This window comes from Microbacterium sp. ARD31, assembly GCF_031844425.1.
In genome coordinates, this window is sequence record NZ_JAUZVE010000019.1 from 108,530 (window position 1) to 150,003 (window position 41,474).

The window sequence follows — 41,474 nt, forward strand, 5'->3', positions numbered from 1 at the left end:
GGGCGCCGGCACGCGAGCGCTCCTGCTCTCGGGTGCGCTCGGCGGATTGCTGAGCGCTCTTCCGCCCAGCGAGTTCCTGCCGGCCGCGAACACGTTCCTGCTGCGCCAGGACTGGGACGAGGGGTTCGCGACGGCGATCCACCTCTCCCTCGACCTGAGCACGGGCCACTACGACCTGCGCTCCGCCGGCCACCCGCCTGCCGCGCTCCGCCACGCGGGGTCGGGACGCTGGGAGGTGGTCGAGACGGAGGGTCCCGTGCTCGGCCTCATCGACGGCGCCACCTTCGACGCCACCTCCGGGGAGATGCGCTCCGGCGACGCGCTGCTGCTCTACACCGACGGCATGGTCGAGTCCCGCAACCGCGACATCAGCCTCGGCATCGACAAGATGCTCGGCCAGTTCGAGCGGCTCCTGCGCGGGGAGTTCGAGGGCGGCGCCTCCCGCCTCGTGGAGGCGCTGGGCTCGCGCAACGACGACGCGGCACTGCTGCTGGTCCACCGGCGCTGACCCGACGGTCCGGGTTGGGGAGCACGCTCACGCGTGTGGCACCATGACTCCCGCACCGGCGATGGCGACGTCGACCGGGGCGCGCGGATGTAGCTCAATGGTAGAGCCCCAGTCTTCCAAACTGGCTACGCGGGTTCGATTCCCGTCATCCGCTCCCAGCAGTCCCGCGCGTCCGCCCAGGCGGACCCGCGGGGTCGGTTGGGCGGGGCGTAGCGTAGTGGCTAGCGCGCCTGCTTTGGGAGCAGGAGATCGCAGGTTCGAGTCCTGTCGCCCCGACCGGTCAGCCAGCGCGCGGGCGTGATTCGGCCTGTGCCCGGCCCGTCGATAGACTGACGAGGTTTGCGGCCGCCGGCTTCCCCCGCGCGTGCGACCGCGCCGAATCCCGTACGACCCCACGCACGACCCACGTGGTCCACCCCACTGACCTTCAGCATCAGGAGACATTTGTGAAGAGCGCCGTCGAGACCTTGAGCCCGACCCGGGCCAAGCTGACCGTCGAGGTGCCCTTCGAGGAGCTCAAGCCGAGCCTCGACGCGGCGTACCAGAAGATCGCGAAGCAGATCAACGTCCCCGGCTTCCGCCGCGGCAAGGTCCCGCCCGCGGTCATCGACCGCCAGATCGGCCGCGGTCCGGTCCTCGACGAGGCGATCAACGCCGTCGTGCCGCAGCAGTACATGGCCGCGCTCCAGGAGCACGACCTCGAGCCGCTGGCCCAGCCGGAGATCGAGGTGACGAAGTTCGAGGACAACGAGTCCCTCGAGTTCACCGCCGAGGTCGACGTGAAGCCCGACTTCGAGCTCCCCGACTACGAGGGCCTCGAGGCCAGCGTCGAGGACATCGAGATCACCGACGCCGACGTCGAGGAGCAGGTCGAGGCGCTGCGTGAGCGCTTCGGCACCCTCGTGCCCGTCGAGCGCGCGGCCGCCGACGGCGACTTCGTGACCATCGACCTGGTGGCGGCCAAGGACGGCGAGACCGTCGAGGGCGGCGAGGTCACCGGCATGTCCTACAAGGTCGGCCGCGGCGGCATGATCGACGGCCTCGACGAGGCCCTGGTCGGCCTGTCCGCCGGCGAGGAGAAGACCTTCGACTCCGAGCTGGTCGGTGGCGACCTGGTCGGCGAGCCGGTCCAGGTCACGGTCAAGGTCACCGCGGTGCAGGAGCAGCAGCTCCCCGAGGTCGACGACGAGTTCGCCCAGCTCGCCTCCGAGTTCGACACCGCGGAGGAGCTCACCGCCGACGTGCGCGAGCGCCTCGGCCGCGGCAAGCGCCTCGAGCAGGCCGCCGCCGCCCGCGACGCGGTCCTCGAGGCGCTGCTGGAGAAGGTCTCGATCCCGCTGCCCGAGGTCATGGTGACCGACGAGCTCAACGCCCGCCGCCAGAACGTCGAGCAGCAGCTCGGCTTCGCCGGCATCACCATGGAGAAGTACCTCGAGGACGAGGGCCAGACCCAGGACGAGTTCGAGGCCGACCTCGAGCGCCGGGTCCGTGACGCGGTCGCCGCGCAGTTCATCCTCGACAAGATCGCCAAGAAGGAGGAGTTCGGCATCGACCAGGCCGAGCTCTCCGAGCACCTGGTGCGGCGCGCCCAGCAGTCGGGGCAGGACCCGCAGGAGTTCGCCAACCACATGTTCGAGCACAACCACATCCCCGAGCTCGTGCAGGAGATCCTGCGCGGCAAGGCGCTGGCGACGATCGTGGAGTCCGCGACCGTGAAGGACGCCTCGGGCAACGTGGTCGAGCTGAAGAACCTGCGGCCCGACGGCACCATCGGTGAGCCGGTCGACGAGAGCACCGACACCGACGAGAGCACCGAGGAGCCCGCCGGGGCCTGAGCCTCCGCAGACCTCGTGACCGGCGTCCACCCCTCGGGTGGGCGCCGGTCGTCGTCGGTGCGGCCGTCAGTCGGTGGCCGCCAGCACGTCGAGGGCGTACGCCGCCATCGCGGCGCGCTGGGCGAGGTGGTGGGCCGCCGCCTCGCGGTCCTCCTCGCCGAGCGTCTCGACGGGGATGCTCGGCAGGCCGTTGAACAGCATCAGGCTCACCGCGTGGGAGCGCCGCAGCACGGCCGGGTCGACCGACCCGCCCTCGGCGGCCAGCCCGTCGGCGTACGCCTCGAGGCAGGCCGCGGCCCGCTCCGGCAGCCCGTCGGCGTCGAGGCGCCGCACCTGGATCTCGCCGACCAGCAGCTGGGACAGGTCGTACGCCACCGGCTGCGGCCGCCAGAAGCCGTAGTCGATCATCGTGAAGCCGTCGTCGCCGACGTGCCTCATCAGGTTGTTGGGCGACGCGTCACCGTGCGCGGCCGTGTGGGGGAGGGCGGCGTACTCCTCGGCGAGCGCGTCCACCCGTCCTGCCACCTCGGCGAGCCGCGCCCGCAGGGGCCCGAAGTGCTCGGCCACGGCGGGGTGCCGCCACATCGTCTCGTCGTCCAGCACGGGCAGCGCGGTGTGCGCCAGGCGGCCCGCGACGAAGGTGCGGATGTGCCAGGGCTGTGGGTCGATGGCGGCGAGCGGGGCGACCCGGGAGCTGCCGGCGAGCCGGCCGAGGAGGTACGCGGCGCGGGCGTAGGTGCTGTCGGCCCACGGTGTCGGGTCGTGCTCGACCGCCTCGAGCCAGAGCACGGCGGTCTCGTCGGGCCGGTCGTCGATGCGCAGCGCCCGCGGCATGGTCAGCCCCTCGGGCAGCCGCGCGGCGAGGTCGGAGGCGTAGAGGAGCACCTCGGACCGCCACGGGACCGTGTCCACTGCCCAGGCGGCGACCTCGGGCGGCACGAAGGCGAAGAAGGGGGAGTGGCGCCAGTGGTGCACGCGCTTGACGAAGAACGTGAACTCCTGGGGTCCGTCGCCCGCGTCGGCGTGCCCGCGCACCCACGTGCGCGCGCCGGTCAGCATCGAGGGGACGTCGTAGTCGACCTCGGCGGCCGCCGAGTCCAGCAGCCGGACCGCGGGGACGCCCCACAGGGAGGCGACCAGTGCGCCGAGCTCCGCGTCGCTGACGTCGTCCTCACCCAGGACGTCGGCGCGACTCGCGTGGGGTGAAGCGAAAGCGGCTTTCACACCAGCAAGGTAAGTTGCTTTCATGATCGGCGTCAACCACGTTCCCGCTGACCTCGAGCCGCACGTCCCGCTGCTGATGGGGCTGGTCTTCGCGCAGGTCCGGGACCGGCTCGGCCAGGACGCTCCCGCGCTGCGACCCTCCCAGCTGCGGGTGATGGAGTGGTTGCCCGCGGACGGCCTCACGATCACCGAGCTCGCCGAGCGCACGGGCATGACGACACAGGGCTGCGGTCAGTTCGTCCGACAGCTCGCCGGGACGGGGATGGTGGCGGTCGAGCCCGACGGGCAGGACCGCCGGGCAAAGCGGGTGACCCTCACCGACCGCGGCCGCGAGGGCCTCGCCCGCGCCCACGGAGTCCTCGCCGCGTGCGAGCGGGAGTGGGCCGGGGCCGTCGGCGAGGAGCGCTACCGCGTCTTCCGCGAGGTGCTGGACCAGGTCGCCCGGGGATGAGGTCGTCCCGGGGCCGGGGCGGTCCGGCCCCGACGGGTGGCGTCCGTGGCCCGGAATCCGCTGTGGGCGAACAGGGTGGGTCATCGTGTGGAAGTGTTCGTCCTTCCGGCTAGTGTCGCCAGCGTGAACCAGAACTCCAGCCCAGCCCTCTCGCCTGAGATGAACGGCGCCGGTGGGATGTATGGCCTCGACGACCACATCTACCAGCGCCTCCTCCGCGAGCGCATCGTCTTCCTCGGTTCGGAGGTGCGCGACCAGAACGCCAACGCGATCTGCGCCCAGCTCCTCCTGCTCTCCGCGGAGGACCCGGAGGCCGACATCTTCCTCCACATCAACAGCCCCGGCGGCTCGGTCGACGCCGGCATGGCGATCTACGACACGATGAACTACATCCCCAACGACGTGGCGACGGTCGGCATGGGCCTCGCGGCCTCGATGGGCCAGTTCCTGCTGTGCGCCGGCACCAAGGGCAAGCGCTACGCCCTGCCCCACGCGCGCATCATGATGCACCAGCCCTCCTCGGGCATGGGTGGCTCGGCCTCCGACATCAAGATCCAGGCGCAGCAGTCGCTGCACATCAAGAAGGTGCTGCTCGACCTGATCGCCGAGCACACCGGCCAGAGCGTCGAGCAGGTCGTGGCCGACGCCGACCGCGACCGCTGGTTCACCGCCGAGCAGGCGGTCGAGTACGGCCTGGTCGACCAGGTGATCACCAGTGCCCGCGAGGCAGCCGACGAGGGTCGCCCGGCCCGGAGCAAGGACTGAACATGAACTACTACATCCCGCAGTGGGAAGAGCGGACCTCCTACGGCTTCCGCCGCATCGACCCCTACGCCAAGCTCTTCGAAGAGCGCATCATCTACCTCGGCACGCCGATCAGCGACGACGTCGCCAACGCGGTCATCGCCCAGCTCATGTGCCTGGAGACGATGAACCCCGACACCGACATCAGCATCTACATCAACAGCCCCGGTGGCTCGTTCACGGCGCTGACCGCGATCTACGACACCATGAAGTTCATCAAGCCCGACGTGCAGACGGTGTGCCTGGGCCAGGCGGCCTCGGCCGCGGCGATCCTGCTCGGGGCCGGCGCCAAGGGCAAGCGGATGGCGCTGCCCAACAGCCGCATCCTCATCCACCAGCCCTACACCGAGGGCACGTTCGGCCAGACCTCCGACATCGAGATCCAGGCCAACGAGATCCTCCGCATGCGGGAGCTGCTGGAGAAGATGATCGCCGACTCGAGCGGCAAGGACATCGACCAGGTCAGCCGCGACATCGAGCGCGACAAGATCCTGACGGCCGAGCAGGCGGTCGAGTACGGCCTCATCGACGCCGTCATCGAGTCCCGCAAGGGCGCCCCGGCGCTCGCCTGAGACCACCACAACAATGATCGGCGACATCTCGTGTCCGGCCCCCGTGAGGGGCCGGCACGGGGTACCGTCGTGGGGCCCGTTGCAGGGTGATGAACAGCCGGACCCCGGACCGGTGAGACTGGAGGACACGACTCGTGGCACGTATCGGTGACGGTGGCGACCTGCTCAAGTGCAACTTCTGCGGCAAGAGCCAGAAGCAGGTCAAGAAGCTCATCGCGGGACCCAACGTCTACATCTGCGACGAGTGCATCGAGCTCTGCAACGAGATCATCGAGGAGGAGCTCGCCGAGGGCTCCGAGGTGAGCCTCGAGGAGCTCCCCAAGCCTCGCGAGATCTTCGAGTTCCTCAACTCCTACGTCATCGGCCAGGAGCACGCGAAGAAGTCCCTCGCCGTCGCGGTCTACAACCACTACAAGCGCGTGCAGGCCGGCCTCCAGCCGGTCTCCGGCAAGGCCAAGGACGACGTCGTCGAGGTGGCCAAGTCCAACATCCTGGTCATCGGCCCCACCGGCTGCGGCAAGACCTACCTCGCCCAGACCCTCGCGCGGATGCTCAACGTCCCCTTCGCGATCGCCGACGCGACTGCCCTGACCGAGGCCGGCTACGTCGGCGAGGACGTGGAGAACATCCTCCTCAAGCTCATCCAGGCCGCCGACTACGACGTCAAGAAGGCCGAGACCGGCATCATCTACATCGACGAGATCGACAAGGTGGCCCGCAAGGCGGAGAACCCCTCGATCACGCGCGACGTCTCCGGTGAGGGCGTCCAGCAGGCGCTGCTGAAGATGCTGGAGGGCACGACGGCGTCGGTGCCCCCGCAGGGCGGACGCAAGCACCCCCACCAGGAGTTCATCCAGATCGACACCACCAACATCCTCTTCATCGTGGGTGGTGCCTTCGCCGGTCTCGAGCAGATCATCGAGCAGCGCGTCGGCAAGAAGTCGCTCGGCTTCACCGCGGAGGTGCGCGGCGCCGCCGAGCGCGAGGCCGACGACCTGCTCGCCCAGGTGCGCCCCGAGGACCTCACCAAGTTCGGCCTGATCCCCGAGTTCATCGGTCGCCTGCCGCTGATCGCGAGCGTGAGCAAGCTCGACCGCGAGGCGCTCGTGCAGATCCTCACCGAGCCGCGCAACGCGCTCATCAAGCAGTACCAGAAGCTCTTCGACCTCGACGGCGTCGAGCTCGAGTTCACCGACGACGCGATCGACTCGATCGCCGAGGCGGCGCTCGAGCGGGGCACCGGTGCGCGCGGCCTCCGCGCGATCATCGAGGAGGTCCTCCTCTACGTCATGTACGACGTCCCCTCCCGCGGCGACGTCGCCAAGGTGATCGTCACCCGCGAGGTCGTCGAGGACGACGTCGCCCCGACCCTGATCCCGCGCGAGTCCGAGGCGAAGAAGAAGAAGTCCGCCTGACCCCCGCCCGCCCCGGACCGGGGCGTCGGCACGCCCGTGTGGCCCGAGGGGACTAGTGCTCCCTAGTCATTTCGGACTATTCATGACCATCGACCGTGCCCTTGCGTCATGACCCGTACAGACTGGCGTCACGTCTGCATGTGGGAAGGGGAACCCGTGGGGGTTGATCAGAAGCGGCCGCTCGCCGGGTTCGCCCTGGTGGCCGTGCTCTGTGCTGTCCTGATGACGCTGTCGGTGAGCCGCGGCTGGGGACTGGACCTGTTCCACCCGGGTCGGCCCATCGCGTCCGCCGGCCACGCCGAGAAGGCGCCCCAGGACCGCCAGCGCCCCGTGCACGCGACCGCTCCCGACCCGGTGAGCATCCCGACCGAGCTGAGCGCCCAGCCGCTCGGTACGTCGACCGGCACCGCCGCGGCGGCGTCCCGGTCCTCGGCGCGTCCCGTCCGGGTGCCGCGCGGTGCGGTGAGCGCGGTGCGCACCGCCGACGCCGACGACGAGCAGGCCGACGAGCAGGCCGACGAGCCCGACGAGCAGACCGAGCAGGACGAGCTCGAGCCCGAGCAGGACGTGCTCGAGGACGAGCAGGCCGTGCGCGACGCCGAGAAGGAGGCCGCGAAGGCGGCCCGCGCGGCCGAGCGTGAGGCGGAGAAGGCGCAGCGACTGGCCGAGCAGGAAGCCGCGAAGGCGGCCCGCGCGGCGGAGCGTGAGGCCGAGAAGGCGCAGCGACTGGCCGAGCACGAGGCCGCCCAGGCCGCTCGTGAGGCCGAGCGTGCGGCTGCCCAGGCGCAGCGCGTGGCGGAGCAGGCGCAGCGGCGGGCCGAGCAGGAGGCTGCCAGGGCCGCTCGTGAGGCCGAGCGTGCGGCTGCCCAGGCGCAGCGCGCGGCGGAGCAGGCGCAGCGGCAGGCCGAGCAGGACGCCGCGAAGGCTGCTCGTGAGGCCGAGCGTGCGGCTGCCCAAGCGCAGCGCGAGGCTGAGCAGGCGGTCCGCGACGCGGAGCGCGACGCAGCCCAGGCCGCTCGCGACGCCGAGCGCGAGGCCGCCGACGCCGCCCGCGAGGCCGCCGACGCGGCGCGGGACGCGGCGCAGGCCGCCCGGCACCCTTGAGTGGTCTAGTCCTCTGCGGCCCTCGGCCGAACTTCTCGCCGGACCCGTGTCATGGACCGGCGTGATCCCCGTCTCGTGGACATGTGGGGCGAAGACCCGTTACGGGCCGACGAGAAGCGACCGATCATCGCAGCGGTCCTGGTGGCCGTGCTGTGCCTGGTCCTGATGCTCCTCGTCTAGCGCGGGGCACCCGGCTGCGGCGTCGTGGGTCCGCAGCCGGGTGGCACCCGTGCGCGTGATCAGCCCTCGGTGGGGGCCAGCTCCGCGGTGACCCGCAGCTCGGTGGCCGAGTCGTCGGTGGTGAACTCCAGGTCGCCGACGATCGTGCCGACGGCCCGCAGGTCGTCCTGTGCCTCGCGAGCCGCGGCGACGAGGTGCTCGGGACCGGTGATCTCGACCCGGGAGAGCGGCGCGCGCATCTTGGCCTTGGCCTGGGACTTCGCACCCCGGATGCCGGTCAGTGCCGCCGCGACGGCGTCGAGGACCAGGGGCTGGGCGGCGGCCGCGGATCCGAGGTCGGCGGCCGTGGGCCACGCGGAGCGGTGGATCGAGCCGTCCTGCCACCACGACCACACCTCTTCGGTGGCGTACGGGAGGAAGGGCGCGAGCAGGCGCAGCTGGGTGTGCAGCGCGATGGCCAGCGTCGCCTTGGCCGAGTCGGTCGCGGCGCCGCCGTCGGTGGCGTACGCGCGCTCCTTGACCAGCTCGAGGTAGTCGTCGCAGAACTCCCAGAAGAACTTCTCGGTGACCTCGAGCGCGGTGGTGTAGTCGTAGGCGTCGAAGGCCTCGGTGGCCTTGCGGACCACGATCTCGAGGCGGCCCAGGAGGGCGCAGTCGACCGGTGCGCTCACCGCGCTGGGCACGAGCGTGGTCGCTCCGACGTTGCCGAGGACGAACTTCGAGGCGTTGAGCACCTTCATCGCGAGGCGGCGCCCGACCTTCATCTGCGACTCGTCGAACGGCGAGTCCAGACCCGGGCGGCCGATCGCGGCACGCCAGCGGACGGCGTCGGCGCCGTAGGTGTCGAGGATGTCCGTGGGGACCACGACGTTGCCCTTGGACTTCGACATCTTCTTGCGGTCGGGGTCGACGATGAAGCCGGAGATCATCGCGTGCGACCACGGCACTGCCTGGAACTCGTAGTCCGAGCGGACCACGCGCGAGAACAGCCAGGTGCGGATGATGTCGTGCGCCTGGGTGGCGAGGTCGTAGGGGAAGACCCGCTGGAAGAGGTCGTCGTCGACCTCCCACATGCCCGCGATCTGCGGGGTGAGCGAGGAGGTCGCCCAGGTGTCCATCACGTCGGGGTCGCCGATGAAACCGCCGGGCTTCCCGCGCTGGTCCTCGGTGTAGCCGTGCGGCGCCTGGGTCGACGGGTCGATCGGGAGCTGGTCCTCGGTGGGCAGCAGCGGATGGTCGTGGTCGGGCTCGCCGTCGGCGTCGAGCGGGTACCAGACCGGGAAGGGGATGCCGAAGAAGCGCTGGCGCGAGATCAGCCAGTCGCCGTTGAGGCCGCCGACCCAGTTGTCGTAGCGGTGCTTCATGTGGGCGGGGATCCAGGTGATCTCCTCGCCGCGGACGAGCAGCTCCTTGCGCAGCGCCGCGTCGCGGCCGCCGTTCTTGATGTACCACTGGCGGGTGGCGATGATCTCGAGCGGCTTGTCGCCCTTCTCGTAGAAGTTCGCCATCCGCTGCGTCGCCTTCGGCTCCCCGTCGAGGTCGCCGGACTCGCGCAGCAGCCCGACCATCGCCTCGCGGGCGCTGAAGGTGGTCTTGCCGGCGAGCTGCTCGTAGGCTGCCGCGGCGGACGCGAGCCACTCGGGGGTCTCCCGCGAGAGGCGGCCGTCGCGACCGACCACCGTGCGCACCGGCAGGTCGAGCTCGCGCCACCACATCACGTCGGTCAGGTCACCGAAGGTGCAGCACATCGCGATGCCGGCGCCCTTGTCGGGCTCGGCGGCGGGGTGCGCGAGCACCGGGATCTCGACGCCGAAGACCGGCGAGGTGACGGTGGTGCCGAAGACGTCCTGGTAGCGCTCGTCGTCGGGATGGGCGATGAGCGCGACCACGCTGGGGATGAGCTCGGGTCGGGTCGTCTCGATGTGGATGGGCGTGCCGTCCGGCCTGTGGAACGCGACGCGGTGGTAGTGACCGGGGTAGTCGCGCGCCTCGAGCTCGGCCTGGGCGACGGCGGTCTGGAAGGTGACGTCCCACAGCGTCGGCGCCTCGGAGAGGTAGGCCTCGCCACGGGCGTAGTTGCGCAGGAACGCGCGCTGGCTGACCGTGCGGGAGTGGTCGCCGATCGTGGTGTAGGTCGGGTTCCACTGGACGGACAGGCCGAGCTGGCGCCACAGCGCCTCGAAGGCCTTCTCGTCCTCGACGACCAGCTGCTCGCACAGCTCGATGAAGTTGGGCCGGCTGATCGCCACCTGTCGCTTCGGGTCCGGCTTCTCCGGCGGGGTGAAGTCGGGGTCGTAGGGCAGGCTCGGGTCGCAGCGGACGCCGAAGTAGTTCTGGACGCGGCGCTCGGTCGGCAGTCCGTTGTCGTCCCAGCCGATGGGGTAGAAGACGGCCTTGCCCTGCATGCGCTGGTAGCGCGCGATCAGGTCGGTGTGGCTGTAGGAGTAGACGTGGCCGACGTGCAGCGACCCGCTGACGGTCGGCGGCGGGGTGTCGATCGAGTAGACGTTCTCACGCGGCTGGGTGCGGTCGAAGGCGTAGGTGTCGTTCTCGGCCCACGCGCGCGACCACTTGTCCTCCAGCCCCTCCAGCGCCGGACGCTCCGGTACGACGACGGCACGCGGTTCGGTGCTCGTCGTCTCCGGGGCATGGGTGCTGGGGTTCTCAGTCATGCCGGAAGTCTATTGACGGGCCTCCGGCCTGCGAAAACGAGTATCGACCCGGGTGCGCCGCGCCCTAGCGTGCCGTCATGGACGGCACCTTCTCGCTGGAGTTCTTCGACGCCCCCGGACCCTTCCTCGCAGCGGCCGGCACGCTGCTCTCCGAGGAGCCCGTGCTGGGGAGCGTGATCGCCAGCGTCACCGAGCGGACCGAGCGCGAGCTGGCCGAGGGGCGCGACTCCTGGGCGGAGGTCGACGCGCCGTTCGCGCGCTGGTGGCTCGTCGTCCGTGACGGGTCGGGGGAGGTGGTGAGCGCCGCGATGCGCACGGCGCCGTTCAAGCCCTACCCGACCTTCGCGCTGCCGATGCCCGACGGGGCCGCGCGGGCCCTTGCGACTGCGCTCCACGAGCGCGGTGAGCTCCTGGGCGGCGCCAACGGCGCGCTGCCCGGCTCGGAGGTGCTGGCCCGTGCCACGGCCGAGCTGGCCGGGGGAGAGATGGTGTCGGAGAAGGCCACCCGCCTGTGGGAGTGCACCTCCGTCCGCGTCCCGCCGGCACCCGAGGGCCGGATGCGGCAGGCGACCGAGGCCGACGCGGAGCTGGTGCTGGCGTGGTTCACCGCCTTCCACGAGGAGGCCGACGAGCAGACCGGCCGCGAGCCCGACCCGCACTCGGGGGAGCACAACACCCTCGACAGCGTCCTGGTCCGCATCCGCGAGGGCGTCGAGTGGCTGTGGGAGCTCCCCGACGGCGAGGTCGCGCACCTGTCGGGCGCCGGCCTGCCGTCGTACGGCGTCTCGCGGATCGGGCCGGTCTACACGCCGAAGGAGCACCGCGGCCGCGGCATCGCGTCGTACGTCGTCGGGGAGCTGACCCGGCGCGGCCTCGAGGCGGGGCACCGGATGTGCCTGTTCACCGACCAGGCGAACCCGACCTCGAACAAGATCTACGCGAGCCTGGGCTACGAGCCGGTGGTCGACATGGCCGAGCACCTCGTCAGGGTCCCCGCCACGCCCTAGAGTCGGCCGATGAGGCGAACCACCCTGGCCCTGGCGCTCGTCCCCCTCGCCCTCGTCCTGCCGGTGACCGCGGCACCTGCCTCGGTGACCGACAACGGGGCCGGGGAGTCGGCAGCCCGGGTGCACCGGATCGGGGGCTGCCAGGTCTTCCCGGCCGACAACCCGTGGAACCGGCGGGTCGACCGCCGGCCGGTGTGGCGGTGGTCGGACGCCATCGTCGACCGGCAGCTCGCCGGCCACGACCTCCACCTCGACCTGGGCACGACCGAGGAGCGCTACGGCATCCCGGTCAACGTGGTGCCCGAGGACCAGCCCCTGCTGCCGCTGCAGTTCGGCGTCGACGGCGAGGACTACGGCGACGAGAGCGACCGCGGCCCGGTGTTCGTCCCCGCCGACGCCGCCATCGAGGGCGGCAGCAGCGCCGAGCCGGACCCCCAGGAGGGCGACCGGCACGTGCTCGCGGTGCGGAGCGGGACCTGCGACCTCGTCGAGCTGTACGCCGCCGAGCGGGTACGCGACGCCTCCGGCAGGGTGGTGGCGTGGCGGGCGGCAGCCGCCGCCCGGTGGGACCTCGGGTCCAACAGGCTGCGCCCGGCCCGCTGGACCTCCGCCGACGCGGCGGGCCTGCCGATCACGCCCGGCCTGCTCTCCTACGACGAGGCCGCCTCCGGTCGGATCACCCACGCGCTGCGGTTCACCATGCCGAGCGCCCGCAGCGCCTACACCTGGCCGGCCCGCCACTGCGGCCCGAGCGGCAACACCGCCCGCGACCTGCCGGCGTACGGCCTGCGCTTCCGGTTGCCGAGGTCGTTCCCGGCGAGGCACTACACAGGCGTGGCGCGCACCATCGTGACGGCGATGAAGAGGTACGGCCTCGTCTACGCCGACCAGGGCTCGGCGATGTACGTCACCGGCACGGCCGACCCCCGGTGGGAGGACGCGCTCGACCAGTTCCGGGACAGGCCGCTCGACGGCAGGGCGCTCGAGGTCGTCACGCCGTGGCGGCGGGTCGTCTCCTGCTGACCGGGGTCAATAGACTCGAGGCGCCATGACTGAGACCCCCCAGCCCGACCCGGGCGACCCGCGCCTCGCCGAGACCTTCGACGAGGTGGAGGACGCCCTCCTCTCGCGCTGGCCCGAGACCAAGCTCGAGCCCAGCCTGGACCGGATCGAGGCGTTCACCGAGCTGCTCGGGCAGCCGCAGCACTCGTTCCGCTCGATCCACCTGACCGGGACCAACGGCAAGACCAGCACCAGCCGGATGATCGAGACCCTGCTGCGTGCGCTCGACCTCCGCACCGGCCGCTTCACCTCGCCGCACCTGGAGCGGATGAGCGAGCGGATCAGCATCGACGGCGAGCCGCTCGACGACGACGCCTTCGTCCGCGCGTTCAACGACGTCGCCCCCTACACCCACCTCGTCGACGCCGAGCAGGACCACCCGCTGAGCTTCTTCGAGACCATCGTCGGCATGGCCTACGCCGCCTTCGCCGACGCTCCCGTCGACGTCGCGGTCGTCGAGGTCGGCATGGGCGGCAGCTGGGACGCCACCAACGTCATCGACGCCGACGTGGCCGTCGTGCTGCCGATCGCCGTGGACCACGCGAAGTACCTCGGCGACGACCCCGCGACCATCGCGGTCGAGAAGGCCGGGATCATCAAGCCCGGCTCCGTCGCCGTGCTCGCCGAGCAGACCCCCGAGGTCGCGGCCGTCCTGGTCCAGCGGGCGGCCGAGGTCGGCGCCACCCTCGCCCGGGAGGGCGTCGAGTTCGGGGTGGTGTCCCGCACGCCGGCGGTCGGCGGCCAGGTGGTGACCCTCCAGGGCCTGCGTGCGACGTACGACGACGTGTTCCTGCCGCTCTACGGCGCCCACCAGGCGCAGAACGCCGCCGTGGCCCTCGCCGCGGTCGAGGCGTTCGGCAGCGGCGAGCTCGACGACGACCTGGTGCGCGCGGCGTTCGCCGAGGTCACCTCACCCGGGCGGCTCGAGATCATCCGCCGCAGCCCCACGATCGTGCTCGACGCGGCGCACAACCCCCACGGCGCCGAGGCGACCGCCGCCGCGCTGGAGGACTCGTTCTCCTTCAGCCCGCTGGTCGGGGTGATGGGGGTGATGGAGGACAAGGACCACGAGGGCGTCCTCGTCGCCTTCGAGCCGTACCTCAGCCACCTCGTGTGCACGCAGAACTCCACGCCCCGGTCGATGTCGGCCGCCGCGCTGGGGCGCGTCGCAGCGGAGGTGTTCGGCGAGGACCGCGTCTCGGTCGTCCCCGACCTCGCCGACGCCATCGACCGCGCCGCCACCCTCGCCGAGGCCGGCGAGGCGATCGACGTCTCGATCGGCGCCGGGGCCGTCCTCGTGACCGGGTCGGTCGTCACGGTCGGCGAGGCCCGGGCACTGCTCAAGGGCCGCCGATGAGCGACGACACCCCCGAGCGGATCGTCGAGCAGCAGGCCCCGACCAACACCGAGCGCTCGCCGCGCCGCGGCATGTGCGCCGCCGTGCTCAGCCTCGAGGCGATCACCCTGGGCCTCACCACCCCGGTGATGATCACCATCGCCGACGTCGCCACCGGCACGGCGCTCGGGGTGGGCCTGGGCCTCGCCGTGGTGTGCCTGCTGCTCGCCGGCATGCTGCGGGCGGAGTGGGCCTACCTCGCCGGGTACGCCGTCCAGGTGGCCGCGATCGCCCTCGGCTTCGTCGTCCCGGTCATGTTCGCGCTGGGGGCCGTCTTCGCGGCCCTCTGGGCCGCCGCCGACCTGCTCGGCCGCAAGATCGAGCGCGAGCGCGCCGCGGCGTGGGCCGCGTGGCGGGCCGAGCAGGCCCAGCAGGAGTGACGCCCCTCACCGCTGGCTAGGCTGCAGCCCATGACCGACGTCCAGCGCTCCCTCGTCCTCGTCAAGCCCGACGGCGTACGCCGAGGCCTCTCGGGGGAGGTCCTCCGCCGGATCGAGGCCAAGGGCTACACGCTCGTGGCCGTCGAGCTGCGTGAGGCGACCACCGAGATCCTCGCCGCCCACTACGCCGAGCACGAGGGCAGGTCGTTCTACGGCCCCCTCGTGGAGTTCATGCTCTCCGGCCCGGTGCTCGCCGTCGTCGTCGAGGGCGAGCGCTGCATCGAGGGCTTCCGCTCCCTCGCCGGCGCGACCGACCCGACCGTCGCCGCCCCCGGCACCATCCGCGGCGACCTCGGCCGTGACTGGGGCGTGGCCGTCCAGCAGAACATCGTCCACGGCTCGGACTCCCCGGAGTCCGCCGCCCGCGAGATCGGCATCTGGTTCCCCGCGCTGGCTCGCTGAGCGCGAGCTCGCTGAGCGCGAGCTCGTCGGGCGCGAGCTCGTCGGGCGCGAGCTCGTCGGTTTCCCCGCTCGAGCGGGGAAACCCGCACCTGCCGAGGGTTGCAGCGCGCGGCAGGTGACAGGAACCCGTGGCAGGTACGGCACGTACGTCGACGCCGCGATCACACCAGCCCCACGCGCCTCGCGTGTCCTACCGGGAAGACGCCTGCCCGCTCCTTAGCCTGAGCGTGGGTCGGCCGGACCGCTGACCCCTCTTCCCGGTTCGACCCGACCTGCAGGGGCATCAGCGGCATGGCAAACAGCTTCATCGGCCGAGACATGGCCGTCGACCTCGGCACCGCCAACACGCTGGTGTACGTCCGCGGCAAGGGTGTGGTGCTCGACGAGCCGTCGGTCGTGGCGATGAACACCACCACCGGCGAGGTGCTCGCGGTCGGCCACGAGGCCAAGCGGATGATCGGGCGCACGCCCGACAACATCGCCGCGATCCGGCCGCTCAAGGACGGCGTGATCGCCGACTTCGAGGCGACCGAGCAGATGCTGCGCTACTTCATCCACCAGGTGCACCGCCGCCGCTACTTCGCCAAGCCCCGCATGGTGATCTGCGTCCCGAGCGGCATCACCGCCGTCGAGCAGCGCGCGGTCAAGGAGGCCGGCTACCAGGCCGGCGCCCGCCGGGTCTACATCGTGGAGGAGCCGATGGCCGCCGCGATCGGAGCCGGGCTGCCGGTCCACGAGGCGACGGGCAACATGGTCGTCGACGTCGGTGGCGGCACCACCGAGGTCGCGGTCATCAGCCTGGGCGGCATCGTGACGAGCCTGTCCGTGCGCACCGCCGGCGACGACCTCGACCAGGCGATCATCGCGTGGATGAAGAAGGAGTACTCCCTGATGCTCGGGGAGCGCACCGCCGAGGAGATGAAGATGACCCTCGGGTCGGCCTTCCCCCTGCCGACCGAGCCCGACGCCGAGATCCGCGGCCGCGACATGGTCTCGGGCCTGCCCCGCACCGTCGTCGTCTCCAGCTCCGAGCTGCGGCAGGCGCTCGAGGAGCCGCTGCACAACATCATCGACGCGGTCCGCACGACCCTCGACCAGACCCCGCCGGAGCTGGCCGGCGACATCATGGACCGCGGCATCGTGCTGACCGGTGGCGGCGCCATGCTGCGCGGGCTCGACGAGCGGCTGCGGCACGAGACCGGTATGCCGGTCCATGTCGCCGAGGACCCGCTCTCGTCCGTGGCCCTCGGCGCCGGCAGGTGCGTGGAGGAGTTCGAGGCGCTGCAGCAGGTCCTGGTCTCCGACGTGAGGCGGTTCTGATGCGTGGCCTCGGGGGCAGGCTCGGCGGAGGGCAGGACGGCCGCGAGCGACGCTGGACCGGTCTCGACAAGCTCGAGTCGCGCAACCGCGCGCCGCGCTCGCTTCTGGTGGCGCTCGTGCTCGCGAGCGTCACGCTCATCACCCTCGACGTCTCCGGTGGCGGCAGCTCGCCGCTGGAGCCCGCGCGCCGGGTGGTGGGCGAAGCCTTCGGTCCTGCCGAGTCGGCCGCAGCGGCCGCCGTACGCCCCTTCACCTCCGTGCCGGCATGGTTCCGCAGCAAGGGCGACCTCGCCGACCAGGTCCGCGACCTCGAGGCCAGCAACGCAGAGCTGCGTGGCAAGGTCGAGCTCGCCGGCTTCGACCGCAACCGCCTCGAGCAGTACGACGGCCTCACCAGCGCCGCTGCCGACCTCGGGTCCGCGCTGGTGCCGGCCCGCGTGGTCGCCCTCGGCTCTCGCCAGTCGCAGAGCTTCACCGTGACGATCGACGCCGGATCCGACGCCGGCGTCGGCCCCGACATGACGGTCGTCAACAACGACGGCCTCGTCGGCCGGGTGCTGCGCGTGACCCGCAGCACCGCGACCGTGCTGCTCATCGTCGACCCCGACTCGACCGTCGGCGGCCGCGTGGGGTCGAGCATGGAGATCGGCTTCGTCACCGGCAGCGGCTCGCTGGAGGAGGCGGCCGGGCTCGACCTGCGCCTCGTGGACGACGCCTCCGTGCCCTCGCGCGACGACACCGTCGTGACGTGGGGCAGCAGCACGGGCCCCTACGCGCCGGGCGTGCCGATCGGCACGATCACCGAGGTCTACAGCTCGTTGCGGGAGGCCTCGCAGCGCGCGGTGGTCAAGCCGTTCGTCGACTTCTCTGCCCTCGACGTCGTCGGGGTGATGGTGCCCAGCGGCTCGACGAGCGACCGGGCGCTGATCGAGGCCGACGGGAGCCTGCGATGACGTACCTCCGCTGGCTGGCCGCGCTCGCGGCCGTGGTCCTCGCCCTCACGCTCCAGGTCTCGCTGTTCCCGCACGTCGCCTGGCACGGCATCGTGCCCAACCTCTGCCTCCTCGTCGTGGTGGCCGCGGCGCTCACCGTCGAGGCACCCTTCGCGCTGGTCCTGGGGTTCACCGCGGGTCTCGCGCTCGACCTCGCGCCGCCGGCCGACCACATCGCCGGCCGCTGGGCCCTGGCCCTCACCGTCGCCGCGTTCCTCGCCGCCCGCGTGCGCCAGGACCAGAAGCCGAGCGCCGTGGCCGTCATCGGCACGGTGGCCGCCTCGTCGTTCGTCGCCACGTCGCTGTTCGCGCTGACCGGGGTGGTGCTCAAGGACCCCACGATGTCGATCTCCGGCCTGCTCGAGGTGGTGCTGGTCGCCGTCGTCTGGGACGTGCTCCTCACCCCGTTCGTGCTGCCCCCGCTGATGAAGCTGTTCACCCGCCTGAGCCCCCAGTGGGCGACCGCATGAGCCCGGCCACCAGCCGGAGCAGGTTGCGCCTCGTCGTCGTGCAGGCGCTGGCGTTCTCGCTGTTCGCCACGCTGTTCGTGCGCCTCTACTACCTCCAGGTCATCGGGGGCGAGGGCTACCAGGCGCAGGCCGCCAACCAGTCCGTGCGCGACATCGTGGTCCAGCCGCAGCGGGGGCTGATCGTCGACAGCCAGGGCCGCCCCCTGGTGGCCAACCGCACCTCGTGGGTCATCTCGGTCGACCGCACCCTGCTCGGCAAGCTCGACGAGGGCCAGCGCACCGAGCTGGTCCGCCGGGTCGCCGTGGTCGTGGACAGCACGCCCAAGGAGGTCGAGGCGCGGCTGGTCACGTGCGGCGACCCCGGAAGCGTCCGCGACGTCTGCTGGAACGGCTCGCCCTACCAGCCGGTCCCGGTCGCGACCGACGTGCGCAAGGACGTCGCGCTGCGCGTGCTCGAGCAGCCCGAGGACTACCCCGGCGTGCTGGCCGAGCAGCAGAGCGTGCGCTCCTACCCCCGCCCCTTCGGCATCAACCTCGCCCACGTCCTGGGCTACCTCAGCCCGATCACCGAGGACGAGTACGACCTCGCCGCCGAGCGCGACGACCGCTCCCTCAACGGCGCCTCCGTCGTCGGCCGCGCCGGCGTCGAGAAGGAGTACGACGAGTGGCTGCGGGGGCTCCCCGGCTACCGCCGTGTCGCGGTCGACTCGATGGGCCGTGTGCTCGGCGACGACTCGCTCGTCGAGAGCACCCCCGGCGACACCCTCGTCACCTCGATCGACGCCAAGGTCCAGTCCGTCGTCGAGCGCCAGCTCGCCGAACGCATCGCCTTCCAGCGCACGCAGCTCGACACCGTGACCGGCCGCAAGTACGTCGCCGACTCCGGCGCCGCGGTCGTCCTCGACGCGAAGACCGGCCGGGTCATCGCGATGGCCAGCCAGCCGACGTACGACCCCGACGTGTGGACCGGCGGCATCAGCGAGGCGCAGCTCGACCGGCTGTACTCCGAGAAGGCGGGCACCCCGCTGCTCTCCCGCGCCACGCAGGGGCAGTTCGCCCCCGGCTCCACGTGGAAGCCGTTCATGACGGCCGGGGCGCTGACCAACGGCTACTCGACGGACACCGCGCTCCCGTGCTCCTCGGGCTTCCAGGTCGGCAACCGCGTCTTCAAGAACTACGAGTCCGGCGCCTACGGCAGCATCGGCTTCGCGAAGGCCCTCGAGGTCTCGTGCAACACGTTCTTCTACCGCATCGGCTACGACTTCTGGCAGCGCTTCGGCAGCGACCCCGCCGACATCGACGCCCGCGACCCGCTGGTGGAGGAGGCCAAGGAGTTCGGCTTCGGGTCCCGCACCGGCATCGACCTGCCGGGCGAGGCGCCGGGGCGGATCGCCGACCGGCGCTGGAAGCAGGCCTACTACGAGTCGCAGAAGGACTACTACTGCGAGCTGAGCGCCAAGCCGCAGACCGCCGACACCAGCGACTTCGTCTACAAGTTCGCCCGCGAGTTCTGCCTCGAGGGCAACCTCTACCGCGCCGGCGACGCCGTGAACTTCTCCATCGGGCAGGGCGACACGATCGTCACGCCGCTCCAGCTCGCCCGCGGCTACGCAGCCCTGAGCAACGGCGGGACGCTGTGGGCGCCCACCGTCGCCAAGGCGATCGTCAGCCCCGAGGGCGAGGTGCTGCGGCGCATCGCGCCCCGCAAGGTGGGCAAGGTCGACGTGCCGGAGAAGTACCTCGACTACATCGACGGCGCCCTGCAGAACGTCTCGCGCGTCGGCACCATGGCGTGGAAGCTCGTCGGCTTCCCGCTCGACGACGTCACCATCCGCGCCAAGACCGGCTCGGCCGAGGTCTACGGCAAGCAGTCGACCGGGTGGGTGGCGTCGTACTCCGAGGACTACGTCGTCGTGATGATGATCAGCCAGGGCGGCACCGGCTCCGGCTCGACCGGCGACGGGATCCGCGCGATATGGGAGGCGCTGTACGGCGTCGAGGGCGAGACCGTCTCCCCGAAGCGCGCCGCGATCCCGGGCACCGTCCCGCCCGCGCGGCTGCCGGAGTTCCTCACCGACGGTTCCATCATGCCGCCGACCGTGCGGGCCGGGCGGGGCGACGGGGCGGGGGAGTGACGCGATGACCATCCTCTCGACGCGTCCGGTCCGCCCCGGTCCCACCACGAGCAGCCTGCGCGCCCCCGGTCTCGACTGGCTCCTGGTGCTCGCCGCGACGGCGCTCGTCGCGATGGGCAGCCTGCTGGTGTGGTCGGCGACCTCGACCCGCGCGGACCTCACCGGGGGCGACCCCAACGCCTACCTCCGCAAGCAGCTGGTCAACGTCGCGATCGGCGTGGTGCTGATGGTCGCGGTGATGGCGGTCGACCACCGCTGGGTGCGGATCCTCGCGCCGCTCGCCTACCTCGCCAGCGTGGGCGGGCTGGTCATGGTGCTCGTCGCCGGCAGCACGATCAACGGCTCGCGCTCGTGGCTGCAGGTCGGTGGCATGTCGATCCAGCCCTCCGAGTTCGCCAAGCTGGCGGTCGTGATCGGCATGGCGCTGGTGGTCGCCGAGCGCACCGAACGACGTTGGGGCCGCGGCGTGGGCAGCCTCGAGGTCGTGGCGATGCTGGCCATCGCCGGCATCCCCGCCGCGCTGATCCTGCTGCAGCCCGACCTCGGCACGATGCTCGTGCTCTCGGCCACCGTCTTCGGCGTGCTCGCCGTCGCCGGTGCCGGCCGGCGGTGGCTGGCCGGCCTCACCCTGGGTGCGGTCGCGGGAGCCGCCGTCGCGGTCTCCGCCGGCGTGCTCAAGCCCTACCAGGTCGACCGCTTCCTCGCCTTCACCAACCCCGACCTCGACCCGCGCGGCGCCGGCTACAACGTCGAGCAGGCCCGGATCGCGGTCGGCAACGGCGGGCTGCTCGGCCAGGGGCTCTTCGACGGTTCGCAGACCCGGTCGGGGTTCGTCCCCGAGCAGCACACCGACTTCATCTTCACCGTCGCGGGGGAGGAGCTCGGCCTGGTCGGGGCGGGGCTGCTGATCCTGCTCCTCGCCGTGGTGATCTGGCGGGCCCTTGCGATCTCCGCGCAGGCCGGCGACCTCTTCGGCCGGGTGGCCGCGGCCGGCATCGCCTGCTGGTTCGGGTTCCAGGCGTTCCAGAACATCGGGATGTGCCTGGGCATCATGCCGGTCACCGGTGTGCCGCTTCCCTTCGTGTCCTACGGCGGCAGCTCCCTGTTCGCGGGGATGCTCGCGCTCGGGCTGCTCCAGAACATCCACCTGCGCTCGTCCGGGCCGGTCCGCCGCTGAGTAGGTCGCACCACCGGCAGCGAAGTAGCCTTGGGGGTCGGTCGCCGCAGCAGGCGTGCCGCGCTGCCCTTCCCCCGAGTTTCCCCGAGGTGTTCCCCACATGTCCGTCGCGTCGGTCTTCCCGCGCCTGGAGGCCAAGCTGCCGTCGGTGCAGAAGCCCATCCAGTACGTCGGCGGGGAGCTGAACTCCGTCGTCAAGGACTGGGACTGTGCCGCCTCCTCCGAGACCGGCGGCCCCACCGTGCGCTGGGCGCTGATGTACCCCGACGCCTACGAGGTCGGCCTGCCCAACCAGGGCGTGCAGATCCTCTACGAGGTGCTCAACGAGCGCGACTGGATCCTCGCGGAGCGCACCTACTCGGTGTGGCCCGACATGGAGCAGGTGATGCGCACCGGTGACGAGCAGGGGCCGATCCCGCAGTTCACCGTCGACAGCCACCGCCCGGTCGGCGCCTTCGACCTGTTCGGCCTGAGCTTCTCCACCGAGCTCGGCTACACCAACATGCTCAACGCGCTCGACCTCGCCGGCATCCCGCTCCACGCCGTCGACCGCGGCGACGACGACCCCGTCGTGATCGCCGGCGGTCACGCCGCCTTCAACCCCGAGCCGATCGCCGACTTCGTCGACGCCGCCGTGCTCGGCGACGGCGAGGAGGTCGTGCTCGCGATCTCCGAGGTGGTGCGCGAGTGGAAGGCCGAGGACCGCCCGGGCGGGCGCGACGAGCTGCTGCGCCGCCTCGCCGTGACCGGCAACATCTACGTCCCCCGCTTCTACGACGTGGCGTACGCCGCCGACGGGGCCATCGAGGCCGTCGTGCCCAACCGGCCGGGCATCCCGTTCCGGGTGCGCAAGCACACCCTGATGGACCTCGACCAGTGGCCCTACCCCGCCAACCCGCTCGTGCCGCTCGCCGAGACGGTGCACGAGCGCTTCTCGGTGGAGATCTTCCGCGGCTGCACCCGCGGCTGCCGCTTCTGCCAGGCCGGCATGATCACCCGCCCGGTGCGCGAGCGCTCGATCAAGACCATCGGCGACATGGTCGAGAACGGCATCCGCAAGTCCGGCTTCGAGGAGGTCGGCCTGCTCTCGCTCTCCAGCGCCGACCACACGGAGATCGGTGACGTCGCCAAGGGCCTTGCCGACCGCTACGAGGGCTCCAACGTCTCGCTCTCCTTGCCCAGCACCCGGGTCGACGCCTTCAACATCACCCTGGCCAACGAGTTCTCCCGCAACGGTCGCCGCTCCGGCCTGACGTTCGCCCCCGAGGGCGGCTCCGAGCGGATGCGCAAGGTGATCAACAAGATGGTCACCGAGGAGGACCTGATCCGCACGGTCGCGGCGGCGTACTCCCACGGGTGGCGGCAGGTGAAGCTCTACTTCATGTGCGGCCTCCCGCAGGAGACCGACGAGGACGTGCTGGCCATCGCCGACCTCGCCAAGCGGGTGATCGCCAAGGGCCGCGAGGTCTCGGGCCGCAACGACATCCGCTGCACGGTGTCGATCGGCGGCTTCGTGCCCAAGCCGCACACGCCCTTCCAGTGGGCGCCGCAGCTCGACCACGAGGCGACCGACGAGCGGCTGCGGCTGCTGCGCGAGGTGGTCCGCGAGGACAAGAAGTACGCCCGCGCGATCGGCTTCCGCTACCACGACGGCAAGCCCGGCATCGTCGAGGGCCTGCTCTCGCGCGGCGACCGCCGGGTCGGCCGGGTCATCGAGGAGGTCTGGCGCGACGGGGGCCGGTTCGACGGCTGGAGCGAGCACTTCTCCTACGACCGCTGGATGGCGTCCGCCGAGAAGGCGCTCGCCGGCACCGGCGTCGACGTCGACTGGTACACCACCCGCGAGCGCGACTACGACGAGGTGCTGCCCTGGGAGCACCTCGACTCCGGCCTCGACAAGGACTGGCTGTGGGGTGACTGGGAGGACGCCCTCGCGGCGGCCGACGGCGCCGACATCGAGATCGAGGACTGCCGCTGGACGCCGTGCTACGACTGCGGCGTGTGCCCGGAGATGGGCACCGAGATCCAGGTCGGCCCGACCGGGCAGAAGCTGCTCCCGCTGAGCGTGGTCTGACCCGACCCGCCCGCGTCCCGCCGCCGGGTCCGGCGGAGGCCGCGACGGCTATGCTGCTGCACGTTTGCGTCAGGCGTGCGGGCACCCCGTCCGTCCCGTACCCGCCCACAGCCAGCCACAGGAGGAATGCGCGTGCTCGATGAGCCACGACTCGATGAGCCGGTGATCATTGGAGTGCAGTCGCTGCTCTACCACACCCCGATGCAGGGGGTGGAGCGCATGCTGGAGGCGCTCGACAACTCCTCACGCATCGGGCAGAGCGAGGGCATGTGCACCGGCTTCGTGGTGACGCTCGGCGACGCGTCGGCCGAGCGGCTGCTCAGCGACGAGGACCTCGAGGACCTGCGCGCCCGGCTGCCGCACATCCACCAGCTGCGCTACCACTACTTCGGCGACAACGTCGGCACCTCGCGCGGCCACAACGAGATGGCGCAGCTGCTCGACAACCCCGACTACCTCATCTTCTCCAACCCCGACGTGGTCCCCGAGCCGCGGGCGATCTGGCGCATGCTCGCCGCCTTCAAGGACCCCTCCGTGGGGTTCGTCGAAGCCAAGCAGCTGCCGATCGAGCACCCCAAGGACTACGCGAGCGGCACCGGCTTCACCTCCTGGGCGACCACGGCGTTCGCGATGACACCGCGTCCCCTCTTCCTCGAGCTCGGCGGCTTCGACGCGCAGACGTTCTTCATGTACTGCGACGACGTCGACTACTCGTGGCGGGTGCGCGAGGCCGGCAAGCAGGTCGTCTTCCAGCCCGCGGCCGTGGTCTTCCACGACAAGTACCTCGACACCGACGGCCGGTGGATGCCGACCAGCGCCGAGGTGCGGTTCTCCGCCGAGGCGGGACTGCTCATCGCCCACAAGTGGTCGAAGCCGGGGCTGGTGAAGTCCATCCTGCGCCGCTTCGAGTCCGACGACGCCAGTCCCGAGGAGAAGGCTGCCGCACGGGAGTTCCGCGCGCGCGAGCGCGAGGGCCGCCTCGTCGAGCAGCGCGACCCCGAACACCGCATCGGCACCTTCGCCAAGGGCCGCTACGCAGAGCACAGGTACTCGCTGTGAACGACGCCCCCGACTTCAACCCCGACCTGCACAAGTACGACAACGAGGTGCAGCCCGACAACAAGTTCGGGCACACCCTCCGGCTCCTCGAGCAGCACCTCCCGGCCGACCTCGGCCAGGACGGCGTGCACCTCGACCTCGCCTGCGGGTTCGGGCACATCGCCGAGCCGATCAAGGACAGGTTCGGCCTCCACTACGTCGGCGTCGACGTCGACGACCACGAGCTCGAGCAGCTGCGCGAGCGCGGGCTGGAGGCCCACGCGGCCGACCTCACCGACCCCGACGTGGCCGAGCGGCTGCGCAAGGTGCTCGACGGGCGCCGGCTGGTCTCGGTGACCTTCCTCGACGGCCTCGAGCACCTCACCAACGGCACCCACGCGCTCGACGCGCTCGGCGAGCTGCTCGCCGAGCACCGTGCGGTGGCCGTGACGAGCGTGCCCAACGTGACGCACCTCGACGTCGGCATCAAGACGCTGCTCGGCACCTGGGACTACACCGAGGCCGGGCTGCTCGACGTCACCCACTTCCAGCTCTACAGCGAGCAGAGCCTCACCGCGGCCCTCCGGTCGGCCGGGCTGTCGCGCATCGGCCGCGAGGACGTGCTCGTCGCCAGGAGCGACCAGCACTTCCCCGGTGACCACGTCGGCCTCTCCGAGGCGACCACCTTCTCCCGCTACCTCCGCACGGTGCGCGCCGACGCCGAGCCCAACGGGCTCGTCAACCAGTTCGTCTGGGCGCTCACCGCGGCGCCGCCCCGGCCCACCCCCCACTACGTCGACCCGGCGAGCACCGAGACCGACCGGTTCCTCAGCGTCGTGATGCGCACCCAGGGTCGCCGCATCCAGGAGCTGCGCGAGGCGCTGGTGTGCCTGGCCGCGCAGTCGTGCCAGGACTTCGAGGTCCTCGTCGTCGCCCACAAGACCAACGCCGCGGAGCAGAAGGCCGTCGAGGTCGTGATCGACGACCAGCCGCCCGCGCTGCGCGAGCGGATCCGGCTGGTCCTGCTCGACCGCGGCCAGCGCTCGGCCCCGATCAACGCCGGCATCGAGGCGGCCGCCGGGCGCTACGTCGCGATCTTCGACGACGACGACGTCGTCATGGGCGACTGGGTCAAGGAGTTCCGCGACGCCGAGCGCGAGCACGGTGGCCGGATCCTGCGCACCATCGCCATGAAGCAGGGCGCCTCCGTCGACACCGTCCGCGGACTGCACGGCATCCGCTCGACGACGGCCCCGGAGAAGGCCTACGACGACGACTTCTCGCTGACCGGACACCTCGTGGCCAACCAGTCGCCGCCGATCGGGTGGATCTTCCCGCGGTCGCTGGCCACGCACTTCGGCCTCTCCTACGACGACTCGATGACCACCACCGAGGACTGGGAGTTCCTGCTGCGTGCGGCGCAGCTCGCCGGTGTCACCGACATCGGCCGCGGCACCGCGATCTACCGCTGGTGGGAGACCCGCGAGTCCTCGCGCACCGCCCACCCGGTCGACGAGTGGGCCCAGAACCAGCGCGAGATCGAACGCCGCATCGACTCGCGACCGTTCCTCCTGCCGCCGGGGGAGACCCGCCAGCTGCGCGCGGACCTGCTCGAGCTCACCGAGCTGCGCAAGCGCCACCGCCAGGTGCAGCGCCGGGTGACCCAGCTGGAGCGGAAGTCCGCGCAGAAGCAGACCCAGATCCGCCGGCTGCAGCGCAAGCTGCGTCAGCAGCGCGGGGCGGCGCAGACGCCGACCCCTCCCACGCTGCGCCAGCGGCTGCGCCCGCGCACGCGCCTCAAGGCGGTCGCGCGGAGGCTGCGCGGGTCCTGACGGGCCGCGCCCGGCGTGGCTCAGGCGGTCGGGCGGACCGGGCGCGGCTTGCGCCGCAGGGCCGGTCGCTCGACCAGCCGCCACGAGGCGATGGCGAGCAGCCAGACGATCGGCGTGGCGAGCAGGATGATCGTCCACGGGCTGGTGTCCGGGCCACCGACCTGGACGATGGCCTGCTGCACCGGGAACGCCCAGATGTAGACGCCGTACGACGCGTCGCCGAACCGGGTCAGCGTCCGGCCCACGGGCGGCACCGCGAACGCGAACCAGTAGCTCAGGTAGACCGCGGCGAGCGTCCACGTGACGACCCGCAGCGGCTCGGGGCCGAGCCCCGTCGCGATGCACAGCGGCACGAGGGCCAGGGCGACCGGCCAGGCGAGCACGATGCGCTCGCGCCAGGAGTAGGCGGCCGCACCCACGGCGAAGCCGGCGAGGACGTACGTCGCCCCGATGGCGGTCGACGTCACGGTGACCCACCACGCCGCCCACACCAGGCTCAGCGCGGCGACGGCGGTCACCACCCCTCGCCTCCTGAGAAGGCCGCTCACACCGAGCACGAACAGGAAGAAGTAGGCGACGACCTCGACCGGGAGGCTCCACAGCGGGCCGTTCACGCCGGGGTGGGGGTTGTCGTCGAAGACCCCGGGCAGCGGCGCGCCGAAGGTCCAGAGCAGGGTCACCCGCACCGGGTAGAACCAGGTCTGCCACGACGAGAAGTAGTCGCCGAGCGACAGGCTGGTCACCGCCGGTCCGATCAGGAACGCGGTCACGAGGGCCACGACGGCCAGCGCGGGCAGCAGCCGCAGCGCCCGCTTCGCCCAGAAGTCGCGAGCGCGCGGGTCGTACTCCCAGCTGCGCCGGATCAGCAGGCCGCTGACCGCGAAGAAGATCAGCACCGACACGTGGCCGAGCGAGGTGCCGAACCACGACAGCGGCTCGTCACGGCCGACGAGGGCGAAGGAGTGCGAGACGAGGACGGCCCACGCCGCGAACAGGCGCAGGACGTCGAAGTTGTTGTCCCGGGTCGCGACCTTGTCGCCGAGCCGGACCGTCCAGCGATCCTCCGCGGAGGCGGTGGGTGCCTCGTCCCGGGTCGTGCTGCTGGCGGGAGGACGCATGCCCGAACGGTACCAACGCGCCGGGCCGCTCCGCGTATCGGCGGAGGCGGCGCTCACGCCTGCGCGCGGCCCTCGCGGCCGGTCACCCCGGCACGCAGCCCGGCCGCTGCCGCGGCGATCCGGGGACGGCGCCCCGGGACGAGGACGGTGACGATGCCCAGGTGGCGCACGGCCTTCCAGACGGCGTGCACCGCCCAGCCCCGGTGCCTGCGGCCGTGGCGGCGCAGCAGCCGGACGAGGTTGCGCCACTGGTAGTAGTAGCGGAAGTCGGCCGCCACCACGAGTGCGGGGCCACGTCGCACGGGTCCCTCGTGCGCGCGTCCGAGCCGATGGCCGATCCGGGTCCCGGGGGCGATCACGCACGCGTAGCCCGCGTCGAGGGCGCGGAGGTAGAAGTCGGTGTCGACGCCGTCGATGAAGAGCGCCTCGTCGAAGCCGCCGACCTCCTCGAGCACCGCCCGGGGCACCAGGAGCCCGGACTGGATCGGCTCACCCCCCACCAGCACGTCGCCCTCCTGCCGCGCCGACATCCGGCCGATGGACTCCACGGACGCCGGGGCGACCATCCCCACGCGGACACCGTGGTCGCCGGCCGAGCGGTACGCCGCGACCAGCTCGGCGACGTACCCCTCGTCGAGCCGGCTGTCCTGGTCGAGGGTGAGCACGAAGTCCGGTGCGTGCCCGGCCAGGGCACGCACACCGGAGTTCAGCGCGGCGCCGATGCCCCGGTTCGCGTCGTGGCGCACGACGCGGGCCCCGGCGGCGACGCACTGCGCCAGCAGCTCCTCCGTGTGGGGCCCCGGACCGGCCTCGTCGAGGACGAGGACCACCTCGTCGACCTGGGGCAGCACGCTCCCGAGCCCGGCCACGAGGTCCGCCCCGGGCTGGAACACCGGGACCACGCACCCGACCCGCGAACCACCTGCTGTCCGGCCGTCCGGCCCGTCGCTCATGGCTCCACGGTGGGCGTCGGCGGGGGAGGCACTGCGATAGGCTAGCCGACGATGTCCGAGCCAGTCCTGTCGCCCGCTCGGGACCGCCGGGACGCCGGACGAGCAGGCCAGGTCGCCCTCGCCTCGCTCCTCGGAGCCCTCGTCAGCTACGTCGTCCTCTGGCTCGGCGCCCGCACCCTCAGCAAGCCCGACAACACCGTCCTGCTGACCTTCTTCTCGATCCTCTTCGCCGTCTACGGCGTGCTGTCCGGGGTCGCCACGGAGACCACCCGCTCGGTGGCGACGGGCATCCGCGACCGTCGCACGGTCGGCCCGCCGGTGTGGGTGGCCGGAGCGGCGGTGGCGGTGGTCGCGGGCGCGCTCGTGCTGGCTCTGTCGCCGTGGTGGCAGCCTGAGGTGCTGCACCGCACCTCGCCCGTGCTCGTGGCGGTGCTGGTCGCCGCAGCGATCGGCTACGCGTTCCACTCGGTCGTCGTCGGCTCGCTCGTCGGCAGCGGCTGGTGGCGCGAGTCCGCCGTGGTCCTCGCCACCGACGCGCTGTGCCGGCTGGCGCTGTGCCTGCTCGTCGTGCTCGTGGTCGGCGCGTCGACCACGCTGCTCGCGGCCGCCACGGCGGGTGGTGCCGTCGCCTGGCTGCTGGTGCTGCTCGCGATGCCGCACGTGCGTGACGCACTGCGACGGCGTACGGACTCCGCCCCGGCCGCGCTCGCGCGCCGCATGTCGGCCTCCGTGCTCGCGCAGGCCGCCAGCGCCATCCTCATCGTCGGCTTCCCGGCACTGCTCTCGGTGACCACCAGCAGCGCCGACTTCCGCAACAGCGCGCCGCTCCTGCTGGCGATCTCGCTCACCCGTGCGCCCGTGCTGATCCCGCTGAACGCCGTGCAGGGGCTCGTCGTGTCCCACCTGGTCCACGCGCCGTCGGTGGGCGTCCGGCTGGTGCTGCGCGCGGTGGCCGTGGTCACCGTGGTGACCGCCGTCGGCGGCGCGCTCGCGTGGCTCGTCGGGCCGTGGCTGATGGGGACGCTCTTCGGCGATGCCTACCGCATCGACGGCGGGGTGCTCGCCGGCCTGACCGTCGGCGCGTGCGCCATCGCGGCCCTGACCCTCTCCGGTGCCGCGACCCAGGCGTCGTCGGCCCACACCTGGTTCCTCGGCGGCTGGGCGCTCGCCGCCCTGGTCGCGTTCGCGGTGCTGCTGGCGCCCGGGTCGATCGAGCAGCGCTCCGTGACGGCGCTGGTCGCCGGCCCCGCCGCCGGGCTCCTGGTGCACGCCGTAGGGTTCCTGCGGGCGGTGTCCCGACGCGGCCGCCGGCGACAGGAGGAGGGTGTGGCCCACGATGGCTGAGCGCCCCTCCGTGTCGGTCGTGATGGCGACCTACAACGGTGCCGCCTACGTCGAGGAACAGCTCGCCTCCGTCCTCGAGCAGCTGCGTGCCTCCGACGAGGTCGTCGTGGTCGACGACGCGTCGACCGACGCCACGGCCGACGTGGTGGCCGGGCTCGACGACCCGCGCGTGCGGCTGGTCAGGTCCCCGGCCAACCGCGGCTACGTCCGGACCTTCGAGGCGGCGATCCGGGAGTCGTCCGGCGAGGCCGTGCTGCTCGCCGACCAGGACGACGTGTGGCTGCCGCGTCACGTCGAGGTCCTCGTCGACGCGCTGCAGGAGCACCGCGTGGCCGCCAGCAACCTCCGGGTCCTGGGCACCGGCGCCGGGCTGCAGGGTCCCTCGGGCAAGCCGGGGTGGGAGCTGCGTGCCGCCGACTCGGACCGCCGGCTCGCCAACCTGGCCGGCCTGCTGGCCGGGGTGCGGCCCTACTACGGGTGCGCGATGGCGGTGCGCCGCGACGCCCTCGACGTCGCCCTGCCCTTCCCCGCCTGGCTGGACGAGTCGCACGACCTGTGGCTGGCGGCGTACGGCAACCTGGCGGGCAGCATCGCCCACGTCGAGGAGCCGACCGTGCTCCGCCGGCTCCATGCCGACAACCAGACGCCGGTGCGGCCGCGTGGCGTGCTGCCGGCGGTGCGCTCGCGACTGATGCTGCTGCGGGCGGTGGTCGAGCTCAGGCGCCGGATCTCGCGGAGCGCGCGGACCGGTCGCTAGCCGGCGAGGGCGTGCCGGGCCAGGCCGCGCAGCGACGCGAGGTCGCGCCGGCGGGCGGCACCCGGCACCAGCGAGAGTGCGTGCAGGCGGGAGGTGAGCCGCCGCCGTCCGGCCCGGGCGGCCCGCGACCAGCCGCGGGCCTCCATCTGCGCGACCGCGTCGGCGTAGTAGCGACGGTCGTCGGCGAGACGGGTGCCGGTGGCGAGGGTGAGCGCGGAGGCGCTTCCGCCGTGCCGGCGGTAGGAGAAGCACGGCGTCGGGTCGAGGACGAGCGACTCGCCGGCGGCGACCATGTCGATCACCAGCGCGAGGTCCTGGACGATGGGCAGGCCCTCGCGGAACTCGTGGCGGCGCACCGCGTCGGTGCGGAAGACGAGGGACGGCCAGTAGAGCCAGTTGCCGGTCAGCAGACTGGCGGCGAGGTCCTCCCCGGCGAGCACGACGGGTCCGTCGGCGGCCGGCCGGATGCGTGCCTTGACCCGGTCGGCCAGCGGGTGGACCTCCACGCCCTCGCCGTCGACGACGCGCACGCCCGGCTGGATGATCGCGGCCTCGGGGAAGCGGCGGTGGGCGGCCAGGACGGTCTCGACGAAGGTGGGCCCGAGCAGGTCGTCGCACCCGAGGAACATCATCAGCTCCTCGGTGGCGAGGTCGCGGCACAGCTCGTAGTTGGCCGTGATGCCGATGTTGGTCTCGTTGCGGCGGTAGGTGATGCGCGGGTCCGGCTCGTGGGTGTAGCGCTCCGCGACCGACGGGTCGGGGTAGCAGTCGTCCACGATGGTCAGCGACCAGCTCGGGTCGGTCTGCGCACGGACGCTCTCGACGGTGGCGTGGAGCAGGCCCGGATCCCCCCAATAGGGGAGCATGATGTCCAGTCTCATACGGGTCTCAGGTCGCCCGGGGCGCCTCGTCCTCCGTGCGCGGGCGGGTGCCCTCGAGGCCGTAGCGCTCGGCCGCCTCGACGAGGGCGATGCGGCGCGCCAGGCGGTGCAGTACGTTGCGGGACCGCTGCTCGGCGAGGTACTGGCTGACGACGTAGAACCCGAAGGACAGGGCCAGCACGTAGAGCACGAGGTCGGTGCCGCGACCCACGCCCACCGCCTGCGCGATGCGACCCACGAGCAGCGGGTCGAGCACCGCGACGACAGTGATGAACATCAGCAGCAGGAAGGCGAGCTTCTTGCTGGCGCTCACCCGGTGGCTGCCGCTGCCGCGCAGGCCGAGGAAGGCGAGCGCGACGGTCGAGGCGATCATGAGGACCTGGACGATGACCATCAGCCGCTCACCTTCCGCAGCAGGGTGTCGACGGCGATGTTGACGGCGTTGAGCACCGGCTGGCCCTTCTGGACGCTGTACTCGGTGTAGTCGATGGTCACCGGCGCCTCGACGTAGGTGTAGCCGTTGCGCGAGATGAGCTCGATGATCTCGCTCGCGTGGGTCATGTCGGGAGCGGTGATCTCGATGGTGTCGGCCACGTGGCGGTTGAACGCGCGCAGCCCGTTGTGCGCGTCGGTGAGCTTGACCCCCGACGTGAAGTTGGTGAACCGCACGGCCATCTTGAGCACGGCCTTCTTGAGCGTCGACATGCCCTCGGTGCGCCCGCGGAACCGCGAGCCCAGGACGATGTCGACGTCGGCGGTGTCGAGCAGCTCCAGCATGGCGAGCGCGTCGTCGACGCGGTGCTGGCCGTCGGCGTCGAAGGTGACGAACTTCTCGACCCCGGGCAGCAGGCGGGCGAACTCGATGCCGGTCTGGAGGGCAGCACCCTGACCCATGTTGATCGGGTGGTCGACGAGGTAGCCGCCGGCCTTGACGATCTCGGACGCCGAGGTGTCCTTGCTGCCGTCGTTGACGCAGACCACGACCGGGCAGTGCTCGAGGATCTCCTTGATGACCCCGCCGATGACCTGCGCCTCGTTGTAGACGGGCACGACGAAAGCCACGTTCTCCACCCGTTTCACCCGCAGGACGATACCGCAGGGGCACGCCACCGGGCGAAGTGAGGAATCGGCCCGCGGCCGCCGGGGGAGTGCCCGCTCAGCGGTCGAAGAAGTCCCTGCGGCCCACGACGTCGTACGTCGCCGGGTCCGCGACGCAGTCCCTCGCCAGCTTCTTCGCGAGGCGCTCGGGGTCGTGCCTGGTCAGCACGGTGACCCCGCCGTTCCAGGACGTGATTGCCCAGCAGAGCCCGGCGGGGTCGCGCGAGTTCATCGTGTAGGCCGGGAACCGGATCGGGTCCGCGATGCCGTACGCGCCCGCCTCGAGCAGCCAGAAGTTCGTCTGGCTGTCCTCGCCCTCGCCGCCCGGCGGGCCCCAGTAGGAGGACACCACGGTCTTCGGGTCGACGGCCATGATGTCGAACATCTCGTCGTAGACCGCGTCCAGGTTGCTGTCGTGCAGCCGGACCGGCGTGAGCACCCCGGAGACGCTCACCGGCCGCACGGGCGCGCTGAGCTGGAAGAACAGCGCGTAGGCGATGCTCAGGGCGAGCACCGCCCCGCTGCCGGCCCACAGCCGGCGGGAGATGCGGGCGAAGAACGGGTAGGTCTCGGCGAAGGCGACCAGCGCCGCGACGGTCAGCGCGATCCACGCGAACTTGATCGGGTAGTAGCCCCAGAACGGCAGGTCGGAGGACTGCCGGGCGCGGCCGAGCTGGAACAGGACCAGCCCGGCGGCCACGAGGGCGACCCAGAAGCCCCACTGCAGGTCGGCGTCCACGCGCCGGTACAGCACCACGAGGCCGACCGCGGCCACCACGACGACACCGATGAGCCAGTCCTGGTCGAGCGGCGGGTGGGCGCCGTCGGCGCCGGGGACGCCGCCTTGCGCGGTGAGGTCGCGCAGGGTCACCAGCACGCCGTACGCCAGGGCGCCGAGCAGGGCGGCGAGGGGGAGCAGGAGGGTGCGTCCGGCGTGGCGGAGGGTACGTCGCTGGCGCACCACGGCCGCGACGAGGAGGAAGGCCGGGATGAGGAGCGTCGGGCCCCAGGCGATCGCGGCGGCCCATGTGGCGAGGACCAGGCCGGTCACCGCCGTGACCGCGTGGCGGCGCTGCTCGGTCCAGCACAGCCAAGTGAGCGCGAGCATCAGCATGCCGGGCGTGGCGTTCTGGTAGCCGTAGGAGAAGACGTAGCCGCCGATGCACCACAGCCACGGGATCAGGCCGGCCGCGACACCGGCGGCGACTCGCTGCGGGGACCCGGCGGGCAGCCGCCGGAGCGCCATCATCGAGCCGAGCACGCTGAGGAGCGCGACGAGGGCCAGCATCATCACGCCGGCGCCCGTCACCATCTGGCGCACGGCCTCGGACCGCGAGTCCAGGTCGAGGCCGGGTGCGGCCCAGCTGCCGTGGAGGACGGTGGCCAGCGGGGCGCCGTTGCCCTGCGAGCGCAGCAGGCCCCCCTGCTCCACGAACTCGCGGTTGAGGATCATGTTGTTGGCCGAGTCGCCCTGCATCGACCAGCCGATCCAGCTGTTCGCAGCCGTGGCGGCGGTCCAGCCGAAGTAGCCGGCCAGCACGAGCGGGACCAGCCCGATGGACACCAGGTCGCGGACCCGGGGCCCGTACCAGGTGCCGGCGGGCAGCCGGGCGAGCAGCGCCACGTGCACCAGCGCCCACACGCACCAGGCGATCGCGCTGTCGGTCGCCAGCGACCAGCCGACGTGGGGAGCGAACCACGACACCACGACCTGGAGCACCGTCAGCGCGAGCAGGACGACCGCCGTCGAGAGGTGCCAGCCCACGCGCGGGGCGTGCGCGGCGATCGAGACGCCGACAGTGACGGCCACGAGGGGGAGGGCGGAGTCGAGGCCGGCCGAGGCGACCACGGACGCCAGCACCACGAGGATGAGGACCATGGGCGTCACCACGCTCCCGCCCGGGCGCGTGCCGAGGCGGGTGCCCAGACGGGTGCCGGGGCGGCTGCCCGGGCTCCTGCGGCCCTCGGTTGCGAGCGTCACGACGTGCTCCCCCTTGTCTCCATCGATCCGGAAGGCTACAAGTTCGCGCCGTGCGGCCCCGCTTCGGCGGCACGCGGTCACGCCCGACGGCACGTCCGACTACCGTGGCGCCGTGCCACAGCAACAGCCCGAGCAGCAGGCCCCGCCGGTCCAGCGCCTCCGCGTGCGCTACGCCAAGCGCGGCCGCCTCCGCTTCACCAGCCATCGCGACTTCAGCCGCGCCTTCGAGCGTGCGGTGTTCCGGGCGCGGGTTCCGATGGCGTACTCCTCCGGCTTCAACCCGCACCCCCGGATCTCCTACGCCGGCGCCGCGCCGACGGGCTCGGCCAGCGAGGCGGAGTACCTCGAGCTCGCGCTCGCCGAGGTGGTCGTCCCCGCCGACGTCCACGCGATGCTCGACGAGGCCCTCCCGCCGGGCCTCGACGTGCTCGAGGTGGTCGAGTCGCCGGGCGGCTCGCTCGCCGACCTGCTGGAGGGCAGCCGCTGGCGCATCGACCTCGCGACCGACCGCACGACCACGACGGCGGCCGTCGAGCGGTTCCTGGCCGCCGACGAGGCGCTCGTGGAGCGGATGACGAAGAAGGGCATGCGGGAGTTCGACGCGCGGGGCGCCGTCGTCTCGCTCGTCGTCCTTCCCGAGGACGACGAGGCGCCGGGACGTACGTCGCTCGACGTGGTGCTGCGGCACGGCACCCCGGCGGTCCGGCCCGACGACGTGCTGCGCGGCCTCGAGGCCGTCGCGGGCCTGGCGGCCGGCGAGTCGCCCCTCATGACGCGCCTCGCCCAAGGTCCGCTCCTCGCGACCGGCGACCTCGGCGACCCGCTGGCGTCCCGCGCATAGGGCCTCGTGCGGCGGGGTGTGCGATACTCGCCACGTTCGACGCCCCGACGACCGTCGGGATCCGTCGAGCCGACGACGTTCTCGCCGGTCACCTCTCGCACCTGGGGGAGTGCCCGGCACCCCGGACGGGTGGACGTCACCGGACCGCGACGCGGCCTCCGGGGTCGGTGACAGCGACTCCGAACGGGCCCGGCGACCGCGGCAGGTGACCGACAGCCACCGGTGACGCACACGCGGAGGGTGTCGCCGCCACTGAAGCTTTGCGCCCCCGCGATCGCTCCCGCGAGACCGGTGGACGCCGTATCCGGCACCGTGACGGTGCCCGAGGAGCACCACATGCTCGATTCCGACCAGCCCGACAGCACCACCGACGCCGCCACCGAGGCGGCTGCTCAGCCAGCTGCCGAGGCGCCGCCCGCCCCGGCCGCTCCCGTGGTCACCCGGCGCACGCGCAAGGCCCCCGCCAAGAAGGCCGCGGCTGCCCGGCCCGCCGCCGAGCCCTCCGCCGAGCCCTCCGCCGAGCCCGACGCTGCCGCCGCCTCGGCGGAGCCGTCGAGCGAGGCCCCGGCCGCCAAGAAGTCGACCGCGCGCAAGGCCCCTGCCAGGAAGACCGCCGCGAAGAAGACCGCCGCCAAGAAGGCCACCGCGGCCGAGCCCGCCGCCGATGCTCCCGCCGAGGTTCCCGCTGACGTGCCCGCTGAGGCAGCCACCGAGGCGCCCGCGAAGAAGACGGCCGCCCGCAAGACGGCCAAGGCCCCCGCGAAGCGCGCGGCCAAGAAGGCCGCTCCGGCGCCCGAGCCCACCGCCGAGGACGACGCCGCGCCGGCCGACGGCGCGACCGACGCCGACACCGGCCACGCCGTGCTGTTCCAGGCGCCTGTGGTCACCACCACCCGTCGTACCCGCAAGAAGGCCGCCCCGGCTCCCGCCGACGAGGCAGCGCCCATCGAGGAGTCCACCGACGCTGTCCCGGACCCGGCCGACGAGGCTGCGGCGCCCGCGAAGAAGTCCGGCTCGAGGTCCAGGAAGTCCGGCAAGGCTGCGAAGAAGGTCGCCGAGCCCGAGGCGGTCGACGCCGACGCGAGCACCGAGGACGAGGCGGCCGAGGTCGCGACCGTGGCTGAGGACACCGCCGAGGACACCGCCGAGACCACCGAGAGCGGCTCGGACCAGGACCAGGACCAGGACGAGACCCAGGACCAGGACGAGACCCAGGACCAGGACACCGACGGCGAGGGCGGTCCCGCCCGGCGCCGCCGTCGGCGTGGTGGTCGTCGGCGTCGCAAGTCCTCCGACGGCTCCTCCGACTCCCAGGGCGAGGCAGGAGCCGACGGCGACGGCGAGACCGACGACGCGTCCTCCTCCGACTCCCAGGGGGAGGCCGACGCCCCGGGCGGGGAGGCGGACTCCGCGGACTCCGGCGAGGGCAACGGCGAGGGCACCTCGCGACGGCGTCGCCGCCGCCGTCGTGCCGGCGAGGAGGGCGGCTCGGACGACGACGACCCGAACACCGTCACCCGGGTGCGCAGCCGCCGTTCCGCTGAGGACCAGATCACCGCGGTCTCCGGCTCCACGCGCCTCGAGGCCAAGAAGCAGCGTCGCCGCGAGGGCCGCGAGGCCGGCCGCCGCCGCGCCCCCATCGTCAGCGAGGCGGAGTTCCTGGCCCGGCGCGAGTCCGTGGACCGCGTGATGGTCATCCGGCAGCGTGAGGACCTGACCCAGATCGGCGTCCTCGAGGACCGGGTGCTCGTGGAGCACTACGTCGCCCGCGAGTCCCAGACCTCGCTGATCGGCAACGTCTACCTCGGCCGCGTGCAGAACGTCCTGCCCTCGATGGAGGCCGCCTTCATCGACATCGGCAAGGGCCGCAACGCCGTGCTGTACGCCGGTGAGGTCAACTGGCAGGCGCTGGGCCACAAGGAGGGCTCGCCGCGCAAGATCGAGTCGGTGCTCTCCAGCGGCCAGATGGTGCTGGTGCAGGTCACCAAGGACCCCGTCGGCCACAAGGGCGCCCGTCTGACCAGCCAGGTGAGCCTGGCCGGCCGCTTCCTGGTCTACGTCCCGGACGGCACCACCTCCGGCATCTCCCGCAAGCTCCCCGACACCGAGCGCAACCGGCTCAAGACGCTCCTGAAGGAGATCGTCCCCGACACGGCCGGTGTGATCGTGCGGACCGCGGCCGAGGGCGCCAGCGAGGAGGAGCTCACCCGCGACGTCGAGCGGCTCAAGGCGCGCTGGGAGGACATCGAGAAGAAGTCCGCCAACAAGGGCTCCGGCCCCCAGCTGCTCTACGGCGAGCCCGACCTGACGCTGAAGGTCGTCCGCGACCTGTTCACCGAGGACTTCTCCAAGCTCGTCATCGAGGGCGACGACGCCTGGGAGACCGTCCGCGGGTACGTCGAGTCCGTCGCCCCCGACCTCGCCGAGCGCGTCGAGAAGTACGAGCGCAACGGCGCCGGCGACGTGTTCTCCACCTACCGGATCGACGAGCAGATCCACAAGGGCCTCGACCGCAAGGTCTGGCTCCCCTCGGGCGGCTCGCTGATCATCGACCGCACCGAGGCGATGACGGTCGTCGACGTCAACACCGGCAAGTTCACCGGGTCCGGCGGCAACCTGGAGGAGACGGTCACCAAGAACAACCTCGAGGCGGCCGAGGAGATCGTGCGACAGCTCCGGCTGCGCGACATCGGCGGCATCATCGTCGTCGACTTCATCGACATGGTCCTGGAGTCCAACCGCGACCTCGTCGTGCGCCGCCTCGTCGAGTGCCTCGGCCGGGACCGCACCCGCCACCAGGTCGCCGAGGTCACCTCGCTCGGCCTGGTGCAGATGACGCGCAAGCGGATCGGCACCGGCCTGCTCGAGGCGTTCAGCGAGAACTGCGAGCACTGCCACGGCCGCGGCGTGGTCATCAAGGACCAGCCCGTCGACCCCGGCGCGAAGTCCGAGGAGGGCGAGGGCCGGCGCGGCAGCCGCCGACGGGGCCGCCGCGGCGCCGAGGGCAACGGCGGGAACGGCAACGGCGGCAACGGCGACAAGCCGGCCGAGCACCACGCCCCGTCGCCGAAGGACGTGGCCGCGATGGCCCGCCAGGAGAAGCCCGCCGAGGAGACCCCCGAGACGGACGCCCCGGCCGAGACCCCGGCCGAGACTCCCGCTCACGAGGCGCAGGTCGACGCGGCGCCGCAGGTGGCTGCCGATGGCGGCACCACGACCGAGGCCGAGCCCGAGACCGAGCCCGACACCGCCCCCGCCGAGCCCGAGAAGCCGCGGGTGGTGACGCGTACGCGTCGGCGCTCCGCCAGCCGTCCGGCCGGCCCGCCGTCCCTGCCCGAGACCGACGCGGTCGCGGCGTCGACGTCGGGCGTGGCCGGCACGCTGCCCGCGTCCGGGGCCGTGGAGCCCGGGGTCGTGGACGTCGAGCCCGGCGTCGGGACGCCCCTGGCCGACGCCGCCGAGGGGGAGGCCGGCCACGCCGACGGGACGGACGCCGCGTCGGAGACCCACAGCGTGGAGCACGTGCCGATCAAGAAGAAGGGCTCGCGCAAGCGCTGAGCTGCGGGCCAGTGAGGGTGGCCGGACGTCGTTTTGCCCGGTCGCCACCCGATCCCGTAGTCTTGACCCTCGGTGTTCGAGCACCGACCCTGCGCGCCCGCCCCGCGGCGTACCTCGCCGAAGTCAAGGCGGTGTCGTGCGCAGGCCCGAGTACAAGTCCTGAGTTTTTTCGCAGTCTGACGAGGAGAGTGAGTCGCCGTGTACGCAGTCGTGCGCGCTGGCAGCAAGCAGCAGAAGGTTGCCGTGGGCGACGTCATCAACATCGACAAGACCGAGGCCGCCACGGGTGACACCCTGACGCTGCCCGTCGTGATGGTCGTCGACGGCGAGAAGGTCACCGCGACCGGCCTGGACAAGGCCTCGGTGACCGTCGAGGTCACCGGCGCCGCCAAGGGCCCGAAGATCATCATCCAGAAGTACAAGAACAAGACCGGCTACAAGAAGCGCCAGGGTCACCGCCAGAAGTACACCCAGGTCAAGGTCACCGACATCTCCCTCTGAGCGCTCGCTCGAGGTCGACCACGTCTCTTCAAAAGGACTGAACAATGGCTCACAAGAAGGGTGCTGCGAGCACCAAGAACGGTCGTGACTCCAACGCGCAGCGCCTCGGCGTGAAGCGCTTCGGCGGCCAGGTCGTCGGCGCCGGCGAGATCATCGTCCGCCAGCGCGGCACGCACTTCCACCCGGGCACCGGCGTGGGTCGCGGCGGCGACGACACCCTGTTCGCCCTGCAGGCCGGCGCCGTCGAGTTCGGCACCCGCCGCGGTCGCAAGGTCGTCAACATCGTCCCGGGCGAGTGACGTCACCGCGACACTGATCCACTTCTGCGAAGGGCGTCCCTGTCTGGGGGCGCCCTTCGTGGGTTTCGAGGCTCGCTCCGCTCGCACCTCAACCACCGAGAAAGTCCAAGGATTCTGATGGCCATCCCCACGTTCGTCGACCAGGCCACGCTGCACCTCGCGGCGGGGCGCGGTGGCAACGGTGTCGCGTCCGTCAAGCGGGAGAAGTTCAAGCCGCTCGGCGGCCCCGACGGGGGCAACGGCGGCCAGGGTGGCTCGATCATCCTGCAGGTCGACACGAGCGTCACGACCCTCGTCGACTACCACCACAGCCCCAAGCGCAAGGCCGAGAACGGCGGCCAGGGCGCCGGTGACCACAAGAACGGCGGCAACGGCAAGGACCTCACCCTGCTCGTGCCCGACGGCACGCTGGTCAAGGACACCGACGGCAACGTGCTCGCCGACCTCGTCGGCCACGGCACCACCCTCGTCGTCGCCCAGGGTGGTCGCGGCGGCCTCGGCAACGCCGCGCTGGCGTCGTCGAAGCGCAAGGCGCCCGGGTTCGCGCTGCTCGGCGAGCCCGGCGACGAGCTCGTCGTACGCCTCGAGCTGAAGGTCGTCGCCGACATCGGGCTCGTCGGGTTCCCGAGCGCCGGCAAGTCCTCCCTGATCGCCGCGATCTCGCGGGCGCGGCCCAAGATCGCCGACTACCCGTTCACGACCCTCGTCCCCAACCTCGGGGTGGTCACGGCGGGGGAAACCACCTTCGTGGTCGCCGACGTGCCGGGCCTGATCGAGGGTGCGGCCGAGGGCAGGGGACTCGGGCACGACTTCCTGCGCCACATCGAGCGCTGCGCGGCGCTCGTGCACGTGGTCGACACGGCCTCCATCGAGCCGGGCCGCAACCCCCTCGACGACCTCGATGTCATCGAGGCCGAGCTGGCGCGCTACGGCGGGCTGGAGGACCGGCCCCGGCTGGTCGCGCTGAACAAGGTCGACGTGCCCGACGGCCAGGACATCGCCGACATGGTCGTCGAGGAGCTGCGCGGTCGTGGGCTGCGCGTGTTCGAGGTGAGCGCCGCATCGGGCGCCGGGCTGCGCGAGCTGACCTTCGCGATGGCCGAGATCGTCGTGGCGTCCCGCGAGGCGGCTCCCGAGGTCACGCCCGAGCGGATCGTGCTCCGGCCGAGGGCCGTCGACGGCGGCGACGACTTCGACGTCGTGGCCACGGACGAGGGCTGGCGGGTGCGCGGCACCAAGCCGGAGCGCTGGGTGCGGCAGACCGACTTCAGCAACGAGGAGGCCGTCGGCTTCCTCGCCGACCGCCTCAACCGTCTCGGCGTCGAGCAGAGGCTGGCGCAGATGGGTGCCCAGGAGGGCGACGCGGTCCTCATCGGCAGCGACGCCAACTCGGTGGTCTTCGACTTCAAGCCCAGCATCGAGGCGGGTGCGGAGATGCTCGGGCGCCGCGGCGAGGACGAACGGCTCCGGGAGTCCCGCCCGGCCCGCGCCCGGCGTCGCGACATCGACGAGGCGATGGAGACCAAGGCCGAGGAGGAGGCCCGCGCCGACGTGGCCCGCAGGCTCGACCAGGACCGCAGGAAGAAGGGGCCCAACCGCAGCTCGGGCAGCTCGGGCGTGGGTCCGATGGCCTACGAGATCGGCACCGCCGACGACCCCGACTGGGACGGCAGTGACGACTGACCGCACGGCCCTGGTCGCCGGTGGCCGGCGCATCGTCGTCAAGGTCGGGTCGTCGTCGCTGACCACCGCGGCCGGCGGCATCGACCCGGCGCGCGTGCGCCAGCTGGTCGAGGTGCTCGCCGCGACCCGCGACGGTGGTGCCGAGCTGGTGCTGGTCTCCTCCGGCGCGATCGCGGCGGGGCTGGCCCCGCTGGGCCTGTCGAAGCGCCCTCGGGCGCTGGCGACCCAGCAGGCGGCCGCCTCGGTCGGCCAGGGCCTGCTGGCCCACCGCTACCAGGAGGAGTTCGCCCGGCACGGCATCGTCACCGGCCAGGTGCTGCTGACCGTCGACGACGTCACCCGGCGCGCCC

36 protein-coding genes, 2 tRNA genes and 1 pseudogene (1 of these 39 cut by a window edge) are annotated in these 41,474 nt (G+C 72.1%); 31 read left to right on the top strand and 8 right to left on the bottom strand.

The features are described from left to right. The 4 genes from Q9S36_RS30870 to tig form a co-directional block, all read left to right on the top strand. Positions 1 to 508, top strand: partial view of a PP2C family protein-serine/threonine phosphatase gene (locus tag Q9S36_RS30870; protein ID WP_311288657.1) — the 3' portion only. Its footprint begins 578 nt before the window's first position; 508 of the gene's 1,086 nt are visible here — the last part of the coding sequence; the start codon falls outside the window, past its left edge; its stop codon occupies positions 506 to 508. An 83-nt stretch (positions 509 to 591) separates the two neighbouring features. Beyond that, a tRNA-Gly gene (locus tag Q9S36_RS30875) sits at positions 592 to 662 on the top strand. Positions 663 to 711: 49 nt separating this feature from the next. Continuing rightward, a tRNA-Pro gene (locus Q9S36_RS30880) sits at positions 712 to 784 on the top strand. Positions 785 to 954: 170 nt separating this feature from the next. Next, positions 955 to 2,343, top strand: coding sequence for a trigger factor (gene tig / locus Q9S36_RS30885; protein WP_311288658.1), 1,389 nt, complete (start codon positions 955 to 957; stop codon positions 2,341 to 2,343). A 66-nt stretch (positions 2,344 to 2,409) separates the two neighbouring features. Here tig and Q9S36_RS30890 read toward each other — a convergent pair whose 3' ends face one another. Further along, positions 2,410 to 3,567, bottom strand: a complete 1,158-nt coding sequence (locus tag Q9S36_RS30890; protein ID WP_311288659.1) for a phosphotransferase — start codon at positions 3,565 to 3,567, stop codon at positions 2,410 to 2,412. A gap of 22 nt (positions 3,568 to 3,589) precedes the next feature. Here Q9S36_RS30890 and Q9S36_RS30895 point away from each other — a divergent pair, with 22 nt between their 5' ends. The 6 genes from Q9S36_RS30895 (at position 3,590) to Q9S36_RS30920 (ending at position 8,093) form a co-directional block, all read left to right on the top strand. Next, positions 3,590 to 4,018: a MarR family transcriptional regulator gene (locus Q9S36_RS30895; protein ID WP_311288660.1), complete on the top strand. Its 429-nt coding sequence runs from the start codon at positions 3,590 to 3,592 to the stop codon at positions 4,016 to 4,018. A 159-nt stretch (positions 4,019 to 4,177) separates the two neighbouring features. Next, a complete protein-coding gene (locus tag Q9S36_RS30900; protein WP_311288692.1) occupies positions 4,178 to 4,783 on the top strand; it encodes an ATP-dependent Clp protease proteolytic subunit in 606 nt (201 codons plus the stop codon). A 2-nt stretch (positions 4,784 to 4,785) separates the two neighbouring features. Then, complete coding sequence (locus Q9S36_RS30905; RefSeq protein WP_310254171.1) at positions 4,786 to 5,394, top strand: ATP-dependent Clp protease proteolytic subunit; 609 nt, start codon at positions 4,786 to 4,788, stop codon at positions 5,392 to 5,394. Positions 5,395 to 5,528: 134 nt separating this feature from the next. Beyond that, a complete protein-coding gene (clpX, locus tag Q9S36_RS30910) occupies positions 5,529 to 6,809 on the top strand; it encodes an ATP-dependent Clp protease ATP-binding subunit ClpX (RefSeq protein WP_311288661.1) in 1,281 nt (426 codons plus the stop codon). A 156-nt stretch (positions 6,810 to 6,965) separates the two neighbouring features. Then, positions 6,966 to 7,913: a hypothetical protein gene (locus Q9S36_RS30915; protein ID WP_311288662.1), complete on the top strand. Its 948-nt coding sequence runs from the start codon at positions 6,966 to 6,968 to the stop codon at positions 7,911 to 7,913. Between the two features lie 51 nt (positions 7,914 to 7,964). Continuing rightward, the gene (locus Q9S36_RS30920; protein ID WP_311288663.1) at positions 7,965 to 8,093 is read left to right on the top strand and encodes a hypothetical protein; all 129 of its coding nucleotides are present in this window, start codon (positions 7,965 to 7,967) and stop codon (positions 8,091 to 8,093) included. Between the two features lie 59 nt (positions 8,094 to 8,152). Here Q9S36_RS30920 and valS read toward each other — a convergent pair whose 3' ends face one another. After that, entirely contained in the window at positions 8,153 to 10,765 is a 2,613-nt protein-coding gene (valS, locus tag Q9S36_RS30925; RefSeq protein WP_311288664.1) for a valine--tRNA ligase, read from the bottom strand. Between the two features lie 77 nt (positions 10,766 to 10,842). Between valS and Q9S36_RS30930 the strand changes: the two genes are divergently transcribed. The 13 genes from Q9S36_RS30930 (at position 10,843) to Q9S36_RS30990 (ending at position 26,110) form a co-directional block, all read left to right on the top strand. After that, entirely contained in the window at positions 10,843 to 11,772 is a 930-nt protein-coding gene (locus tag Q9S36_RS30930; RefSeq protein WP_311288665.1) for a GNAT family N-acetyltransferase, read from the top strand. A gap of 9 nt (positions 11,773 to 11,781) precedes the next feature. Then, positions 11,782 to 12,795 carry a hypothetical protein gene (locus Q9S36_RS30935; RefSeq protein ID WP_311288666.1) on the top strand — a complete coding sequence of 338 codons (1,014 nt, stop codon included), beginning with the start codon at positions 11,782 to 11,784 and terminating at the stop codon, positions 12,793 to 12,795. A gap of 25 nt (positions 12,796 to 12,820) precedes the next feature. Continuing rightward, positions 12,821 to 14,191: a folylpolyglutamate synthase/dihydrofolate synthase family protein gene (locus Q9S36_RS30940; protein ID WP_311288667.1), complete on the top strand. Its 1,371-nt coding sequence runs from the start codon at positions 12,821 to 12,823 to the stop codon at positions 14,189 to 14,191. Continuing rightward, a complete protein-coding gene (locus tag Q9S36_RS30945; RefSeq protein ID WP_311288668.1) occupies positions 14,188 to 14,610 on the top strand; it encodes a DUF4233 domain-containing protein in 423 nt (140 codons plus the stop codon). The genes Q9S36_RS30940 and Q9S36_RS30945 overlap by 4 nt, the downstream gene beginning before the upstream one ends. A 30-nt stretch (positions 14,611 to 14,640) precedes the next feature. Next, positions 14,641 to 15,072 (top strand): nucleoside-diphosphate kinase, encoded by a 432-nt coding sequence (gene ndk / locus Q9S36_RS30950; protein WP_311288669.1) that lies wholly within the window; start codon positions 14,641 to 14,643, stop codon positions 15,070 to 15,072. Positions 15,073 to 15,363: 291 nt separating this feature from the next. Next, a complete protein-coding gene (locus tag Q9S36_RS30955) occupies positions 15,364 to 16,392 on the top strand; it encodes a rod shape-determining protein (protein ID WP_311288670.1) in 1,029 nt (342 codons plus the stop codon). After that, positions 16,392 to 17,345 carry a rod shape-determining protein MreC gene (gene mreC, locus Q9S36_RS30960; protein WP_311288671.1) on the top strand — a complete coding sequence of 318 codons (954 nt, stop codon included), beginning with the start codon at positions 16,392 to 16,394 and terminating at the stop codon, positions 17,343 to 17,345. Before Q9S36_RS30955 ends, mreC begins: the two co-directional genes overlap by 1 nt. Continuing rightward, positions 17,342 to 17,854, top strand: coding sequence for a rod shape-determining protein MreD (gene mreD / locus Q9S36_RS30965; RefSeq protein WP_311288672.1), 513 nt, complete (start codon positions 17,342 to 17,344; stop codon positions 17,852 to 17,854). Before mreC ends, mreD begins: the two co-directional genes overlap by 4 nt. Continuing rightward, positions 17,851 to 19,989 (top strand): penicillin-binding protein 2, encoded by a 2,139-nt coding sequence (gene mrdA, locus Q9S36_RS30970; RefSeq protein ID WP_311288673.1) that lies wholly within the window; start codon positions 17,851 to 17,853, stop codon positions 19,987 to 19,989. The genes mreD and mrdA overlap by 4 nt, the downstream gene beginning before the upstream one ends. 4 nt (positions 19,990 to 19,993) lie before the next feature. After that, complete coding sequence (rodA, locus tag Q9S36_RS30975; RefSeq protein ID WP_311288674.1) at positions 19,994 to 21,166, top strand: rod shape-determining protein RodA; 1,173 nt, start codon at positions 19,994 to 19,996, stop codon at positions 21,164 to 21,166. Positions 21,167 to 21,266: 100 nt separating this feature from the next. Continuing rightward, on the top strand, positions 21,267 to 23,240 hold the full coding sequence (locus tag Q9S36_RS30980) for a TIGR03960 family B12-binding radical SAM protein (RefSeq protein ID WP_311288675.1): 1,974 nt from the start codon (positions 21,267 to 21,269) through the stop codon (positions 23,238 to 23,240). A gap of 132 nt (positions 23,241 to 23,372) precedes the next feature. Next, positions 23,373 to 24,299 (top strand): glycosyltransferase, encoded by a 927-nt coding sequence (locus tag Q9S36_RS30985; protein ID WP_311288676.1) that lies wholly within the window; start codon positions 23,373 to 23,375, stop codon positions 24,297 to 24,299. Next, the gene (locus Q9S36_RS30990) at positions 24,296 to 26,110 is read left to right on the top strand and encodes a methyltransferase domain-containing protein (protein WP_311288677.1); all 1,815 of its coding nucleotides are present in this window, start codon (positions 24,296 to 24,298) and stop codon (positions 26,108 to 26,110) included. The genes Q9S36_RS30985 and Q9S36_RS30990 overlap by 4 nt, the downstream gene beginning before the upstream one ends. A gap of 20 nt (positions 26,111 to 26,130) precedes the next feature. On the opposite strand, the gene Q9S36_RS30995 is transcribed toward Q9S36_RS30990, so the two are convergent. Both Q9S36_RS30995 and Q9S36_RS31000 read right to left on the bottom strand, forming a co-directional pair. Continuing rightward, entirely contained in the window at positions 26,131 to 27,228 is a 1,098-nt protein-coding gene (locus Q9S36_RS30995; protein ID WP_311288678.1) for an acyltransferase, read from the bottom strand. 53 nt (positions 27,229 to 27,281) lie between these two features. Further along, entirely contained in the window at positions 27,282 to 28,181 is a 900-nt protein-coding gene (locus Q9S36_RS31000; protein WP_311288679.1) for a glycosyltransferase, read from the bottom strand. 51 nt (positions 28,182 to 28,232) lie between these two features. On the opposite strand from Q9S36_RS31000, the gene Q9S36_RS31005 reads away from it, so the two are divergent. Then, the gene (locus Q9S36_RS31005) at positions 28,233 to 29,525 is read left to right on the top strand and encodes a hypothetical protein (protein ID WP_311288680.1); all 1,293 of its coding nucleotides are present in this window, start codon (positions 28,233 to 28,235) and stop codon (positions 29,523 to 29,525) included. Further along, positions 29,518 to 30,282 carry a glycosyltransferase gene (locus Q9S36_RS31010; protein ID WP_311288681.1) on the top strand — a complete coding sequence of 255 codons (765 nt, stop codon included), beginning with the start codon at positions 29,518 to 29,520 and terminating at the stop codon, positions 30,280 to 30,282. The genes Q9S36_RS31005 and Q9S36_RS31010 overlap by 8 nt, the downstream gene beginning before the upstream one ends. Here Q9S36_RS31010 and Q9S36_RS31015 read toward each other — a convergent pair. From Q9S36_RS31015 to Q9S36_RS31030, 4 genes are all read right to left on the bottom strand, one after another. Beyond that, positions 30,279 to 31,148 (bottom strand): glycosyltransferase, encoded by an 870-nt coding sequence (locus tag Q9S36_RS31015; protein ID WP_311288682.1) that lies wholly within the window; start codon positions 31,146 to 31,148, stop codon positions 30,279 to 30,281. The genes Q9S36_RS31010 and Q9S36_RS31015 overlap by 4 nt on opposite strands. 22 nt (positions 31,149 to 31,170) lie before the next feature. Next, on the bottom strand, positions 31,171 to 31,557 hold the full coding sequence (locus Q9S36_RS31020; RefSeq protein ID WP_311288683.1) for a DUF2304 domain-containing protein: 387 nt from the start codon (positions 31,555 to 31,557) through the stop codon (positions 31,171 to 31,173). After that, positions 31,557 to 32,243: a glycosyltransferase family 2 protein gene (locus Q9S36_RS31025; RefSeq protein ID WP_311288684.1), complete on the bottom strand. Its 687-nt coding sequence runs from the start codon at positions 32,241 to 32,243 to the stop codon at positions 31,557 to 31,559. Before Q9S36_RS31025 ends, Q9S36_RS31020 begins: the two co-directional genes overlap by 1 nt. A gap of 76 nt (positions 32,244 to 32,319) precedes the next feature. Further along, the gene (locus tag Q9S36_RS31030; protein ID WP_311288685.1) at positions 32,320 to 34,242 is read right to left on the bottom strand and encodes a hypothetical protein; all 1,923 of its coding nucleotides are present in this window, start codon (positions 34,240 to 34,242) and stop codon (positions 32,320 to 32,322) included. 112 nt (positions 34,243 to 34,354) lie between these two features. On the opposite strand from Q9S36_RS31030, the gene Q9S36_RS31035 reads away from it, so the two are divergent. From Q9S36_RS31035 to Q9S36_RS31060, 6 genes and pseudogenes are all read left to right on the top strand, one after another. Then, the gene (locus tag Q9S36_RS31035) at positions 34,355 to 35,083 is read left to right on the top strand and encodes a TIGR03936 family radical SAM-associated protein (protein ID WP_311288686.1); all 729 of its coding nucleotides are present in this window, start codon (positions 34,355 to 34,357) and stop codon (positions 35,081 to 35,083) included. Between the two features lie 336 nt (positions 35,084 to 35,419). Then, positions 35,420 to 38,641: an Rne/Rng family ribonuclease gene (locus Q9S36_RS31040; protein ID WP_311288687.1), complete on the top strand. Its 3,222-nt coding sequence runs from the start codon at positions 35,420 to 35,422 to the stop codon at positions 38,639 to 38,641. A gap of 198 nt (positions 38,642 to 38,839) precedes the next feature. Further along, entirely contained in the window at positions 38,840 to 39,142 is a 303-nt protein-coding gene (rplU, locus tag Q9S36_RS31045; RefSeq protein ID WP_311288688.1) for a 50S ribosomal protein L21, read from the top strand. 44 nt (positions 39,143 to 39,186) lie between these two features. Beyond that, positions 39,187 to 39,441 (top strand): 50S ribosomal protein L27, encoded by a 255-nt coding sequence (rpmA, locus tag Q9S36_RS31050; protein ID WP_056602771.1) that lies wholly within the window; start codon positions 39,187 to 39,189, stop codon positions 39,439 to 39,441. A gap of 117 nt (positions 39,442 to 39,558) precedes the next feature. Next, positions 39,559 to 41,124: a GTPase ObgE gene (gene obgE, locus Q9S36_RS31055; protein ID WP_396653876.1), complete on the top strand. Its 1,566-nt coding sequence runs from the start codon at positions 39,559 to 39,561 to the stop codon at positions 41,122 to 41,124. Further along, positions 41,114 to 41,474 (top strand): annotated as a pseudogene (locus Q9S36_RS31060) (glutamate 5-kinase); the annotation flags it as partial. The gene obgE and the pseudogene Q9S36_RS31060, both read left to right, overlap by 11 nt.

What these genes read in the sequence shown, in the direction of transcription:
- Q9S36_RS30895 (WP_311288660.1), top strand. Translation starts at nt 3,590, where the DNA reads ATGATCGGCGTCAACCACGTTCCCGCTGACCTCGAGCCGCACGTCCCG.
- Q9S36_RS31040 (WP_311288687.1), top strand. Translation starts at nt 35,420, where the DNA reads ATGCTCGATTCCGACCAGCCCGACAGCACCACCGACGCCGCCACCGAG.
- Q9S36_RS30930 (WP_311288665.1), top strand. Translation starts at nt 10,843, where the DNA reads ATGGACGGCACCTTCTCGCTGGAGTTCTTCGACGCCCCCGGACCCTTC.
- Q9S36_RS31005 (WP_311288680.1), top strand. Translation starts at nt 28,233, where the DNA reads ATGTCCGAGCCAGTCCTGTCGCCCGCTCGGGACCGCCGGGACGCCGGA.
- Q9S36_RS31010 (WP_311288681.1), top strand. Translation starts at nt 29,518, where the DNA reads ATGGCTGAGCGCCCCTCCGTGTCGGTCGTGATGGCGACCTACAACGGT.
- obgE (WP_396653876.1), top strand. Translation starts at nt 39,559, where the DNA reads ATGGCCATCCCCACGTTCGTCGACCAGGCCACGCTGCACCTCGCGGCG.
- mreC (WP_311288671.1), top strand. Translation starts at nt 16,392, where the DNA reads ATGCGTGGCCTCGGGGGCAGGCTCGGCGGAGGGCAGGACGGCCGCGAG.
- valS (WP_311288664.1), bottom strand. Translation starts at nt 10,765, where the DNA reads ATGACTGAGAACCCCAGCACCCATGCCCCGGAGACGACGAGCACCGAA.
- Q9S36_RS30935 (WP_311288666.1), top strand. Translation starts at nt 11,782, where the DNA reads ATGAGGCGAACCACCCTGGCCCTGGCGCTCGTCCCCCTCGCCCTCGTC.
- rodA (WP_311288674.1), top strand. Translation starts at nt 19,994, where the DNA reads ATGACCATCCTCTCGACGCGTCCGGTCCGCCCCGGTCCCACCACGAGC.
- Q9S36_RS30905 (WP_310254171.1), top strand. Translation starts at nt 4,786, where the DNA reads ATGAACTACTACATCCCGCAGTGGGAAGAGCGGACCTCCTACGGCTTC.
- Q9S36_RS31000 (WP_311288679.1), bottom strand. Translation starts at nt 28,181, where the DNA reads ATGAGCGACGGGCCGGACGGCCGGACAGCAGGTGGTTCGCGGGTCGGG.
- Q9S36_RS31015 (WP_311288682.1), bottom strand. Translation starts at nt 31,148, where the DNA reads ATGCTCCCCTATTGGGGGGATCCGGGCCTGCTCCACGCCACCGTCGAG.
- Q9S36_RS30940 (WP_311288667.1), top strand. Translation starts at nt 12,821, where the DNA reads ATGACTGAGACCCCCCAGCCCGACCCGGGCGACCCGCGCCTCGCCGAG.
- rpmA (WP_056602771.1), top strand. Translation starts at nt 39,187, where the DNA reads ATGGCTCACAAGAAGGGTGCTGCGAGCACCAAGAACGGTCGTGACTCC.
- Q9S36_RS31020 (WP_311288683.1), bottom strand. Translation starts at nt 31,557, where the DNA reads ATGGTCATCGTCCAGGTCCTCATGATCGCCTCGACCGTCGCGCTCGCC.
- Q9S36_RS30900 (WP_311288692.1), top strand. Translation starts at nt 4,178, where the DNA reads ATGAACGGCGCCGGTGGGATGTATGGCCTCGACGACCACATCTACCAG.
- ndk (WP_311288669.1), top strand. Translation starts at nt 14,641, where the DNA reads ATGACCGACGTCCAGCGCTCCCTCGTCCTCGTCAAGCCCGACGGCGTA.
- Q9S36_RS30920 (WP_311288663.1), top strand. Translation starts at nt 7,965, where the DNA reads ATGGACCGGCGTGATCCCCGTCTCGTGGACATGTGGGGCGAAGACCCG.
- mrdA (WP_311288673.1), top strand. Translation starts at nt 17,851, where the DNA reads ATGAGCCCGGCCACCAGCCGGAGCAGGTTGCGCCTCGTCGTCGTGCAG.
- Q9S36_RS30980 (WP_311288675.1), top strand. Translation starts at nt 21,267, where the DNA reads ATGTCCGTCGCGTCGGTCTTCCCGCGCCTGGAGGCCAAGCTGCCGTCG.
- Q9S36_RS30945 (WP_311288668.1), top strand. Translation starts at nt 14,188, where the DNA reads ATGAGCGACGACACCCCCGAGCGGATCGTCGAGCAGCAGGCCCCGACC.
- mreD (WP_311288672.1), top strand. Translation starts at nt 17,342, where the DNA reads ATGACGTACCTCCGCTGGCTGGCCGCGCTCGCGGCCGTGGTCCTCGCC.
- Q9S36_RS30955 (WP_311288670.1), top strand. Translation starts at nt 15,364, where the DNA reads ATGGCAAACAGCTTCATCGGCCGAGACATGGCCGTCGACCTCGGCACC.
- Q9S36_RS30995 (WP_311288678.1), bottom strand. Translation starts at nt 27,228, where the DNA reads ATGCGTCCTCCCGCCAGCAGCACGACCCGGGACGAGGCACCCACCGCC.